Origin of the sequence: Streptomyces thermospinosisporus, assembly GCF_039526425.1 — a bacterium.
In the GTDB taxonomy this organism is placed as follows: domain Bacteria; phylum Actinomycetota; class Actinomycetes; order Streptomycetales; family Streptomycetaceae; genus Streptomyces; species Streptomyces thermocarboxydovorans.
This window is the reverse complement of record NZ_BAAAIZ010000039.1, coordinates 1-46,813: the sequence shown is the minus strand read 5'-3', so window position 1 is coordinate 46,813 and position 46,813 is coordinate 1. Positions and strand designations below refer to the sequence as shown.

Sequence of the window (46,813 nt, the reverse complement as noted above, 5' to 3'; positions counted from 1 at the left end):
GGCAGCGGCGGCGGCGCGGCTGCGCAGGGCGCGGGCCGCCCCCAGGCACAGGCCGGCCTCGGCGGCGAGGGCGAGCAGCAGGCCGCCCGGGAACCAGGCCGGCTGCACCAGCGCCCCGGCCGCCCCGACGACGGCGCCGAGGACGAACAGCCCCAGATACGCGGCGATCCGCCCGGCGGACGGCGGGCGCAGCGGCTGGGCGAGCAGGGGCCCGTTGCCGCCGCTCATGGCGTCTCTCCGATCCCGGCGAACAGGTCACTCTCCCTGATGCCGGACGGACGCCCCCGTACCAACTCGTAGTACTCGGTGGTGAACAGGGGCTGGGCGAGCCCGTTGGAGAGGACGAAGTACGGCTCGTGCACGGTGATCTGGGTGGCGTGCGTGCGCATCGCGGCGGCCTTGGCCGCGGCGGCGGGCCCGGTGCCCTCGACGGCGGCGGTGATGCGCTCGTCGTCGACGACGCCCGGCACGTCGTCGACGGTGGCCGCCTTCTCGAAGGGCAGGCGGGGCAGGTCCTCCCGGAGCCGGTCGAAGGCCTGCTCGGCGACGGAGCGGGGGACCCGGTTCCAGTAGACCTTGGAGACGGGGCAGCCGGCCTCCTCGGCCAGCTCGACGGCCCGCATGGCGACGCGGTTGGTCTGGATGTGGTCGGGATGCCCGTATCCGCCGTTGTCGTCGTAGGTGACGAGCACCTGGGGCCGCACCTCGCGGATCACCTCGACGAGCAGCCGGGCCGCCTGGTCCACGTCGGCCTGCCAGAAGCAGCCGGGGTCGTCGTTGTCGGGCAGCCCCATCATCCCGGAGTCGCTGTACCGGCCGGCGCCGCCGAGCAGCCGGAAGTCCTTCACGCCGAGCGCGCGCATGGCCTCGCTCAGCTCCCGGTGGCGGTGCTGCCCGAGGGCGGCACCGCTGAGGTGGGCCAGTTCGGGCGGGATGACCTCGCCCCGCTCGCCGAGCGTGCAGGTGACCAGCGTCACGTGCACGCCCTCGGCGGCATACCGCGCCATGGTCACGCCGTTGTTGATCGACTCGTCGTCCGGGTGCGCGTGCACCAGCAGCAGACGACGAGCGGGCAGTTCCGTCATGGCCCCAGCCTACGAGGCCACGGCGGCGCGCCGGTGGTTCCGGGCCCGTCATGCCTTGTCATCGAGTACATGAGCGATGGCAAGCGCGATGCGCTCGATCCAGTCGATGGCGTCTGTCACCTCGGCCTCGTCGATCGGACGCCGCTGTTTGAGATCCCCGTCGATCAGGTCGGCGTCATGTGCGATCTTGTTGCGGCGCTGGGTGATCTCCAGAAAGCGGCTGCGCAGCGTCTTCTCGTTGAATGTCGTGCGCCCCTGGAAGAACTCCTTGTTGATGCAGCCCGCCGCCTCGTACCAGACCTTTTTCTCGGTCACGAGTCTGAGCACTTCGGCGATCTTGCCAGGGTGCTGGAGGGCCTGGACGGAGAGCTTGTCACGCAGGTGCTCCACGACCGCCTCGGAGAGCGTGACCTCACCCCGCCGCACTGCCTCGACCTGGTGCAGCGGCAGCTCGTATCTCCGCAACTGGGGCGGCATCGCGGGGCTGTCCTTCAGCGTCAGTTCAGCGACCCGGCGCAGCACCTCCTCGTGCAGCCAGTGGTCAAGGGCGGCGACGGCCTGCACCCAGGCGGCCCGGTAGAAGTCGTCGATGTCGATCGTGGGAGACCGGAAGGGCGTGAGCATTGACTGAAACAGTCCCCTCGGTTTCCGGAACACGTCCCTCACGTCTTGACGTGCTCCGTGCCGTCGTCCTGGTAGCGCGGCAGGCCGCTCGTGGAGATGGTCCACTCCCCGATGGTGACGTCCTCGCCGTAGACGAAATCCTTGCGGGTGGCGTACCGGGGGCCTTCGGGGGTGGGGTGGATGTCGGTGAAGACAGCGCCGGTGCCGGTGCGGGGATCGAAGATCGCGTAGACGGGGATGCCGATCAGGGGGTAGTCGCGGAGCTTGGCGACCCAGTCGTTGTCCGGGTTGGAACGCGAAGCGACCTCGACAGCGGCGAGGAGGGTGCGAGGGTCAAAGGTTCCCTCACCTTCCATGTCCGCCTCTGCGATCACCATGACGTCGGGGCGACGCAGGATGCCTTCGAGTTCGTCCTCCACATCGGGCTTGCCCGTGTGGGCGACGATCTCTTCCGGCATCACCTTCTCCAGCCGTTTCCGGAGCCGCGCTGTGGTCAGCTCGTGCCGAGCGCTGGGCGCGTTCAGGTCGTGGACGATCCCTTCCTTGGTGATCTCGAACTTGCCCGGCAGCGTGTCGTCCGTGGACTGCAGGAAGTCGCGCATGGCCCGGTACCGGTGAGAGGCGCTTTGCTGCGCGTCGTCGGATGGGATGGTCATGGCGCTCGGTCCTCGTCATCCGTGCCCAGGGGAAGCATCGTCACGTTCACGCTAGGCGGCCTCCTGGAGATCGCTTCGGCAGTCGCGGCAGAGTGCTCCGGGATGGGGTGAACGGAAGCCGCGGTCGCAGCCGTCGCAGTTCCGCATCGGGTACCGGGTGGGTGCCGGTGGGGCTGTGGCCCGTGCTCGGTACGGGGCGGGGGGCGGGAGCTGAGCGGCAAGGCGGTGAGCCAGGAGGGCGGCGGGGCGCCGTAGGCCCTCCGGCGGTAGATCGGCGGTCAGAGCCCTGCGTACGGCCGTGGGGGTGACGTCCCGTTCCAGCCAGGCGGCGACACCGGGCGCCAGATGGGCCGTGTCGTCGGCCGAGAGGAGCAGTCGTGAGTCATGGCGGCGGAGGTCCGCCAGGAGGTCGGTGGCGGCCTGGAACAACGCGGGGACATTGCACTCGGGGCGGGGCACTGCGGGGAGCAGCCTGCCCCGGGGTTCTCGCGGCCCACGGCTCCCACTGCTCCCACTGCTCCCGCTCGGGGTGTGCTCCGCCCGGGGCTCCCGGGGCTCCCGGGAATCCCGGGGTGCCCGTGGCGCCCGGGAGACGCCTTCGATGGAGCGGCGGGCCGCCGCCGGCTGGTTGCAGGAGATCGTGCGGGTGACGATCCGGCCGGAGGGGGTGCGGACGCGTTCGCGCCGCAGATAGCCGTGCGCCTCCAGCTCGCGCAGGGCCGCGGCGATCCGGGTGGCTCCCTCGGGGAACCGGGCGGCGAGGGTCTTGATGTCGACCGGTGCGCCCTTGGGCAACGACTGGAGGTGGGTGCCGAGCCCGATCGCCAGCAGCGAGAGTTCCGGATGCTGGGCCAGGTGGTTGCCGATCACCACGAAGCGGGAGGTGTGGCGGGTGTTGTCGTGCTGGAGCCCGCCCGTGCGGTGGGCCGCTCCGGGCCGCCGGTTCGGGTGCTTGTCGCCCGCAAGGCGGGCCTGCGCGCGCGAGGGCACGCTAGGGTTCTGCGTATCCATCAGGAAGGTCCACTCTTCCTCGGTGGTCAGGCCCTCGCACTGGGATTGCCCGTCCCGGCGGGGGCCGTTACATGTCTGCGGTTGTGGTGGTGCGTTGCGCTGAGCGTCGGGCCTGGAGGGCTGGCAGTTCCAGCCGGTCCGGGGATGTTCACCCGCCCGAGTGAGCGCGGCCGTGGGCGGGAGGGGTGGGGCTTGGAAGGGTTCTTTCACCCCGAGTTCTTTGCCTTTCAGTCGTCGACGGCACCGGAACGCGGGGAGCCGGGTTCCAGTGCCGTGAGATCCATCTCCGCCCGGACGGTCATGCGCGGGAAGCACCCCTCACGGGTCGGGTCCTGGTCTCGGCGATTTCCTGATTCACGTCACTCAGCGTGTCCGACCGGACGTACCGTGTGAAGTAGTTGCTTCGCTACGTAGAGCTACCGTCCAGGACTTGTCCAGCGCTGTCCGGGCTGTCGGCACGGCTCCTGCGGGCGGGGCGCGACAGCACGGCACAGCACTACGGAGGGGCGCGCATGTCGGTGAACGGCGAGGCGGTGCGGGTCAGGACCGAGACGGATCAGACGGACGAGCCGGGCTGGGAGGTGGACCCGGACGACGCCTGGGCCCTCGCCGTAGTGGCTACCGTGGGACGGCAGTTGAGGCTCCGCCGGGAGGCCGCAGGGATGCGGGTCGGCGAGTTCGCGGCGGCGGTCGGGTACGGGGAAGACCTGGTCTACAAGATCGAGGCCGGCAAGCGGATCCCCCGCCCCGAGTATCTGGACACGGCGGACGAGGTGCTCGGCGCCCGGGGGCTCGTCGCGGCGATGAAGGAGGACGTGAAGAAGGTCCGGTACCCGAAGAAGGTCCGGGATCTGGCGCAGATGGAGGCGCGGGCGGTGGAGCTTCAGCTCTACGATCCCTTGAACATCCACGGGCTACTGCAGACGCCTGACTACGCCCGAGGGCTGCTCCTCATGAGGCGCCCCGCCTACTCGGCGGAGGAGGTGGAGCGGTTCATCTCCGCTCGTGTAGCTCGCAAGGCCGTCTTCGAGCGAGACCCTGCACCTGAACTCAGTTTCGTCCTGGAGGAGTGGACGCTTCGGCGGCCACTGGGCGGAAGAACCAGGCTGCGTCAGCAGCTGGAACACTTGCTCGAACTAGGGCAGTTGAGGAACGTCGAGTTGCAAGTGATGCCGACGGACCGTGAGGAGCACGCCGGACTGGCAGGTGGCATCGAGGTGCTGAAGTTCGAGGACGGCTCAATGGTGGGACGTTCCCCGGCAGTTGCCAACGGCCGACCGGTTTCCGAGCCCAGGCAGCTCCGTATCCTGGAACTCCGGTATGGCATCATCCGGGCGCAGGCCCTCACGCCACGTGAGTCCGCCTCATTCATCGAGCAACTGCTGGGGGAAACATGACCCGCAAGACCTCGTCCGGGGACGCCTCCGACCTGGCGTGGTTCAAGAGCAGCTACAGCAGCAGCAGCGAGGGCGACTCCTGCATAGAGATCGCTGTGGAGCCCAGCACCGTCCACGTCCGTGACTCGAAGCACCTCGAAGGCCCCCAGCTGGCCTTCACCCCCACCGCGTGGGCCGACTTCGTGCCGTACGCGGTCGGGGGCTGAGCCGGCGACTCCTACTCGACCTCGGCCTCCGGTACGTCCATGTCGCTGCCAAGGGAGCGGGCGATGGCCGTGAACTCGTTCAGGGCGGACTGGAGGTCGCGGACGATCTCCTCGGCGATCACCTCGGGCGGCAGGCCGCTGTCGGCGTCGTCCAGGGCGGGATCCTTCATCCACGTGATGTCGAGGTTGACCTTGTCGCGGGCGATCAGTTCCTCGTAGGTGAACTTCTTGAACGGCCCGTTCTCGTCCTCCGACTCGACACGCGAGGAGCGGGGCTCACCTGGCCGGTAGGCCGCCACGAAGTCGTCCAAGTGGGCGCGGGTCAGCGGGCGCTGCTTCAGCGTGAAGTGCTGACCCGTGCGGAAGTCGTAGACCCACGTCTCGGTGGTGTGCGGCTTGCCGTCGGCGCGCGGGGGCTTCTTCTCGAAGAAGAGAACGTTCGCCTTGACCCCGCCCGCGTAGAAGATGCCGGTGGGCAGCCTCAGGATGGTATGCAGGTCGAACTCGTCGAGCAGCTTGCGGCGGACCTTCTCTCCCGCGCCGCCTTCGAAGAGGACGTTGTCGGGGAGGACGACGGCTGCGCGCCCGCCAACCGCTGTGAGCGACATGATGTGTTGCAGGAAGTTCAGCTGCTTGTTGGTGGTGGTGGCGGTGAAGTCCTCGCGGTCGTACTGGATGTCTTCCTTCTCGACTTCGCCGTCCTGACCGATCACGGTGATGGCGGACTTGCGGCCGAAGGGAGGGTTCGCGAGGACCAGGGTTGCGTGCTTGCCGCTGGGCTTCTCAGCGAGGGCGTCTCCGACGGTGATCAGGCTCGGGCCGTCGCTCTTGCCGATGCCGTGGAGGAGCATGTTCATCGCAGCGAGGCGGGCGGTACCGGTGACGAGTTCGTTGCCCCAGATCTTGCGGCCCTCGTCATAGGCCCTGCGCTCGTCCAGCGACATGGTCTTCATGTGGTGGTCGCGGATGTAGGCGTGGGCAGCGATGAGGAAGCCACCGGTGCCGCAGGCCGGGTCGGTGATGGTGTCGTCCGGGCCGGGCTGCATGACGTCGACGATGGCGTCGATGAGGGGGCGGGGCGTGAAGTACTGGCCGGCGCCGGTCTTGGTGTCCGAGGCGCCCTTGGCGAGCAGGCCCTCGTAGGCGTCGCCCTTGAGGTCGGTGCCGGTGACCGTCCAGTCCTCGCGGCCGATCAGGTCGACGACGAGTTTTTCGAGGAGGGCGGGCTTGGTGATGCGGTTCTGGGCTTCGGCGAAGATCGTGCCGATGGTGGTGTCGGGGTGGCGGCCCAGGTTCTCGAGGACAGCGCGGTAGTGCTTCTCGAGCTCGGGGCCGCGCTTGGTGACGAGGGACTTCCAGTTGTACTCGGCGGGGACGACGGCGCTCATGTCGTGGCCGTCCCACGGATCGTTCTCGATCTCGTCGACCATCTTGAGGAAGAGCAGGTAGGAAAGCTGCTCGACGTACTCGATGGTGGACATGCCGTTGTCGCGGAGGACGTTGCAGTAGTTCCAGAGCTTGGAGACAAGCGTGTTGGTCTGGGCAACCGCCTTGGCCGTCTTGGCCGACTCGGCGGCGGGCTGCTGGGCGTCTGCGGGGGCGGTCACAGGTCGAACTCCTGCTGTACGGCGAGGGCGGGGGCGGGGGTCGGTTCGGGGGCTGGGGCGGTTGACTCAGCGGCTCGCTGCCCAGGCATCTTGGCCGCGCCCTTGCGCTGACGCTTGGGCTTGGGCTGCGCTGCCCGTTCGGCAGCGATACGGGCGAGAGCCACCGCTGCGGGGACATCAGCCTCGTTCTGTGCAACAAGCTCCCCTTGGAACGCCTTACGCAAAAGGGCGTCCCGTAGGTTCACCCCTTGGCGGAGGACACGTTCAGTGGTTGCGCGAGCGTGCCTGAGCTGGGTCAGCCGTTCTTCGATCCGCTCCGCGATCCGTTCCTGCTCACATCGCGGCGGCACGGGCACGGGCAAGTTCTTGATCTTACTCAGGCTGATGGAGGCAAGGTTTGTACTCTGCTTCCCGTTTCCCTCGAACCACTTCGCTGCGCCGTTCGCATACCAGGAAAGAAGTTCCGGAATGAGCACATCATCGCGGATGCGCGCCCTGAAGACGTGGTTCTGGTGAATGGCGTCGGGAACCTGCCCGCGCCAAACCCATCCTCTGCCCAGCTTGTCGCGGTCACCTCCCTCATTCATCAGGACGTCACCGTCTTGCAGTCTCAGCTGTTCAGCCTTCTTCTGCGGAACTCGAATGCTCGCGACATGCTCGAGGTCGAGGCGACCACGCTGGACATTGGCTACACGCAGGTACGGAACTTCAGGAAAGTCCGGATCGGACTGCTTCTTCTTGTCCTTTGTCACGCCACCGACGACATCGGCCAACTCGCCAAGGCGCATCCATCGCCAATCCGCTGGGATGCGCGGCAGATTCCCATCGATCGAACCGGCCTCTTCGGGATCTGGCGCAGCGGGGTCGTCAGCTCCGACAACAACGCTGGCAGTGAAGTCGGTGACCCGCTCAAGCAGGCCATCGATGCGCCGCGCAACCTTGCGAACACCCTCCTCGGCAGCATCCAGCCGCGACAACTGCTCTTCGAGCGCCTCGACGATCCGGTGCTGCTCCGCAAGCGGTGGAAGTGGCAGCCTGATCTTCTTCAAAGCGCCGCCCGCAATCCCCACCTGCCCAGCGGACGTCTTGATGCACTGCCGCACCTGCCGCCGCACGAAGGCCGAAGCCCAGGCATAGCAGGCGAAACGACTGTCGATCACCCGAGAGTCAAGCCGTACCCGAATCAGTTTGTCCGGGTAGGTCAAATCACCCACACCCTGGGGGACTTGCGCACAGGCACCTACGAACTCCGGATTACCGTTGTACCGGGTGAAGAGCAGATCACCGGGCCTGAGCATGCCGTCACGCTCCTCGACTTCAGCGGACTCCATCCCCGTATAACGCAAGTCCGACAAGTGAAGCTTCATGGGGCGAACTGCACCGATGCGCAGAATCGGCACACCATCGGGTGTGGCTCCAGGGCGCGAGACATAGATTCCGTTGCGAACCGATTCCGCAACCTCTCCCAGTTCCACCCACGCCCAGCTGGATGGGATCGGAATACCGTCCACGCTCTCGCTCAAGCCAGTTCCTGATTCAGCTCATCCAACAGTTCCAGCGCCCGGTCCTTGTCCCCGAACGCCCGCATGAAGCCTCGGCCGCCGCCGCGCTCCGAGAAGGGTGCCACGGAGAAATCCCCGGGCTCGATGCCGACATCGACGGCGATGGCGTTCTTTATCCGCTCCAGCCACCACAGCTGGTCCTCGGTGAACTCCGCGCCCGCCTGCCGCTGGCGCAGCAGCCAGCCCTCGAAGCGCTCCTCGACCACCGTACGGTACGGCTTCAGCTCGTCGTCCGCGCCCAGCTCGTAGCGGATGAGCCGCATCAGGTCGCCGAGGCCTGCCTCCTTGCCGGGGCCGGCCGCGGCCTTGCCGAGCTGTTCGTAGTGGTCCCACAGGACCGCCGGAGTCCAGGCACGGTTCGTGGCGCGGATGCGGCCCGCCAGCTCCCGCAGCGCGGCCCGTGCCTCGCGCGGAGGGACCCGCGAACCGCTGCCCAGGGCGACGCGTATCGCCGCGTTCTCGTCCCGTTGCTCCTTCTCCAGCAGGGAGTTGAACTCGGCCAGTTCCTTGCGTGCCCGCTCCTCCCTCGGGACCTCGCGGACCTCGGTGACCTTGACCTCGGTCGTCTCGTCGTAGGTCAGGTCCTGCTGGTGGCGGATCTCGAGGATGAGTTTGCGCAGCCCGGGGCGGGCGGTGAGCGGGGCCACCGCGTCGTGGACCAGCTTCTGCGCCAGTTCCCGACCACCCTCGCGCCGGGCCCGGTCCTGCGTGTCGACGTCCACCGCGTCCGTGATGCGGCGGGCCAGGTCGGCCAGGCTCGCTCCCCCGGACGCCTCGGCCAGGAGCTTCCTCTCCTCGTCCCCGAGCTGGCGGTCGATGCGGGCCAGCCGCCGGGCCAGGGTCTCCGCCTCGTCGGCCGTCAGGGACCGTGTGCCGGCCTTGTCGAGGAGTCTGGTCAGCGGGATGCCGCGCTGTGCGCCCGCCGGGATCAGCGGGCGGGCGTCCACCAGCGGGGAGTCGGTGACACCGACCGCGTCGATGAGGACGAAGCGGTCCTTGCGCAGGTCGGGCGCCGCCTCCGGGGTGACCGCCTTCAGCTCGTCCGCGTCGATGGAGCGGGCGCCCCGGCCCTTCATCTGCTCGAACATCACCGGGCTCTTCACCGGACGCAGGAAGATCACACACTCCAGCGGCTTGACGTCCGTGCCCGTGGCGATCATGTCGACGGTGACCGCGACCCGCAGCCGGGGCGAGTTGCGCAGGTCGTTGATGAGGGCCTCGGGGTCGTCGCCGTCGTCACGGGACCGGTAGGTGATCTTCTTGGCGAACTCGTCGCCCCGGCCGAAGACCTGCTTGACCTGCTTGAGCACCTCGTCGGCGTGGTCGTCGTAGGGGCCCGCGAAGATCAGGGTCTTGGGGAGGTCGGCCCTACTGGGGAACCAGCGCTTCCAGTTGTCTCGGTAGACCGTCAGCACGGCGCGGACCTCGTCCTCCGTGATGACCGTGCGGCCGATCTGCGGGGCGGTGTAGGTGAAGTCCTCGTCCAGTTCCTCGTACCGCTGGGCGCGGGTCTGCCGGTCGCGGATGCGGACCGTCGTGCCCGCCTCGATCGTCGCGACGGCGCCCTCGTCCCGCAGGTCGGTCCTGACGCGGACGATGTCGAAGTCGACGTTGACACCGTCGGCGACCGCCTGTTCGTAGGTGTACCGCGAGACCTCGTTGTTGTCGAAGAAGCCCTTGGTCTGGCGGGTGGGCGTGGCGGTGAGGCCCACGAGATGGGCGTCGAAGTACTCCAGGACGCCGCGCCACAGGCCGTAGATGGAGCGGTGGCACTCGTCGACGACGATCACGTCGAACGACTCGATCGGGACGTCGGGGTTGTACTCCACCGTGATCGGCTCGTCCGCCACGTAGGACTCGTCCAGCGGCGCGGCGGCGTCGTCCTCGCGGTCCTGGGTCTCCGCCCCGTCGTCCAGCGGCTCGCCCTTGAGGAGGGCGTACATCCGCTGGATCGTCGAGATGACCACCGAGGAGGTCTCCTGGAGGCCGCCGCGGCCCAGCATGTCGACGTTGTAGAGGTCGGTGAGCTTCCGGTTCTCGTCCGGGGTGCGGTACTTGTCGAACTCCGCGCGGGCCTGGCGGCCGAGGTTGTTGCGGTCGACGAGGAAGAGGATCCGGCGGGCACCGGCGTACCGGAGCAGCCGGTAGGTCTCGGTGACCGCGGTGAAGGTCTTGCCGGCACCCGTGGCCATCTGGATCAGGGCGCGCGGCCGGTCGGCGGCCAGGGACTCCTCGAGGCCTGTGATCGCCTCGACCTGGGCCATGCGCAGGCCATGCGTCTCCAGCAGCGGCATGGCGGTGCGCAGGGCCGCCCGGAAGGTGGGCGCGTCCGGGTGCTCGTCGGCGTACCGCATCCACCCGGCGAGGGTCTCGGGGCGGTGGAAGGAGAAGACCTCGCGGGAGCGGGCATCCGGATCGATCCGGTTGAGGAAGTACGTCTCGGTGCCGGTGGTGGCGTAGCGGAAGGCGAAGGGCTCCTCGCTGCGCCATACGGCCATGGCGTGTTCCTTGAGCACGCCCGCCGCGTACCGCTCGTTCTGGGCGAGGGCACCGGCCAGGGGTGTCCCCTCGCGCTTGGCCTCGATGACGCCGACGATCTTCCCGTCGACGTAGAGGACGTAATCGGCGCGGCCGGTGGCGAGGGTGAACTCACGGACGGCGACGCCCGTGCCTGCCAACGGGTTGGCGTCCGCTTTGTCCTGGACCAGCCAGCCTGCCTTGACCAGCATCGCGTCGATCTTTGCTCGCGCCTGCACCTCATTGAGCGGGGCGGGACGCTGGGCGCGCTCCACGATGGCGTCGCGCGCGGCGGAGGCAACAGGCCGGGGCTTGAGCCGTTCACGGTCGTATTGCTGCTGGTGCACTGCCCGCAGCTCGGCAATCTGTGCTTGCAGCTCCTCGACCTGCGCGGCGTAGGTGGCCTTGGCCCGTTCGGCGCTGGCGATGATCCGTTCGGCCTCGGCGCGGGCCCGGCGTTCGGCCTCCAGGCGGTCGCCCACCTCCGACAGCTTCACGCGGGACTCGGCCAGTGTGCGCCGGTGCCCGTCCAGCGCCTCGCGCAGCTCCGCGATCTCCTGCGGATCGGTCTGGGGCGTCTCGGCGGGGAGCGTGGGCGGGACGAACGCGGTGACCGCTCGGGTGCCGCCCATGGCCCGGTCGAAGAGATCGCCCAGCTGCCAGCACAGCTTCAGGGCTTCCAAGGCCTTGGTGGTGTCGAAGAGGTGGTTGTGCGCGGCGTCGTTGCGGCCCCGGCGCAATGTGTCGAAGGCGGCACGGCTCCAGCCGACCAGGACCCCGGCCCGGGTGAGCGCGTTGAGACGGTCGATCTGGCGGGTCCCTTCGACGCGCGTGCCCGTCCGCGTGACGAACTCCTGGGCCAGCACCTCACCGAACTGGCCGGCGCTGACGTAGGCGGCGTTCGGGTTGGTCAGGACGGTGAGTTCGGCCTGGGAGCCGTAGATGGCAAGGAGCGGCTGGTAGCCGTAGAGGCGCCCGAAGTTGGGAGACGCCTTCGCGAGCTCCCGCAGTCTCCTGTCCACGCTCTCGTCGTCCACGCGCGCCGCCCCCCTCGTCCCCTCGCTGTGCCCCCGCTCGGGCCGCGCCCGACAAGCTTACGGAGTCTCGGCCAGGGGGAGCAGGAAAACCGGACTCACGAAGCCCGGACCGCGGCGTGGGCCGAACACGCCTTGGGGCACCGGCCGAGCGTTGCTCAGAACTTGATGCTGCCGATCATGCCCGCGATGTTCGTCGTCAGATCGTTGATCGTCGGAGCGATGGTGGAGGACGCGAGGTAGAAGCCGAGGAGCATGCACACGATCGCGTGGCCGGCCTTCAGGCCCGACTTCTTGATCAGCAGGAAGACGATGATCGCCAGCAGCACCACCGCCGAAATCGAGAGTGCCACGGCGGCTCACCTCCAAGGGTCCAAGACATGGGGGCAGACAAGTCGACACGGCCATCCAGTTGTTGATGCAGTTGTCGACACAGATAAATCCACGTGCGTGCCAAGCGGGTTCATACCCACTCCGCGCCAGCGATCATAACTATTCGTGCCTGCGCATCGATCGGCGCACGGCCGCACAAGGGGGCGCATGGCCAATATGGTCAGGGCATGACGACCGAGACCGACTCCTTCCCCCGACGGCACGCCCGCACCCAGCGCTTCACGCTCGGCGCGCCGCGTTCGTTCACCGTGGCGCCCGACGGCTCCCGTGTCGTGTTCCTGCGCTCGGGTTCCGGCACGGACCGGGCGAACTCGCTGTGGGTGCTCGACACGGAGGAGGGCACAGAGCGCGTGGCGGCCGACCCGCGCGCCCTCCTCGGAGGCACCGAGGAACACCTCTCCCCGGAGGAGCGGGCCCGGCGCGAACGCAGCCGCGAGGGCGGGGCCGGCATCGTCTCCTACGCCACCGACGCCGCCGTGGAGCTGGCATCTTTTGCCTTGTCAGGGCGGCTTTTCACGGCCGAGCTGCGAGCCGGGACGGCACGCGAGCTGCCCGCCGCCGGCCCGGTGATCGACCCCCGCCCCTCCCCCGACGGCCGCCATGTCGCCTACGTCGCCGGCGGCGCCCTGCGGGTCGTCTCCGCGGAGGGAGCGGACGACCGCGCACTCGCCGCCCCCGACGGCGACCACGTGTCCTACGGAATGGCCGAGTTCATCGCCGCCGAGGAGATGGGGCGCTCGCGGGGGTTCTGGTGGGCACCGGAGTCGGACCGGTTGCTCGTGGCGCGCGTGGACGACACGCCGGTGCGGCGGTGGTGGATCTCCGATCCGGCGCACCCGGAGCGGGAGCCGAGCCGGGTGGCGTACCCCGCGGCGGGCACCGCCAATGCCGACGTACGGCTGTTCGTGATCGGGCTCGACGGGGTGCGCACGGAGGTGTCCTGGGACCGGGCCCGCTACCCGTATCTCGCGCGAGTGCACTGGTCAGGGGCGGGTGCGCCGCTGCTGCTGGTGCAGGCGCGCGATCAGCGCAGCCAGCTGTTCCTGGCGCTGGACCCCGACACCGGGGCGACCCGGATGGTGCACGCCGACGAAGATCCGACTTGGCTTGAACTTATCCCCGGGGTTCCGTGCTGGAGCCCCTCCGGGCGGCTGGTGCGGATCACCGACGAGGGGGGTGCACGGCGCCTGGTGGTGGGCGAACGGCCGCTCACCGGGCCGCAGTTGCACCTGCGGGCGGTGCTCGACGTCTCCGACGACGACGTGCTGGTCGCGGCCTCGGCGGGCGAGGAGGCGGCCGAGCCGGAGATCGGCGAGGTGCACGTGTACCGGGTGAACGAGCTGGGTGTGGAGCGGCTCTCGCAGGAGCCCGGGGTGCACTCGGCGGTGCGGGCCGGGGACGTCACCGTGCTGGTGTCGGCGACCCTGGACCGGCCAGGTTCGCGGGTGCGGATCCTGCGTGACGGGAAACCGACGGCGGCTGTCCTGTCATATGCCGACGATCCCGGCATGTCGCCCCGGGTGACCTTGACCTATGGGGGCGCACGCCGCATCCCGTGCGCCGTGCTTATGCCCCGGGACTACTCCGGGAACGCCCCGCTCCCCGTCCTCATGGACCCCTACGGCGGACCCCACGGCGCCCGGGTGCTGGCCGCGCACAACCCGCACCTCACCTCGCAGTGGTTCGCCGACCAGGGCTTCGCGGTGGTCGTCGCCGACGGCCGGGGCACCCCGGGCCGCTCCCCCGCCTGGGAGAAGGCCGTCCACCACGACTTCACCCTCTCCCTGGACGACCAGATCGAGGCCCTCCAGGACCTGGCGGCGTCCCACCCGCTGGACCTGTCGCGGGTCGCCATCCGCGGTTGGTCCTACGGCGGCTACCTCGCCGCGCTGGCCGTGCTGCGCCGGCCCGACGTCTTCCACGCCGGGATCGCCGGCGCCCCGGTGACGGACTGGCGGCTGTACGACACCCACTACACCGAGCGGTACCTGGGCGACCCGGCCGCGCAGCCGGAGTCGTACGCGAGGAGCTCCCTCGTCACCGACGACGGGCTGTCCGGTGCCGCCGGTCCGCACCGCCCGCTGATGATCGTGCACGGGCTCGCCGACGACAATGTGGTCGTCGCCCATGCCCTGCGGCTGTCCTCCGCGCTGCTGGCCGCGGGCCGGCCGCACGAGGTGCTGCCGCTGTCGGGGGTGACCCACATGACCCCGCAGGAGCAGGTCGCGGAGAATCTGCTGCTGCTCCAGGTGGACTTCCTCAAGCGGTCGCTGGGGCTGCGCACGGACTGAGCGCGGCCCCGGCTCAGTCTCAGTCAGAGCAGGTTTCGGATCTCCTGCGGCAGCTCGGGGGAGTCGGCGGTGAGGACGTCGCCTGGAATGGCGCCCTCCACCTCGGCGATCTTGTCCTGCATCAGGCGCATCTGAGCGTCGTCCAGGCTGCCGACCGGGGTGCTCGTCGGCACCCCGGCGGCCTCCGCCACGGCCTGGGCGTACTTCACCGGGTTGTTGCCGTCCGACGCGGGCGCGTAGCACTCGAAGGCGTCGAGGATGCTCAGGTCCCGGTACGGGCCGCGCTTGGGGCAGCTCGCCGTGCGCAGGAACGTGGCGATCGCCCGGAACCCGGCCTCCCGGGTCGGGAAGATCAGGAAGTTGTGCCAGTTGAACTTGCCCTGGTACTGCCCGTAGTCCGGCCCGCCGGGGAGGCCCGTGATGTTGCCGGGATTGTTGTTCAGCCAGGCATAGCTGCCGGGGAAGCCGCGCATGTGCGGCTGGCCGCGGAAGATGGTGCCGTCGGCGTGCACCACGAACTGGAAGATCTCCTTGCCGTGCCCCTGGTAGTCGGTCGGGCCCGTGGAGCCCGGGAACCAGGCGGCCCGCGGTATCTCCTGGGACATCGAGACCTGCCCGTCGAAGTACCAGACGTGGTCGCCCGGGGTCAGCCGTCCGCCGACGGGTGTGATGGGTCTGGCGGCACCGGCCGGCGTCCAGACCGCGTCCACCGAGTCCGCGAACCCGGCCTCGGCCAAGCCGGGCCAGTTGCCGGCGACGGGCAGGGGGTAGCCGTCGTCGACCCGGTCACCGGCGATGTCGTAACGGACGTAGTGGCCCCGGCGGAAGAAGTACGCCTTGCCGCTGCCCGTGACGAAGCCTCCCTCGATCCCGTCCGTGAATCCCGCCTCGGCGAAGCCGGGCCAGTTGCCGGCGACCGGCTGGGGGTAGCCGTCGTCGACCCGGTCACCGGCGATGTCGTAACGGAGGTAGGAGTCCCCGCGGAAGAAGTACACCTTCCCGTTGCCCCAGTTCACCGCCGAGTCCAGCGAGTCGCCGAATCCGGCCGCCGAGAAGCCTCCCCACGCGTCGCCGATGCCGGCCGGTTCGCCGTCGACGGCGAGCCGCCCTTCGTCGATGCGCAGATAGGAACTGCCTCTGAAGAAGTAGAGCTTTCCGTTGCCGAGCGAGACGGCCGCATCGATGCCCGACTCGAAGCCGGTTCCGTCGATCCCCGACCAGCCCGCCGTGACGGGTTTGGGATATCCGTCGTCCCCGCGATCGCGCTCCAGGTCGTACCTGGCATACATCGCACCGTGCAGGAAGAAGGCCTTGGTCATCACTGCTCGCCCTCTCGCGTGCCGGGGCCCGGTGAGCGGGCTCGGCAGCACGCGGTTCACTTGCTGCGGGATGCCCGGGCCCTGCCGCGTTCGCCACTGCCCCACCGGCTGCCCGGGACGTGCTGGGCGCTCACTTCAAACATACGGCGGTCCCGGGCGGACCGCCTGTTCAGAGGGCGTGCGCACGGCCACGGGCCGGGATCCCCACAGGGTCCCGGCCCGCTTACGGCACCCGCACGGCCGTACGCTGTCCAGCGTCGCCTGTCCGTATATCGGAACCGAGTCCGCCAAGTTGCGTGCGTGTTAACACAGTTGGCGGCCATATGTACGGATGTGGGAGGTGGCGGGGAGCTCCTAGGCGAGCCGTTCCTCCGGCGGCACCACCAGCTTCTCCCCCGCGAAGTGGCAGGCCGACGCATGCGCCGCCGGGCCGCCCAGGGCGCGGTACCCGGCGGGCACCGCCAGCGCCGGGACCTCCACCGCGCACCGCTCCCGCGCCTTGAAGCACCGGGTGCGGAAGCGGCAGCCGGAGGGGATGTTCGCCGGGGACGGCACGTCACCGGTGAGGATGATCCGCTCCCGGCGCTCCCGGGCCTCCGGGTCGGGGACCGGCACGGCGGAGAGCAGGGCCTGAGTGTAGGGGTGGGTCGGATGCTCGTAGATCTCGGTGTCGGTGCCCGTCTCGACGATGCGGCCGAGGTACATCACCCCGACGCGGTCGGAGATGTGACGGACGATCGACAGATCGTGCGCGATGAAGATGTAGGACAGGTCGAACTCGTCCTGCAGACGCTCCATCAGGTTGATGACCTGCGCCTGGACGGAGACGTCCAGGGCGGAGACCGGCTCGTCGCAGATGATGATCTCCGGGTTGAGCGCCAGGCCGCGGGCGATGCCGATGCGCTGGCGCTGACCGCCGGAGAACTGGTGCGGATAGCGGTTGATGTACTCCGGGTTGAGACCGACCACGTCCAGCAGCTCCTGGACCCGCTTGCGGCGGTCGCCCTTCGGAGCCACCTCGGGGTGGATGTCGAACGGCTCCCCGATGATGTCGCCCACCGTCATCCGCGGGTTCAGCGAGGTGTACGGGTCCTGGAACACCATCTGGATGTTGCGGCGCACCGCCTTCAGCGCACGCCCGGACAGCCGGGTGATGTCCTCGCCCCGGTAGCGGATGGAACCGGCCGTCGGCCGCTCCAGGTTCACCAGCATCTTCGCGACCGTCGACTTGCCGCAGCCGGACTCGCCGACGATGCCCAGGGTCTCGCCGCGGGCCAGCGTGAAGTCCACGCCGTCGACGGCCCGCACCTCGCCGACGCGCTTCTTGAAGACGATGCCCCGGGTCAGCGGGTAGTGCTTGACCAGGCCGCTGACCTCCAGGACCGGCTCAGCCATCCAGGCACTCCCTCCAGAAGTGGCAGGCGCTGCCGCGGGTGGCGGACACCTCGAACAGCGGAGGCTCGTCGGCCCGGCACAGGCCGCGGGCCAGCGGGCAGCGGGGGTGGAAGGCGCAGCCGGGCGGGATGCGCGTGAGGTTCGGCGGCAGGCCCCTGATGGCGTAGAGCTCCTGGCCCTTCTGGTCCAGACGCGGGATGGAGTCCAGCAGGCCCCGGGTGTAGGGGTGGGCCGGCGCCTTGTAGATGTCGTACACGGGGGCGGACTCGACGATGCGGCCCGCGTACATGACGGCGATGCGGTCGGCGACGTCGGCGACCACACCGAGGTCGTGGGTGATCAGGACGAGGCCCATGCGGTACTCGCGCTGCAGCTCCGCGAGCAGGTCCATGACCTGGGCCTGGACGGTGACGTCGAGGGCGGTGGTCGGCTCGTCGGCGATGATCAGGGCGGGTTCGAGGGCGATCGCCATCGCGATCATGATGCGCTGGCGCATGCCGCCGGAGAACTGGTGCGGGTACTGCCTGACCCGCTCCCGGGCGGCGGGGATGCGGACCCGGTCCATCAGCTCGACCGCCCTGGCCCGCGCCTCCTTCCAGGACATGCCCCGGTGGACCACGAACATCTCGCCGAGCTGGTCGCCCACGGGGATCACCGGGTTCAGGGAGGACAGCGCGTCCTGGAAGATCATCGCCATCCCGGCGCCCCGGACCCTGCGGCGCTCCTCCTCCTTCAGCTTCAGCAGGTCCCGGCCCTGGAAGAGCACCTCGCCGCCGGTGATCCGGCCGGGCGGCATGTCGAGGATGCCCATGACCGCCTGTGCGGTGACGGACTTGCCGCAGCCGGACTCGCCGAGGATCGCGAGGGTCTCCCCGGCGTCCACCTGGTAGCTGACGCCGTTGACGGCCTTGGCGACGCCGTCGCGGGTGTGGAACTCCACGTGCAGGTCGCGCACTTCGAGCAGCACGCCGGCTCACCTCAGCTTCGGGTCGAGGGCGTCGCGCACCGCGTCGCCGAGCATGATGAAGGCCAGCACCGTGACCGCGAGGGCGCCGGAGGGCCACAGCAGCGCGTGGGGGGCGTTGCGGACGTAGGGCGAGGCGGCGGAGATGTCGATGCCCCAGGAGACGCTGGGCGGCTTCAGCCCGACGCCGAGGTAGGACAGCGTGGCCTCGAGCGCGATGTAGGTGCCGAGCGCGATGGTGGCGACCACGATGACCGGGGCGACCGCGTTGGGCGCGATGTGCCGCAGCAGCAGCCGGGTGCTGGAGGCGCCGAGGGCGCGGGCGGCCTGGACGTAGTCGTTCTGCTTGGCGGTGATGACGGCGCCGCGGGCGATGCGGGAGATCTGGGGCCAGCCGAGCAGCACGATGAAGCCGATGACGGGCCAGACGGTGTTGCTGGTGATGACGGACAGCAGCACCAGGCCGCCGAGGACGACGGGGATGGCGAAGAAGACGTCGGTGACGCGGGAGAGGAAGGAGTCCCAGACGCCGCCGAAGAAGCCGGCCAGCGCCCCGAGGACGCTGCCGAGCACGGCGACGCCGAGGGTGGCGAGGACGCCGACGGCGACGGAGGTGCGGGCGCCGTAGACGGTGCGGGTGTAGACGTCGCAGCCCTGCCCGTTGAAGCCGAACGGGTGGCCGGGCTGGGAGCCCTCCTGGGCCTTGGACAGGTCGCACTTGAGCGGGCTGCCGGAGGCGATCAGCGAGGGCCACAGGGAGATGACGATCAGGAAGCAGATGACCAGGGCGGAGACGATGAAGACGGGGTTGCGGCGCAGGTCGCGCCAGGCGTCGGACCACAGGGAGCGGGGCCTGCCCTGCGGGCCGGTGCCGTCGGGCCCGGCGGGCGGCTCCTGGAGGACCTCGGCCTCGTCCACGCCCAGGTCCATGGTGCCGCCCGTCCCGGCGCCCGCGAGGGCGCGTTCGGGCTCGTAGTGCTGGTCAGGCATAGCGGATCCTCGGGTCGAGTACGGCGTACAGCAGGTCGACGACGAGATTGCAGAGCAGGAAGACCAGGACGAGGACGGTGACGAAGCCGACCACGGTCTGCGTGTTCTGCCGCAGGATGCCTTGGTAGAGCTGGTAGCCGACGCCGTGGATGTTGAAGATCCGCTCGGTGACGATGGCCCCGCCCATGAGGAAGCCGATGTCGGCGCCGATGAAGGTGACCACGGGGATGAGGGAGTTGCGCAGCAGGTGCCGGACGACGACCCGCCGGCGGGGCAGCCCCTTGGCGACGGCGGTGCGCACGTAGTCGGAGCGCCGGTTCTCGGCGATGGAGGTGCGGGTCAGCCGGGTGACATAGGCGAGGGAGACCGACGCCAGCACCAGGCCGGGCACGATCAGCTCGTCGAAGGGGGCGGCGGAGGAGACGGAGGGGCGGATCCAGCCCCCTTTCACGCCGAGCAGCAGCTGCAGCAGCAGGCCGGTGACGAAGGTGGGCACCGAGATGACGACGAGGGTCACCAGCAGTACCGAGGTGTCGACCGGGCGGCCGCGGCGCAGCCCGGTGAGCACGCCGAGGGTGATGCCGATGACGATCTCGAAGCAGATGGCGACCAGGGTGAGCCGGATGGTGACGGGGAACGCCGTCGACATCAGCTCGGTGACCTCCTGGCCGTTGAACGCCGTGCCGAAGTCGCCGGTGAAGATGTTCCCCATGTAGGTCAGGTACTGCTGCCAGACCGGCTGGTCGAGGCCGAACTCGTGGCGGAGCCGGGCGGCGGTCGCCGGGTCGCAGCGGCGCTCTCCGCACAGCCCGGCGACGGGGTCGCCCATCACATGGACCATGAGGAAGATCAGCAGTGTGGCCCCGGTGAACACCGGGATCATCTGGAGCAGACGCCGGACGACGTAACGCCCCATGACGGCTCAGCTGACCTTGATCTCGTTGTAGACGGGGACGCTGAACGGGTTGAGCTTGACGCCGGAGAGCCGCTCGGACCAGCCGGCGCTGCCGTTCTGGTACCACAGCGGGATGGCCGCCATGGTGTCGCGGACGACTTCCTCGGCCTGCTGGAACAGCTCGATGGCCTTGGCGGGGTCGGACTCCCGGTTGGCGCGGTCGACGAGGTCGTCGAACTTCTCGTTGGACCACTTGCCGTCGTTGGAGGAGGCGTTGGTGTAGTAGAGCGGCTGCAGGAAGTTCTGGATGAGCGGGTAGTCCATCTGCCAGCCGGCGCGGAACGGGCCGCTCATCTTGCGCTGGGTGATCCGGCTGCGGAAGTCGGCGAAGGTGCCGATGGGGCTGGCGGTGCAGGCGCGCTCGTTGTCGAGGGCGTTGTTGATGGAGTTGCAGACCGCCTCGACCCAGTCCTTGTGGGAGCCGGTGTCCGCGTTGAAGGTGATGGTGACCCGGCCGCCGGGCAGGCCGCCGCCCTCCTTGACGAGCTTCTTGGCCTCCTCGGGGTCGTACGTGCAGGCGTCGCCGCACAGCCCGTCCTGGAAGCCGCCGTCCTTGCCGAGGACCGGGGAGGTCCAGTCGGTGGCGGGGGTGCGGGTCTTGTGGAAGATGGTCTCGGTGATCTGCTTGCGGTTGATCGCCCGCGACAGCCCGGTGCGCACCTTCTCCATGCCGGGCTTGTCCCAGGCCTTGTCGTAGTAGGGGAAGGCGAGGGTCTGGAGGATGCCGGCGGGGGTGTTGAGGTAGCGGTCGCCGAGGTCGTTCTTGACGTTCTTCAGCTGGGAGGCGGGGACGTCGTCGACGAGGTCGAGGTTGCCTGCCAGCAGGTCGGTGTAGGCGGTGTTGTTGTCGGTGTAGACCTTGAGGTCGACGCCGCCGTTCCGGGCCTTGTCGTCGCCGGGGTACTCCTCCCACCGGCGCAGGGAGATCTGGGAGCCCTTGGTGTAGGAGTCGACCAGGTAGGGGCCGTTGCCGATGGGCTTGGCGATCCAGGCGTCGTGGTCCTCGAAGAAGGCGCGGGGCAGGGGGGCGTAGGCGTTGTAGCCGAGGGTGTCGGGGAAGGTCGAGAACTTCTGGGTGAGCTTGACGGTGAAGGTCAGGTCGTCGACGACCTTCAGCCCGGACAGCTTGTCGGCGGTCTGCTCGCCGCTCTCCGGGTGGACCTTGTCGTATCCCTCGATATAGCCGAAGAAGTAGGCGTTGCGCTGGTTGTTCTTCAGGCCGGCGCCGTAGTTCCAGGCGTCCACGAAGGAGCGGGCGGTGACCTTCTCGCCGTTGCTGAAGGTCCAGCCGTCCTTGATCTTGATGGTGAAGTTCTGCGAGTCCGAGGTCTCGATGCTCTCCGCGAGCATGTCCTCGGCGGCCCCGGTCTCCGGGTCGTAGCGCTTGAGGCCCCGGAAGATCATGTCGAGGACCTTGCCGCCCTGCACCTCGTTGGTGTTGGCCGGCTCCAGCGGGTTCTGCGGGTCGCCCCAGGAGGCACTGAGCACCGCTCCCGCGTCCGCACTCCCGCCGCTGCTCTCGCTTCCGCAGGCGGTCGCCGCGAGAGCCACGGCGACCGCACCGACGACCCACCTGGCGTGCGTGCCTCCACGCATGGAGTGCCTCCTCGTCCGTGCACCTGTCGATCCCTGAAGGCCCAATATCCGACAAATGGCGCACATTGCCTGCGTACGACGCCTGTCCCGGGCGAAATCGGGGGCGGACTCCAGCCGTATGTACGTATCGGAGGAGCCTCGGGACGGTGGACGGGGCCCCGGAAACGGCGGAACCCGGCGCCACCTGACGGGGCGCCGGGTTCCGGTTGGGGGGACGGGGCGTATGGGGGTTACGCCGCGTGGACCACGTCCTTCTCCTCGGCGAAGTGGCAGGCCGACTCGTGGGCCGCCGGGGAGTCGGAGCCCTTGAACCGCTCGGGGACCGCAAGCAGCGGCACCTCGGTGGCGCACTTGTCCTGGGCCTTCCAGCAGCGGGTGCGGAAGCGGCAGCCGGACGGCGGGTTGGCCGGGGACGGCACGTCACCGGTGAGGATGATCCGCTCGCGGCCCTCCCGGGACTCGGGGTCCGGGACCGGGACGGCCGAGAGCAGGGCCTGGGTGTAGGGGTGGGTCGGGTGGTCGTAGATCTGCACATCGGTGCCGATCTCGGCGACCTTGCCCAGGTACATCACCCCGACGCGGTCGGAGATGTGACGGACGATCGACAGGTCGTGCGCGATGAAGATGTAGGACAGGTTGAACTCGTCCTGCAGACGCTCCATCAGGTTGATGACCTGCGCCTGGACGGAGACGTCCAGCGCGGAGACCGGCTCGTCGCAGATGATGATCTCCGGGTTGAGCGCCAGGCCGCGGGCGATGCCGATGCGCTGGCGCTGACCGCCGGAGAACTGGTGCGGATAGCGGTTGATGTACTCCGGGTTGAGACCGACCACGTCCAGCAGCTCCTGGACACGCTTGCGGCGGTCGCCCTTCGGAGCCACCTCGGGGTGGATGTCGAACGGCTCCCCGATGATGTCACCGACCGTCATCCGCGGGTTCAGCGAGGTGTACGGGTCCTGGAACACCATCTGGATGTTGCGGCGCACCGCCTTCAGCGCCCGGCCCGACAGCCGGGTGATGTCCTGGCCCTTGTAGAAGATCTCGCCGGCGGTGGCCTGCTCCAGGTTCATCAGCAGCTTGGCCACCGTGGACTTGCCGCAGCCGGACTCGCCCACGATGCCCAGGGTCTCGCCCTGGTAGAGGTCGAAGGAGACCCCGTCGACCGCCTTCACCGCGCCGACCTGCTTCTTGAACAGGATGCCCTGGGTGAGCGGGAAGTGCTTCACCAGGTTGCGGACCTGCAGGATCGGCTCACCGCGCTCGACCGGCGCCTCGATGGCGGCGACGGCCTCCTCCTCGGAGTGGGCGTCGACCTCGGCCACCTCGGAGACGTTGGGCGTGGCGTCGACCGGCTCGTCCTTCTTGCTGAGCTCAGCCATTGATCGTCTCCTTCCAGAAGTGGCACGCCGAGGCACGGCCGACCAGTTCGGTCCCGTCCGCCGCGGTCACCGGGTGCAGCGGCGGGACATCCGTACGGCAGATGTCCTGCGCCTTGGGGCAGCGCGGGTTGAACGCGCAACCGCTCGGGATCCGCGTCAGGTTCGGCGGCAGTCCCTTGATCGCGTACAGCTCCTGGCCCTTCTGGTCCAGGCGCGGGATCGAGTCCAGCAGACCCTTGGTGTAGGGGTGGGCCGGGCTCTTGTACAGGTCGTGCACCGGGGCGCGCTCCACGATCCGGCCGGCGTACATCACCGCGATCTTGTCGGCGACGTCCGCGACCACACCCAGGTCGTGGGTGATCAGGATCAGGCCCATCCGGTACTCGCGCTGCAGCTCCGCCAGCAGGTCCATCACCTGGGCCTGGACGGTCACGTCCAGGGCGGTGGTGGGCTCGTCGGCGATGATCAGGTCCGGCTCGAGGGCCAGCGCCATGGCGATCATGATGCGCTGGCGCATACCGCCGGAGAACTGGTGCGGGTAGTCGTTGACCCGCGCCGCGGCGGCCGGGATCTTCACCCGGTCCATCATCTCGATCGCCTTGGCCTTGGCGTCCTTCTTGGACAGGCCCTGATGCACCCGGAACATCTCGCCGAGCTGGTAGCCCACCGAGAGCACGGGGTTGAGGGAGGACAGCGCGTCCTGGAAGATCATCGCGATCTTCCGGCCGCGGATCTTCCGGCGCTCCTCCTCGGACAGCTTCAGCAGGTCCTGCCCGCGGAAGATGATCTCGCCCTTGGAGATGCGCCCCGGAGGCATGTCGAGGATGCCCATGATCGCCTGCGCGGTCACGGACTTGCCGGAGCCGGACTCGCCGAGGACGGCGAGGGTCTCGCCCGCGTCCACGGTGTAGTTGACCCCGTTGACGGCCTTGGCGGCACCGTCCCGCGTGTGGAACTCCACGTGCAGGTCCCGGACTTCGAGCAGGGGGCCGTCGAAGTCCTCGGCGCTCGGCTCGAGGACGGCGTCGGTCTTGTCGATGATGCTCACGTAACGCCTCCCTCAGCGCGACTTGGGGTCAAGGGCGTTGCGTACCGCATCGCCGAACATGAGGAACGCCAGCACCGTGAGGCTCAGCATCGCGGCCGGGAAGAACAGGACGTACTGCGCGGTGCGCAGGTAGTCCTTGCCCGCCGAGATGTCCTGGCCCCAGGAGATCGAGTCGGTCAGACCGATGCCCAGGAAGGACAGGGTCGCCTCGGCCGTGATGTAGCCGCCGAGCGCGATGGTGGCGACGACGATCACCGGGGCGACGGCGTTCGGAAGGATGTGCTTGAACAGGATCCGGCCGGTTCCGGCGCCGAGCGCCTTGGCGGCGGTGACGTAGTCGGCCTGCTTGACCGTGATCACCGAGCCGCGCATGACGCGTGCGATGGAGGTCCAGCCGAGGACCGCCAGGGACAGCGAGACCACGGGCACCGAACGCTCGGCGAAGGTGTTCAGGACCACCATGGCGCCGAGCAGGAACGGGATGCCGAAGAAGACGTCGGTGATGCGGGACATCACCGAGTCGATCCAGCCGCCGAAGTAGCCCGAGACCAGGCCGACCAGACCGCCGAGCAGGGTCACGGCCACGGTGACCACGACGCCGACGAGGATCGAGGCGCGGGTGCCGTGCAGCAGCCGGGCGTAGATGGAGCGGCCCTGGTGGTCGTAGCCGAGCCACTCGGCGGAGAAGACATGGCCGAGTTCGGGCTTCTGCAGGTAGTGCTTGGTCAGGTCGCCGTCCCGCGGGCTGACGTTGCCCGAGATGAACAGGTCCGGCACGGCGGCGATGACCAGCAGCAGCAGGATCAGACCCGCCGAGAGCAGGAACATCCAGTTGTGCCGCAGGTCGTACCAGGCGTCCGACCAGAGGCTGCGGGGCTTGCCGGGGGCGGGACCGGCGTCCGTGGCGAGGACGTTGTCCGCGGTGGTCGCGGCCTGGGCCGCCACGGCGGTGTCCGTTTTCGAGGCCAGCTCAGGCATAGCGAATCCTCGGGTCCAGGACCGCGTACAGCAGGTCGACGATCAGGTTGACGAAGAGGTAGATGAGCACCATCACCGTGACGATGCCCACCACCGTCGCTCCCTCGCGGCGGCTGAGGGCCTGGTAGACCAGGTTTCCGATGCCCTGCACGTTGAAGATGCCCTCGGTGACGATGGCGCCGGTCATCAGGTTGCCGATGTCGATGCCGAGGAAGGTGACCACGGGGATCATCGAGTTGCGCATCAGGTGCATGGAGATGATGCGCCGGCGCGGCAGACCCTTGGCGACCGCCGTGCGCATGTAGTCCGCGCGCAGGTTCTCCGCGATGGACGTACGCGTCAGACGCGCGACGTACGCCAGGGACAACGAGGCGAGGACGATGGCCGGCAGGAACAGCTGACTGAAGTTCATCGAGTCCTGGACGGTCGGCGTGGTCCAGCCGAGCTGCATGGCGAACAGCCACTGGAACAGGAAGCCGAGCACGAACGACGGCACCGAGATGAGCGCCAGCGTCAGCACGAGCACACCGGTGTCGGTCTTCTTGCCCGCGCGCATGCCGGAGAGGATGCCCAGCGACACGCCCACGAGGACGGTGAAGACGAAGGCGATGATCGTCAGGCGGACGGTGACGGGGAAGGCCTCGGCGATGACCTCGGCGACCGGGCGCCGGCTGGCGATCTGGGTGCCGAAGTCACCCTGCGGCAGGCCGGCGAGGTAGTTGACGTACTGCTGCCAGAGCGGCTTGTCGAGCCCGTACTCCGCCTTGATCGCCGCGATCTGCGACGGGTCCACCGACTGTTCTCCGTACAGCGCACGCACGGGGTCGCCGGGCAGCGCGTACATCATGAGAAAGATCAGCAGTGTCGTCCCGATGAACACCGGGATCATCTGGAGCAGTCGCCGCGCGACGTAGCGCCCCATGGTTCCTCCATGTCGGTCACAGCGGGAGAGGCCGACGGGCTGTCCGCTCCGTGTTCCGGAGACTCATGCCCGTCGGCCCCCCGCCGGCACCGGTGACGGCCCGGAAGGGGCCGTCACCCGCGTGCGAACTGTTCGATTACTTCTTGAGGACCTCGACGTCCTGCAGGACCGGGTCACCGTTGTTGTCGAACTTCACGTTCTTGACGTTCGTGGAGTAGCCGTAGTTGGCCTTGTAGTACCAGAGCGGGATGGCCGGCATCTTCTCGAACATGGCCTTCTCCGCCTCCTGGTAGGCCTTGATGGCGCCTTCCAGGTCCTTGGCGTTGTCGCCCTTCTTGAAGAGGGCGTCGATCTCCTTGTCGGCGAAGCCGGAGGTGTTGCCGTCCGCCTTGGAGCCGTACAGGTCCCGCATGAAGTTGACGTTCAGCGGGTAGTCCTGCACCCAGCCGCCGCGGTACATGGACTTGACCTTGTGGGCGTCACGCGTGTCCAGGTCGGTCTGGAAGTCCGGCTTGGAGTCGCCGGCGCACTCGACACCGGTGGCCTTGCGGATGCTGTTGCAGACCGCCTCGACCCACTCCTTGTGACCGCCATCCGCGTTGAACTGGATGAAGATCTTGTTGCCCGGAACGCCGCCGCCCTCCTTGATGAGCTGCTTGGCCTTGTCCGGGTTGTAGGTGAGGATGTCGCCCGCGACGCCCGGCTGGTAGCCGGCGACGCCCTTGGCCACGAAGCTGGTGGCGGGCTCACGGGTGCCGTTGAGGACGGTCTTGGTGATCGTCTCGCGGTCGATCGCCATCGACAGGCCCTGCAGGACCTTGGGGTCGATGTCCTTCCACTGCTTGGTGTAGAAGGCCGGGACGATCGACTGGACGGCGTTGTAGTCCTCGTCCACCGCGCGGTCACCGAGGTCGGCCTTGCGCTTGGGCAGGTCCTTCGGGCCGATCTGGCGGATGATGTCCAGGTTGTTGGAGAGCAGGTCCTGGTAGCCGGCCTCGACGGTGGTGTAGTTCTTGAAGATCACACCGCCGTTCTTGGGCTTGTCCGCGCCCTTGTAGTCGGCGTAGGCCTTGACCTCGATCTGCTTCTTGTGCTCCCACTTGACGAACTCGTAGGGGCCGTTGCCGACCGGCTTCTCGCCGTAGGCCTCGGGGTCCTTGAAGAATCCGCTGGGCAGCGGGGACCAGACGTCGTAGCCGAGCTTGTACTCGAAGTACGGGATCGGCGAGGACAGCTCGATGGTGAAGGTCTTGTCGTCGACGACCTTCAGACCGGACATCTTGTCGCTCTTCGGCTCACCCTTCTCCGGGTGAACGTCCTCGAAGCCCTTGATGTCGGAGAACCAGTAGCTGTTCGTCTGGTTGTTCTTGATGTTGGCGGCCCAGTTCCAGGCGTCCACGTAGGACTTGGCCGTGACCGGCTCGCCGTTGTGGAACTTCCAGCCGTCCTTGAGGGTGACCGTCCAGACCTTGTTGTCCTCGGTCTTGATGGACTCGGCGTTCTCGTAAACGATCTTGCCCTTGTCGTCGAAGTCGACAAGCTGGGAGAAGATCGCGCGGATGACCTTGGAGCCGTTCGACTCCTTGGCGTTCGCGGGCTGGAGCGGGTTCTGGGGCTCGCCGACGTCGACCGAGAAAATGCCCTTCGGGTCGACCTCGCCCTTGCCGTTGTCGCTGCCGCTGTCGCCGCTTCCCCCACCACAGGCGGTCGCGCCCAGCGCCACAACCGCGGCTATCGCGACCCACTTGGCGCTCTTGGCACCGCGCATGGGTTCCTCCTCATGAGTCCATTGGTTCACCGCAAAGAAGAGCACACGACGTGTCGCCGCCCACCGCCCGTCGCCGGTGTCGGAGATCGTCAGGTGCCCCCGCGCTCGTGAGTCGGCGCCGACAGCGCGTGACCCGTTCGTCCGAGCTCTACGCGCCTAACTATCTGCCATGCGCCAGGACCGAACCACACCCTCGAGGTCTCGGTTCGATCACAGCTCGGGCCTACATCTTCCAAAATCCGGACAAAGGGTTTGGTGAAAGATCCCTGCGAAACGGACTTGTTACACATCTACCGGGGTTGGGTGTCCGAATACCGGACACCCAGGTGAGAAAAACCGATTGCGCGTAACGTGACCGCATTGCAGGGTGACCGCAGGGGCTGCCGCGTGCTCAGCACACTTGGCCGGCAAGGCCGTTGGCCATGGGGACCTCGGACCCGGTTGCTGCCGGCCGTATGGGCGCTTTGCTCGTCGCAGGGTAGTGCGGAATGACCCCCTCCAACGCTTCTCCCAGCGAGATCGAGGGTTTTCCCTACGCCCGTCCGCCCCTGTTCGAGGGGCTCCCCCCGGCCCCCTCGGCCGGCCTCACCGCCGCCTCCCCGCGATGCATATGCGAACGGCACCGGGCACCCCTCGGCAGGGGCTTCCGGTGCCGTCTGCGGCGTCCTGCGGGCCGGTCAGGCGTGCTTGGCGCGGCTCGCGGCGCGGGCGCGCTCACGCTGGTCCAGGACCACCTTGCGGATCCGGACCGCCTCCGGGGTCACCTCGACGCACTCGTCGTCACGGCAGAACTCCAGCGACTGCTCCAGGGAGAGCTTGCGCGGCGGGACGATGGACTCGGTCACATCGGCGGTCGAGGACCGCATGTTGGTGAGCTTCTTCTCCTTGGTGATGTTGACGTCCATGTCGTCGGAGCGGGAGTTCTCGCCGACGATCATGCCCTCGTACACCTCGGTACCCGGCTCGACGAACAGCACGCCGCGCTCCTGAAGGTTGGTCATGGCGAACGCCGTGACCGTGCCGGCGCGGTCGGCCACCAGGGAGCCGTTGTTACGGGTCTGCAGCGGGCCGAACCAGGGCTCGTGCCCCTCGTGGATGGAGTGCGCGATACCGGTGCCCCGGGTCTGCGTCAGGAACTCCGTCCGGAAGCCGATCAGACCCCGCGACGGCACCACGAACTCCATGCGCACCCAGCCGGAGCCGTGGTTGGACATGTTGTCCATGCGGCCCTTGCGGACGCCCATGAGCTGGGTGACGGCACCCATGTGCTCCTCGGGCACGTCGATCGTCATCCGCTCGACCGGCTCGTAGACCTTGCCGTCGACCTCCTTGGTGACGACCTGCGGCTTGCCGACGGTCAGCTCGTAGCCCTCCCGGCGCATCGTCTCCACCAGGATCGCCAGGGCCAGCTCGCCGCGGCCCTGCACCTCCCAGGCGTCGGGCCGGTCGGTGTCCAGCACGCGCAGCGAGACATTGCCGATGAGCTCGCGGTCGAGGCGGTCCTTGACCTGGCGGGCGGTGACCTTGCGGTCCTTCACGGCCGCCTTCGCGTCGGCGCCCTTGCCGGTGCCGCCGCGGCCGACCAGCGGGGAGGTGTTGGTACCGATCGTCATGGAGATCGCCGGCTCGTCCACCGTGATCAGCGGCAGCGGCTTGGGGTTCTCCGGGTCGGCCAGGGTCTCGCCGATCATGATGTCGGGGATGCCGGCGACGGCGCAGATGTCACCGGGGCCCGCCTTCTCGGCCGGCCTGCGCGTGAGCGCCTCGGTCATCATCAGCTCGGAGATGCGCACATTGCTGACCGAGCCGTCGCGCTTCATCCAGGCGACGGTCTGCCCCTTCTTCAGCTCGCCCTGGTGCACGCGGAGCAGGGCGATACGGCCGAGGAAGTTGTCGGCGTCCAGGTTGGTCACATGCGCCTGGAGCGGGGCGCCCTCCTCGTAGGTGGGGGCGGGGATGTGCTCCAGGATCGTGGAGAAGAACGGCTCCAGCGAGTCGGAGTCGGCCGGCACGGTGCCGTCCTCGGGCTTGGTCAGCGAGGCGATCCCGTCCCGCCCGCACGCGTAGACGATCGGGAACTCGATCTGCTCCTCGTCCGCGTCCAGATCCAGGAACAGGTCATAGGTCTCGTTGACGACCTCGTCGATCCGGGCGTCCGGACGGTCCGTCTTGTTGATGCACAGGATGATCGGCAGCCGCGCCTGGAGCGCCTTGCGCAGCACGAACCGGGTCTGCGGCAGCGGGCCCTCGGAGGCGTCGACGAGCAGCACGACACCGTCGACCATCGACAGACCCCGCTCGACCTCGCCGCCGAAGTCGGCGTGGCCGGGGGTGTCGATGATGTTGATGGTGATGGGGTCCCCGCCCTCCTTGGGGTGATACTTCACCGCCGTGTTCTTGGCGAGGATCGTGATCCCCTTCTCACGCTCCAGGTCGTTGGAGTCCATCATGCGGTCGTCGACCTGGTCGAGCTGGTGCGCGGCGAAGGCGCCGGCCTGCTTGAGCATGCCGTCGACGATGGTGGTCTTGCCGTGGTCGACGTGAGCGACGATGGCGACGTTGCGGATGTCGTGGCGCGTGGCCATAAGCTGCCGTACTCCCGGAGTGGTGAGGAATGCCTCGCGCGAACGTCTGCGGTGCGCGGGCCCTGCCGGGCTGAACACGCCACGGCCTCACCCCATGGTACGGGGCGCGCCCCCGAACCCCTCGACCGGCTGTATCGCCGCAGGCCAGAGGCGTCTCCGCGCCTGCTCAGCCATGCCTTTGAAGGCACCCGGGGTGGGTGCTGGGCGAGGGTGGGGTGCGCTGGCCCCGCTGGAGGGGTGCCTCCCCCACTCTCGGCTGCGCTCGGGCGGGGGCACCCCCATCGCCCACCCTCCCCCACTCTCGACTTCGCTCGGGCGGGGGACCCCCATCGCCCCAGCGGCACGACTGCCCGCAGTGGGGCGGGGTCGGCTACCCACAGCTAGGTGGGCGGGTAGCCGCGCACGGCGGTCAGCAGGGCACCGGTCTTGGGCGGGCGCGGGCGCGCGCGGCGGGGAGGGGTCGGGGTGGTGGTGTCCGCCCGCAGCGGCTGGCGCGTCCGCGCCCGTACCCGAAAGGCGACCGATTTCGCGCCAGACCGAGGACGGATACCGCCGCCCCGGCCCCGACTCACCCACCGGCAGTGGGCGCTACGCGTACCCCCACCGGAGGGACAGTTGCGCCGCAGGCATCTCCACGCGCACCCCCACCCGCCCGCAGGGACGTGGTCAGTTCAAGCGGGACTGGGACGGAGATGACTTCCCGGGGCCCTGGGCGCCCTTCTTGAGGAAGCCCATGTCTTCGTAGACGGGGGTCCGGAAGCCGAAGGCTCCGGCGTTGGCGAGGTTCTTGCGGGCCGCCACCAGCTGGGGGCGCTGGTAGAGGGGGAGGGAACCGGCCGCGGCCCAGATGCGGGAGTCGGCCTTGCGCAGCAGCGCGCTGCGCTCGGAGTCGTCCAGGGTCGTGATCGCCTGGTCGAAGAGCTGGTCCACCTGGTCGGTGCCGACCCGCGTGTAGTTCTGCGCCACGTTCAGCGAGCCGTCCGCGCCCGGGACCGGCTTGGCGTACACCGGCCGGGCGTCCGTCGCCGGATACGCCGTGGCCGGCCACGAGTACAGGGCCAGATCGAACTCACCGGACGCGATGTGGTCCTTGAAGTAGCTCTCGTCGTCGACCTTGGAGATCTCGGTCCGGATACCGATCTTCTTCAGCATCCGGGAGATCCGCTCGGCCACGGTGCGCAGCGCGTCCGAGCCCGGCCCGCTCGGGACCACGAAGCGCAGGGTGAGGGCCTTGCCGTTCTTGGCGACCGGCGCGTTCTCCGCATTGGCGGGCGCCGCCGTGCCCTTGGGTGCGTAGGCCCCGGGCGCGCCGCCCTGCTTGTGCCGCGCCGTCCCGTCGTGCGCCAGCTGCCCTTCACCGTCCAGCGTGGCGGAATTCCGCGGCGCCTTCCCGTCATCCCCCGCGTCGTCTTCGTTCCCGTCGTTCCCGTCGTTCCCGTCGTTCCCGTCGTTCCCGTCGTTCTCCTCGCCGACGATGTACGTGCCGTCGTCGTCGCTCCCAGACTCGCCCGACTCCTCTCCGGAGGACTTCTCAGAGCCGGCGGCCTCCTTCCCCTCCCCCTCGTCCTTCGTCTTCTCCTTCACCGGCCCACCCGGCACCCACCCCGCATCCGCCAGCAGCGCCCGCGCCTCCGCCGCGTCCTGCTCCCCGAGCGCCCCGCTGTTGTCCGCGTAGGCGGCCTGCCCGGACAGGGCAAGATGGCTGCCGACCGGCTCGCTCGGCAGACCGAGCGGCTTGAGCACCGCCTCCGCCAGCGCCTTGCGGTCCAGCGCCCGCGCCACCGCCCGCCGCACCCGCTCGTCCGCCAGCGGCCCCTCCGCCCCGTTCAGCGCGAGCTGCGTGTACGCCGGCTCCAGCGACTTGCGCACCTCGAAGCCCGCCAGCGCCTTCTGCTCCCGCGCGTACTCGGCCGCAGCCTCCGCCCGCTCCTCCCGCTCGGCGGCCTCCTCGTCGGCCGCCTCCTCGTCGGAGCCCTTGGCCACCGCCCAGGAGCGCAGCGCCTCGGCGGCGGACCTGCCGGACTTGCCGTCCCCGGGACCCATCAGCGGCTCGTTCTGGCCCTTGCCCTTGGGCCGCGCGGCGACCGTGATCCGCTCGGCGGCGCCAGGGTCGATCTCGGCCAGATCGATCTCGCCCTCGGCGAGCGCGGAGATCCGCTCGTCCCGGGGCACCTCCCGCAGCACGATCTTCTTCAGCCGGGCCGGCGCGCCCCACCAGCGGGGATTGCGGGTGAGGGTGACCTCGTCGTCCTCCCGGTCGACCTTCTTCACCTTGAACGGCCCGGCGCTGATCTTCAGCTTCTTGCGCGCCCCGTCATTGAAGGCGTCCGGGGTGCCGGTGACCTCCTTGGGGTACAGCGGCGAGAACAGCGACCGCCAGTCCGCGTAGGTGCGGCTGAAGGTGACCTTGACCTCGAGATTCCCCTTGCCGCGCTCGATCTTCTCGATGCGGTCGTAGCCGGCGTTGCGGGCGGTCCAGTAGGCGCTGTCCTTGCCGGACAGGGCGCGCCACTGCGCGGCGAAGTCGGCGGCGCCGATCTCCCGGCCGTCGCTCCAGACGGCCTGCTGGTTGAGCCGGTACAGCACGACCTGCTTGGGCTCGGTGTCGACGACCTCCGCGGACTCCAGGTAATCGGGGTTGCGCACCGGCCGGCCGCGGCTGTCCATGCGGAACATCGACGGCAGGACGGCCTGGGCGATCCGGGTGGTGGTGGCGTCCGCGTCCGCCTGGAAGGTGTTCAGGGTGGCGGGGACGGTGTCCACACCCCAGCGCAGGGTGCCGCCGTCGGCGACGTCCGCGCGGGCGGCGGGCCGGATGTCCGCTCCGGCGAGCGGCTTGCCCGCCGGGTCCTCGGAGCCGCATCCGGCCAGCGCGGTCACCGCGAGCGCTCCCGCGGTCAGGAAGGCGACCGAGCGCATGACCGCGCGCGGGCCGACGCCGTCGTGGGACATCTCTGGTTACCTCCGGAAAGCCGCGGGCGTTACGATCACTTTTGGTGGTATTTGGCGCTCATCTGATGTATGCGGCCACTGAAGAGGAAAGGGTTCGGCAACCGAGAGCGACACGGCGACCGCAGGCCGCAAGCCCACCCGTGCGGCGCAACGCATCGTGTGATGCGCCGATGCGCCTCGGCCAATCGATGCACATCCCTTCACAGCACAAGGTGTGACGCGCAACACTCGCAGGCGCATGAGCGTTGCCGCCTTGGGCCGTGAAGGACCCGCGGAAGTGAGGGCAAGTCATGTCCGTGCACGACGAACTGACAACCGTCCAGCGGTGTCTCGACGATCTGATGCGGTCGGTGGGGCGCCTGGAGAAGCAGCTCGGCGCAGGCGGCCTGGAGATGCGCCGCGTGCGCACCGACGCGGGTCACCTGCGGGAGAGCGTCGCGCTGCTGCGGGAGACGGCCGGCACCCCTGCCACCGCGCAGAGGCGGCCCGACCTCGTCACCATCTCCGACACCCCCTACGACCCGTCGCTGTGGGTCGACACCGACGACGAGGGTCTCGGCGCACGCGACCGGCACGCGCCCTGACCCGGCGGCAGCGTCCCGCAGGCAGCACCCGCCGACCCGTCGGCAGCATTCGCCGCCCGCGTCCGGCAGCAGTCCCCCCGTCTGCTGCCGGACGCGCCTATTGACCCCTAGCGGAGTGGACACGTGGCCACTGGTACGGAACCTCCCGACACCGAATCCCACCCCCCAAGCGGCGGCGTGCGCAGCGCCACGCGCGCCGCGATCGACGCGCCCCACCTGCGGACCGACCGCTGGTGGCTGGCCCCGGCCGCCACCGCGGCCGGTCTGCTCGCCTTTGTCGTGTACTCGACCTGGCGGGCCCTCGCCAACGCCGACTACTACGCGGCCCCGTACGTCTCGCCCTTCTACTCGCCGTGCCTCGCCGAGAACTGCGAGCCGATGAGGGGCGGCCCGAACTGGGCGCTCTTCGGTGACTGGTGGGGCCTGTCACCGGCGATCATCATCCTGATCTTCCCGCTGGGCTTCCGGCTGACCTGCTACTACTACCGCAAGGCCTACTACCGGGGCTTCTGGGCGTCCCCGCCGGCCTGCGCGGTGGCCGAGCCGCACAAGAAGTACACCGGCGAGACCCGCTTCCCGCTGATCCTGCAGAACATCCACCGCTACTTCTTCTACGCGGCGGTGCCGGTCGCCGGCATCCTCACCTACGACACCGTGCTCGCCTTCCGCGACGAGGACTACGCGTGGGGGCACATGGGGCTCGGCACCCTCGTGTTCCTGGTCAACATCGTCCTGATCTGGGCGTACACCCTGTCCTGCCACTCCTGCCGGCACATCGTGGGCGGCAAGCTCAAGCACTTCTCCCGGCACCCCGTGCGCTACCGGATGTGGCAGCTCGTGGGGCGGCTGAACGCCCGGCACATGCAGCTCGCCTGGGCGTCCCTGGTGAGCGTGGCGCTCGCCGATCTGTACGTCTTTCTGATCGCGTCCGGTGTCTTCGAGGATCCGAGGTTCTTCTGATGTCCGTGGTCGACCGGCAGGAGTGGGACGTCGTCGTGGTCGGGGCGGGCGGCGCCGGACTGCGCGCCGCCATCGAGGCCCGCGAGCGGGGCGCCCGTACGGCCGTGATCTGCAAGTCGCTGTTCGGCAAGGCGCACACCGTGATGGCCGAGGGCGGCATCGCGGCGGCGATGGGCAATGTCAACGCCGGGGACAACTGGCAGGTGCACTTCCGCGACACCATGCGCGGCGGCAAGTTCCTCAACCAGTGGCGGATGGCGGAGCTGCACGCCCAGGAGGCGCCCGCGCGGGTGTGGGAGCTGGAGACCTGGGGCGCGCTGTTCGACCGGACCAAGGACGGCCGGATCTCCCAGCGCAACTTCGGCGGGCACGAGTACCCGCGCCTGGCGCACGTCGGCGACCGCACCGGCCTGGAGCTGATCCGCACCCTGCAGCAGAAGGTCGTCGCGCTGCAGCAGGAGGACTTCAAGGAGACCGGGGACTACGAGTCCCGGCTGAAGGTCTTCCAGGAGTGCACGGTCACCCGGGTGCTCAAGGACGGCGAGCGGGTCAGCGGGGTCTTCGGCTACGAGCGGGAGTCGGGCCGGTTCTTCGTGCTGGAGGCGCCCGCCGTGGTGATCGCCACCGGCGGCATCGGCAAGTCGTTCAAGGTGACGTCGAACTCGTGGGAGTACACCGGCGACGGGCACGCGCTGGCGCTGCTGGCGGGCGCGCCGCTGCTGAACATGGAGTTCGTGCAGTTCCATCCGACGGGCATGGTCTGGCCGCCGTCGGTGAAGGGGATCCTGGTCACCGAGTCGGTCCGCGGCGACGGCGGGGTGCTCAGGAACTCCGAGGGCAAGCGGTTCATGTTCGACTACATCCCGGACGTCTTCAAGGACAAGTACGCCGAGTCCGAGGAAGAAGCCGACCGCTGGTACGACGACCCGGACCACAATCGCCGCCCGCCGGAGCTGCTGCCCCGCGACGAGGTGGCCCGCGCCATCAACGCCGAGGTGAAGGCGGGCCGGGGCTCGCCGCACGGCGGGGTGTTCCTGGACGTGTCCACCCGGATGCCGGCGGAGGTCATCAAGCGCCGGCTGCCGTCGATGTACCACCAGTTCAAGGAGCTGGCGGACGTCGACATCACGGCCGAGCCGATGGAGGTCGGGCCGACCTGCCACTACGTGATGGGCGGCATCGCGGTGGACTCCGACTCGGCGGCGGCGCGCGGGGTGCCGGGTCTTTTCGCGGCCGGTGAGGTCGCGGGCGGCATGCACGGCTCCAACCGGCTGGGCGGCAACTCTCTGTCCGACCTGCTGGTGTTCGGCCGCCGGGCGGGCTGGCACGCGGCGGAGTACGCCGGCGAGCGGGCCTCCGCACGGCCCCGGGTGGACGACACCCAGATCGACGCGGCGGCGGCCGAGGCGCTGCGGCCGTTCTCCGCGGAGGGCCAGGAACCGGCCGACGGCCCGCCGGAGAACCCGTACACCCTGCACCAGGAACTGCAGCAGACGATGAACGACCTGGTCGGCATCATCCGCCGGGAGCACGAGATGCGGCACGCCCTGGAGAAGCTCGCCGAGCTGCGGGCGCGGGCCCGCCGGGCCGGGGTCGAGGGCCACCGGCAGTTCAACCCCGGCTGGCATCTGGCGCTGGACCTGCGGAACATGCTGCTGGTCAGCGAGTGCGTGGCGCGGGCCGCCCTGGAGCGCACCGAGTCGCGCGGCGGCCACACCCGGGAGGACTACCCGGCCATGGACCGCACGTGGCGCAACGTCAATCTGCTGTGCCGGCTGTCCGATCCCTCCGGCGGCCTCGCGGCCGGCGACCCGGTCCGCGGGCAGATCTCCCTCACCCGCGAGACCACCGAACCCATCCGCCCCGACCTGCTCGCTCTCTTCGAGAAGGAGGAGCTGGTCAAGTACCTCGCCGAAGAGGAGCTGTACGAGTGAGCAGCTACGAGGCCCGCTTCAAGGTGTGGCGGGGGGACGTGCAGGGCGGCGGCCTGGAGGACTTCAAGGTCGAGGTGAACGACGGCGAAGTGGTCCTCGACATCATCCACCGCCTGCAGGCCACCCAGGCCCCCGACCTCGCCGTGCGCTGGAACTGCAAGGCAGGCAAGTGCGGTTCCTGCTCTGCGGAGATCAACGGGCGTCCCCGGCTGATGTGCATGACCCGCATGTCGGTGTTCGACCCGGACGAGACCATCACCGTGGCGCCGCTCAGGACGTTCCCGGTGATCCGTGACCTGGTGACGGACGTCGGCTTCAACTACACCAAGGCCCGGCAGGTCCCGGCGTTCGTGCCGCCGGAGGGCCTCGGCCCGGGCGAGTACCGGATGATGCAGGAGGACGTGGACCGCCCGCAGGAGTTCCGCAAGTGCATCGAGTGCTTCCTGTGCCAGGACGTCTGCCATGTGGTGCGCGACCACGAGGAGAACAAGCAGGCGTTCGCCGGTCCCCGCTTCCTGATGCGGGTGGCGGAGCTCGACATGCATCCGCTGGACGCGGCCGAGGAGTCCGGCCTGGACCGCAAACGCACGGCCCAGGACGAGCACGGCCTCGGCTACTGCAACATCACCAAGTGCTGCACGGAGGTCTGCCCCGAAGGCATCAAGATCACGGACAACGCCCTGATCCCGCTGAAGGAACGGGCGGTGGACCGCAAGTACGACCCGCTGGTCTGGCTCGGCAACAAGATCCGCCGCCGGCCTGCTTCCTCGGGGTGAGGGGGCAAGGGGAACGTCACACATGGGTGGGCGGCCTGGCTCGGGCGGCGCGCAGGCCACCCGTCATCCCCACGGGCGCCGGCGTCACCCGGGCCGGCCCACCCAGCCCTCCTGGTACGCCTTCCAGTCTGCTTCCGTGGCCGTGAAGTCGACGTAGAGGGCGACGCCGAAGGCCGCGCGGTCCGCGTCGGTGCGGGACAGGCCGAGGCGGACGCCGCGGACCGCGGCCGGGACGGTCTCGGCGTGCCCCCAGTGGCTGAAGTCGCTCTCGTAGAAGGCGGGCAGGCCCATCAGCAGGTCGGTGCCGGGCGGGGTGGCCTCCAGCGCCGGCGAGGTCTGCTGGGCCACATAGCCTCCGTAGGTGAACGTCCTCCGCCGGTCGCTGCTCCGTACGCGTCATGCCGGCCCCCTCGCCGCCGTCGGTGCAAGGGAGGACGACGATCACTGGGGCGCCGGTTGCGATCACCGAGCACCGCGCCCCCCGGCGCGGCAGACACGGCCGACGGCCACGCGGGCTCAGAACAGGCTCAGCAGGGCCTCCGCAGGGTCGGTGAGGCCGGTTTCGCCGCCGGGCAGGGGCAGTTCGAACCACACGGTCTTGCCGCGCGGCGTGCGGCGGGAGCCCCAGGCCGCGCTGAGCAGGCCGACGAGCTGGAGGCCGCGTCCGCCCTCGTCGGTGTCCCGGGCACGGCGGCGGCGGGGCTGGACCAGTCCCGAGTCCCAGACCTCGCAGACCAGGGTGCGGTCGAGCAGCAGCCGCAGTCTGATCTCGCCCTCGCCGTAGCGCAGGGCGTTGGTGACCAGCTCGCTGACCAGCAGCTCGGTGGTGTCGACCAGGGCTTCCATGTCCCAGTGCAGCAGCTGGTTGCGGGCGAACTCGCGGGCACGGCCCACACTGCGCGGCTCGCGCGGCAGGGTCCAGTCGCCCACGCAGTCCGCGGGCAGTCCCTGCACGCGGGCCATCAGCAGGGCGATGTCGTCCTCGCCGTGGTGGGTGTCGAGCGTGTTGAGGACGTGGTCGCAGACGTCCTCGAGGTTGGAGTAGCCGTCGGCGCGCGCCGTGGGCGAGGTGTGGGGGCCGGGCGACGGGCGGGCGGGGTCGGTGAGCGCGCCGACGAAGGCCTGCAGGCCCTCGTCGATGGACTGGTCGCGGCTTTCGACCAGTCCATCCGTGTAGAGCGCGAGCAGAGCGCCTTCGGGCAGTTCGACCTCGACCTCCTCGAAGGGCTCCCCGCCGACGCCGAGCGGCATGCCGGGCGGCACGTCCAGCATCAGGGCGGACTCGCCCGGTTCGACCAGCACGGGCGGAAGATGGCCCGCGTTGGCGAAGGTGCAGCGCCGGGTCACCGAGTCGTAGACGGCGTAGACGCAGGTCGCCAGGTAGACCTCGGAGAGGTCGGCCTCGCGGGGGCGGCGGGCGGCGCGGGTGGCCTGCTGGACGCCGCCGGGCGCGCCGAGGCCGCGGGCGATCTCGTCCAACTGGGAGAGCACCTCGGCCGGTTCAAGATCCAGCTGGGCCAGGGTCCGCACGGCGGTGCGCAGTTCGCCCATGGCGACCGCGGCGCGCAGTCCGCGGCCCATCACGTCGCCGACGACCAGGGCCGTGCGGTGGCCGGGGAGTTCGATGACGTCGAACCAGTCGCCGCCGACCTCGCTGGGGCGTCCGGTGGCCGCGTTGCCGGGCAGATAGCGGCAGGCGATGTCGAGTCCGGAGGCCTCGGGGTCGCCGGGCGGCAGCAGGGACCGCTGCAGTATCAGGGCACGCTCGTGCTCCCGCCGGTACAGACGGGCGTTGTCGATGCAGACGGCGGCGCGGGCCGCCAGCTCGACCGCCAGGTCCCGGTCGCGGTCGCCGAACGGTTCGCTGCCCTTGGTGCGGGCGAACTGCGCCAGTCCCACCACGGTGTCGTGGGCGACCATCGGCACGGCGAGCGTCGACTGCACCAGGCCGCCCTCCTCGCCGGCCACGGTCTGCGGCCGGGCGGTGCGCAGGGCGTCCGCGCAGGGCGAGTTGAACGGGTAGTGGTGGACGGCGCCCAGCTTGACGGGCTCCCCGGTGCCGCTGAACGGCCCGTCGGAGACGGCGCTGGCGAAGGCGACCCGGCGCACCTCGGCGCTGCCGTCGGCCAGCCCGGGCGGGGTCTCGTCACCGACCAGAAGCCCCTGGTAGAGGTCGACGGTGGCGAGGTCGCAGAAGCCCGGGACGACCACGTCGAGGAGTTCCCGGGCGGTGGTCTCCAGGTCGAGGGAGTTGCCGATGCGGGCCCCGGCCTCGTTGAGCATGGCCAGGTTGCGGCGGGCGGCGGCGGCCTCGCGGGCGGCGGCGCGGCGGGCGGTGATGTCGGTGCCCAGCCAGGCGATGCCGATGGGGCGGCCGGAGCCGCTGTGCACGCGGTAGAGGTTGACGGACCAGTGGCGGCGCTCGTCGGAGCCGGGCACGAACCCGGTGACGTGCATGTCGGTGATGGACTCGCCGGTCTCCAGCACCCGGCGCAGCGTCGCGGCGACCCGCTCGGCCTCGGCGCGCGGCAGATAGTCGTGAACGCCCTTGCCGCGGTGGTCGTCGGGGGTACCGCCGAAGATGGAGGCGAACCGCTCGTTGGCTCGGCGGACCTTCAGATCGGTGTCGATCAGCACGAAGCCGAACGGGGATTGACCGAATATGGCCTGCGAGGCGGCCAGGTCGGTCTCGATGCGGCGCAGGGTGCGCACATCGACGACGATGCAGACGGCGGCCCGCTCTCCGTCCTCGGTGCGGGTCGGCATGACGTACACCTCGGCGAGGCCCGTCTCGCCGCGTTCGAGCTCGCCCGTGCCGCCGGACTCCGGCACCCGGAAGGGCACCACGCCGGTCCATTCGCGGCCGTCGAGGATCTCGGCCATCTTGCGGTGGCCCTGCTCCCGCCGGTCCGGGTCGATGAAGGCGTCGATGGGGTCCATGCCGACGGCTCGCTCGGCAGGGATGCCGAAGAGCTGCTCGGCGCGCAGGCTCCACTGGTCGACCAGTCCGTCCGGGCCGATGGAGAAGGAGGCCACCTTGATGTAGTCGTACATGGAGCCGGGCGGGCTGGACTGCCACATCGGGTCGGCGGAAGCGGCATCGCCGCCCCGCCCCGGCACCGGGCCGTCGACGGCATCGCTCCTCGCGCCGTCCGACGGGTCCTCGGACTCCGTGGCCTTCGCTGGTATCTCGCTCACGCGAACCGTCCCCTCCAGCTCACCGCGTCCGGCACCGGTCACCGGGGGCGGCTGCCCGCAGTATCCAGCACTACGGCGCCGCACAACACGGTGTTCACGATCACAGCACGGTCCCGATGCTTTTCGGTCCGCGCCGTGAGAACACTCCCAGTCTTCTAACCAGCGGACACGTCGCTGAATCCCCCTGTTCGGCAACGGTCACAGGCGTGATCCAGCCGATCGACAGCGCGGCCGGACGCGTACACCCCGGGGACCGCCGGACGGGGCGGACGAGAACCCTCCGCCGCCCGGTCGGACGGGGCGGACGAGAACCCTCCGCCGCCCGGTCGGACGGGGCGGACGCGTGGCCCCGAAGCCCGTTCTCGGGCGGGGTGGACGCGAGGCCTTGCGCAGCTCCGTCGGGCGGGCGGTCACATGGCCCCCGAAACACCGTCGGGCAGGGGCGGACGCGGGGTCTCCGAAGCACCGTCGGACAGGACGGCCACGTACTTCCGAAGCTCCCGTCCGGCGGGGCGGTCCCGTCCGTCCCGTACACCGTCAGGCCGGCACTCCCAGCTCGAACCACACGGTCTTCCCGGCGCCTCCGGGCCGGGTGCCCCAGCGGCGGGAGGCGGAGGCGACGAGCCGCAGTCCGCGCCCGCTCTCGTCGTCGGGCCGGGCGTCCTTTTCACGCGGCAGCTCCGGCAGCGGGTCGGAGACCTCCACCCGCAGCACGTCGTTGAGGCTGGTGGGGCGGACGAGGCGGACCTCGATAGGGCCCCTGGCGTGCCGCAGGGAGTTGGTGACCAGTTCGCTGACCAGCAGTGCGGCCAGGTCGCTCAGGCGGTCCAGATCCCAGCGGTGCAACTGGTCGCGGACCGCGGAACGAGCGGCGCGCACGGCGCCGGGTTCCGCGGGGAAGGTCCACGCGGCACAGTCGCCCTCGGTGTCGATCACGCGGATCACTTCCCAGGCGAGCGAGACACCCCTGTCCGATTCAGCGGCGTCAACAATTCACATACCCGACATCCGGGGCGTTTTACCGTCCGGGGTGCATCACAGCGTGCGGGATGCGCGGGGGCTCACGCCGGCTCCCTCCTCATGCACCGATGCGCCCAGGCGTGACCCGGCGTCCGAACCCGCAACAGCTCCGGCCGCTCAGGTGTCCTGCCCCGCCGGAGCGGCATGGGCGAGGGTGGCCTCGACGGCCGGGACGTCGTGGTCGAGCCAGTCGACGTGCCAGATTTCGGCGGGGGTGAGCCAGCGCAGCTCGTCGTGGTCCTGGAGCGGGCGCGGGGCGGCGGAGCCGGGGCACAGTGCGGCGGTCCACACCTGCATGACATACGGCGGTTTCAGCGGCCACTCCCCCGGCACCCGCTCACCGGCCTCGACGCTGACACCGAGCTCCTCGCGCAACTCCCTTACGACAGCGGCCCGGGAGCTCTCTCCCGGCTCCACCTTGCCGCCGGGCAGCTCCCAGCGGCCGGCCAGTTCGGCCGGTGCGCTGCGGCGTGCGGCCAGCAGCCTCCCCTCGTGCCACAGGGCCGCGCCGACCACCACGATCCGCTCACTCATGCGCCGGAGCCTACCTACGGGAGCGCGCTCACCGAATGCGTGTCAGCTCGCGGCGCTGCCGTTCTGGCCGATGCGTTCGACCCAGTAGAGCTGTTTGTGACCCTTGCTGTCGAGGCTGTCCGCGATCTTCTGCGCCTCGGCGCGGGTCGCGTAACGGCCCACACGGTAGCGATTGCCGTTGTCGTCCTGACGCACGACGAGCCAGGGCAGAGTGACTGTGCCGTCGTTCATCGCGCCCCTCCACTTCCCGCCCGCAGCCTGTGCCGCGCCCCGCCCGGTAAGGAAACCGCAGTCCGCATATGCCCGAGCCTACGCCTTACCTTTACGCAGCGAACACGCCTTTACACAAAGAGGTACGCAACCAGCCAGAACGCAGGGGGCGCACGGTGGTGAATGCGCCGTGCGCCGTGCTCGACACATCCGGTCAGAAGCACGTCGTTCCAGCCGTGCCGTCCCGGGACGACCTGCGAGAACGACCGGATCGCTACGGCCCGGGTGCGGGCCGGGGCCCGGCCGACGCGCCGGTGCGCGGCCGCGTGCGGGGCGCGAGAGGGGCGCGCGGATGGCCGGGAACGGACGGGAACAGACGGGGAGGAATGAGGACGGACGGGAACGGACCGGAACGGACCGGACGGCCGAGCAGACGGAGACGAAACCCAGCCACACGCCCGTCCGGGCGGGGCCGCTCCCTCCCGATGGCTACTTCACCGGCAGGTGATACGCCACGCGGTACCGGTCGGCGGGGATGACCACGTCCGCCGTCTCCACCGGCCGGCCCGAGGCGAAGTACGTCCGCTGGACGACCAGGACGACATGGCCGGGAACCCCACCCAGCAGGGCCAGTTCCTCGGCGAGGCCGGGGCGCGCGCCGACCTCCTCGGTGACGTTGTCCACGATCACGTCGATGGCGCGCATCCGCTCGACGACGCCCATGCCGCCGAGCGGGCCCTCCTCGGGCAGCATCACCGGCGTCCGCCCGGTCAGCGCGAGCGGCTCCCACGAAGTGGAGAGCATCATCGGCTCCCCGCCCTCCCGGAACACGTACTTGGTGCGCATCACCCGGTCTCCGGGCTCGATACCCAGCCGCTCGGCGACGGCACCGCGCGCCTCGGTCTGCTCGCTGCTGGACTCCCAGGTGCCGTGCACCGAGGCGTCGGCCTGCTCCTGCCGGAAGGGCGTGGCCCCGCGCTCGGGGCGGAAGCCGGAGCGCGCGATGCGCCGCGGCACGGGCCGCTCACGGACGTACGTCCCGGAGCCGGAGCGGCCCTCGACGAGGCCCTCCGCCATGAGCACCTTGCGGGCCTCCAGCGCCACCGTGTCCGAGACGCCGTACTCCTCGCGGATCTTGGCCTGGGAGGGGAGGCGGGTGTGCGGGGGCAGCAAGCCGTCGACGATCTTCTTGCGGAGATCACCTGCGACACGCAGATACGCCGGCTGCTCACCGAATGTCACTGGCCGCTCCCATCAGGTTGTACAGACAGCAACAGCCTGGCAACCCAGGGTTCGCTCAGGCAAGCACGGGCCAGAGAATCACTCGAAGTGATGACAGGCGCCGCTGAAACCCTTCACGCAGGCACTTTCTCCCCGCTACCGCGCCCGCCACACCCGCGCTTCACCGCCTTCCGCCCGGCGCGCGGGCTCACCGCCGGAGCCTGACGGGGACACGGCAACACCCAAAGCCTCGCGGGCGGTCACCGGCTGCCCGCCGGGCGTGGTCCCGCCCTCCCGCAGCGAACCGATGAGCCCGCTCCTGGCGTCCCGGTGGCCGAAGACGGCCCGGGAGCCGGGGACGGGTCGGGAGGGCCCTGGGGCCCCGGGGGCAGAGGTGTGGACACGGCGACCGTGCTCCTGTCCGGCTGCGAGCAACGAGAGGACGCGTGGGGGGCGTTGGGTGGCTTTTTTGGGGGAGAGAGACCGGCGTGCGGCTCGCCGCATCGTATGCGCGGGACGACCGGGCTCGGCAGCGGGGTCGGATTCAGCCGTCCCCGGTCCGCTCGGCGGACGCGGGGAGACACCGGACGCACCGGACGCGCGGGGACATGCCTCGTCCTCGCGGCGGGCGGGGTCGGTGCCCCGTGCCGGTCCGCTCGGCGGACGCGGGGAGACACCGGACGCACCGGACGCGCGGGGACATGCCTCGTCCTCGCGGCGGGCGGGGTCGGTGCCCCGTGCGGTCCGCGAGGACGAGGGTGGTGGTGCGGGTGTGCGTCAGGGACCTGATGCCAGGTCAGTCGGAACTCAGAACTGCAGGCCCCAGCTGTTGAGGCGGCCGGTGTCCCACCAGGCGTTGTCGCTGACGCGCAGCTTCCAGGTGCCGTTCGCCGTCTCCGAGGAGGCGTCGACGGTGTAGGTGGTGTTGATGTTGTCCGAGCTGCCGCCGGTGCCGTAGTCCTTCAGCGTGTAGGCGGTGCCGTCGGGGGCGACCAGCTGGATGCGCAGGTCACCGATGTAGGTGTGGGTGATGTTCACGTCCACGGCCAGGTCGGACGGGGCGTTGCCGGAGATGCCGGAGACGGTCACCGGGGATTCGACGGTGGACAGGTCGGAGATGGTCGCGCCCTCGGTGTTCTCGAAGCGGTCGCCGTCCGGGGGCGGGGTGGTGCCGCCGTCGCCCACGTACAGCAGGCGGTTGGGTGAGCCGCTGCCGGGGCTGCCGACGACGCCGGTGGTGGCGGCGGAGGTCAGCGCGGTGGAGACCTGCGAGGGGCTGGCCGAGGGGTTGTCGGCCAGGTACAGGGCGGCCGCTCCGGCGACGTGCGGGCTCGCCATGGAGGTGCCGGAGATGGTGTTGGTGGCCGTGTCGCTGGTGCGCCAGGCGGAGGTGATGGAGGAGCCGGGCGCGAACAGGTCAAGGACCGAGCCGTAGTTGGAATAGCTTGCGCGGGCGTCGCTGGAGGTGGTGGCGCCGACCGTGATGGCCTCGGTGACCCGGGCCGGGGACTTGGTGGAGGCGTCGGTGGACTCGTTGCCGGCCGCGACGACGAAGGTGACGCCGGAGGCGATGGCGTTGCGGACGGCCGTGTCCAGGGCGCTGTCGGCGCCGCCGCCGAGGGACATGTTGGCGACGGCCGGCTTGACGGCGTTGCGGGCCACCCAGTCGATGCCGGCGACGACCTGGGCGGTGGTGCCGGAGCCGGAGTTGTTCAGCACCCGGACGGCGACGATCTTCGCCTTCTTGGCGACGCCGTAGGAGCTGCCCGCAACGGTGCCGGCCACATGGGTGCCGTGGCCGTGGCCGTCCTGGGCGACGTTGTCGTTGTCGATGGCGTCGTAGCCGTTGGAGGCGCGGCCGCCGAAGTCGTTGTGCGAGATGCGCACGCCGGTGTCGATGACGTACGCGGTGACGCCCTCACCGGCCTTGTCCGGGTAGGTGTAGGAGCTGTTGAGCGGCAGGTTCCGCTGGTCGGCGCGGTCCAGGCCCCAGGAGGGCGGGTCGGGCTGGGTGCCGGTGACGTGGAAGGTGCGGTTCTGGATCACCGAGGCGACGGCGGGGTCGGCGGCGAGACGTTTCGCCTCGCTCTCGGAGGCCTCGATCTCGTAGCCGTTGAGGGCCTTGGTGTAGGTCCGTTCGATGTCGGCGCCGTACTTCTTGGCGAGCGCGCGGCCCTCGGCGGAGCCGGCCCTGGCGCCCTTGAGGGTGATGATGTAGCTGCCCGGGACGGCGTTGGCGGCGTCCTCGTACTGGATGGCGCCCTCGGCGGCCGAGGCGGGGAGGGCGGAGACCAGGCTCGCGGTGAGCGCCGCGGTGGCCAGCGCTCCGATCGCGGCCATTCTTCGCCGGGTGCTGCGGACATGACGCATGAGGGGTCCTCCTCAGTCGGTGGTGCCTGTGGGGTGGTGCACGCCGAGCCGGCCGCCCCGTTCGCGCCATGCGGCCCAATTCAGTCATGACCATGACAACGTGGCGGCGGCGTGTGTGCGTCAGCCGAAAGATTGAGGGTTCCACAGGAATTCCACAAGGGCCCTGCGCGAAAGAAACAGAACCGCCAAGCAGCCGTCATAGTCCGTCATGTACGAACCGTCGGACGTACCGTCAGATTCTTGCGTCCTGCGCGGTGTTGTCCGCCTTACTTGTGTCGCCCGTGCTGCGCGCCAGCCGCAGCTGCTCCTCCTCGACGATCCGGCGGGCGATCGCGGCGTCGGAGATGTCCACGGCGTCCGGGCTGGCCTCGGCGGTGTCGCTGCGCCGGGCGTAGGCGTCGAACAGGCGGCTCTTGTTCTCCAGGATCTGCAGCAGCCGTTCGTCCACGCTGTTCGTCGCCAGCAGCCGGTGCACCTGCACCGGACGGGTCTGCCCCATGCGGTGCGCGCGCGCCACGGCCTGATGCTCCAGCGTGGGCTTGACCTGCGGCTCGCACAGCACGACCACGGAGGCCGCCTGGAGGTTGAGCCCGACACCGCCGGCCTCGATCTGCGAGAGCAGCACCGCGGGCCCGTCGGTGCCGGTGAAATCGTCGACGATCTGCTGGCGTCCGGCGGCGGAGACCGACCCGGATATCGGGCCCAGGACGACGGGCCGCGCCCCCGCGCCGCCATCCGCGCCGCCGGCTCCGCCCGCACCGCCCGCGCCGCC

General features: G+C 69.7%; 35 protein-coding genes and 2 pseudogenes. 7 read left to right on the top strand and 30 right to left on the bottom strand.

What is annotated here, in order from left to right; genetic code table 11:
- The 5 genes from ABD207_RS14625 to ABD207_RS14605 all read right to left on the bottom strand — a co-directional run.
- The coding region (locus ABD207_RS14625; protein WP_344013153.1) for a DUF6113 family protein at positions 1–228 on the bottom strand (228 nt) is incomplete at its 3' end.
- Positions 225–1,085, bottom strand: a complete 861-nt coding sequence (gene mshB, locus ABD207_RS14620) for an N-acetyl-1-D-myo-inositol-2-amino-2-deoxy-alpha-D-glucopyranoside deacetylase (RefSeq protein WP_344013152.1) — start codon at positions 1,083–1,085, stop codon at positions 225–227. The genes ABD207_RS14625 and mshB, both read right to left, overlap by 4 nt.
- A gap of 48 nt (positions 1,086–1,133) precedes the next feature.
- On the bottom strand, positions 1,134–1,709 hold the full coding sequence (locus tag ABD207_RS14615; protein WP_344013151.1) for a hypothetical protein: 576 nt from the start codon (positions 1,707–1,709) through the stop codon (positions 1,134–1,136).
- Positions 1,710–1,747: 38 nt separating this feature from the next.
- Positions 1,748–2,365, bottom strand: coding sequence for a Uma2 family endonuclease (locus tag ABD207_RS14610; RefSeq protein ID WP_344013149.1), 618 nt, complete (start codon positions 2,363–2,365; stop codon positions 1,748–1,750).
- A gap of 51 nt (positions 2,366–2,416) precedes the next feature.
- Positions 2,417–3,376 carry a helix-turn-helix domain-containing protein gene (locus ABD207_RS14605; RefSeq protein ID WP_344013148.1) on the bottom strand — a complete coding sequence of 320 codons (960 nt, stop codon included), beginning with the start codon at positions 3,374–3,376 and terminating at the stop codon, positions 2,417–2,419.
- A gap of 512 nt (positions 3,377–3,888) precedes the next feature.
- On the opposite strand from ABD207_RS14605, the gene ABD207_RS14600 reads away from it, so the two are divergent.
- Together ABD207_RS14600 and ABD207_RS14595 are read left to right on the top strand one after the other, a co-directional pair.
- Positions 3,889–4,773 carry a helix-turn-helix domain-containing protein gene (locus tag ABD207_RS14600; RefSeq protein ID WP_344013147.1) on the top strand — a complete coding sequence of 295 codons (885 nt, stop codon included), beginning with the start codon at positions 3,889–3,891 and terminating at the stop codon, positions 4,771–4,773.
- Positions 4,770–4,979, top strand: coding sequence for a DUF397 domain-containing protein (locus ABD207_RS14595; RefSeq protein WP_344013145.1), 210 nt, complete (start codon positions 4,770–4,772; stop codon positions 4,977–4,979). The genes ABD207_RS14600 and ABD207_RS14595 overlap by 4 nt, the downstream gene beginning before the upstream one ends.
- Before the next feature lie 11 nt (positions 4,980–4,990).
- On the opposite strand, the gene ABD207_RS14590 is transcribed toward ABD207_RS14595, so the two are convergent.
- The 4 genes from ABD207_RS14590 to ABD207_RS14575 all read right to left on the bottom strand — a co-directional run bounded on the left by ABD207_RS14590 (position 4,991) and on the right by ABD207_RS14575 (position 12,052).
- Positions 4,991–6,586 (bottom strand): type I restriction-modification system subunit M, encoded by a 1,596-nt coding sequence (locus ABD207_RS14590; protein ID WP_344013143.1) that lies wholly within the window; start codon positions 6,584–6,586, stop codon positions 4,991–4,993.
- Positions 6,583–8,109 (bottom strand): restriction endonuclease subunit S, encoded by a 1,527-nt coding sequence (locus ABD207_RS14585; protein ID WP_344013140.1) that lies wholly within the window; start codon positions 8,107–8,109, stop codon positions 6,583–6,585. The genes ABD207_RS14590 and ABD207_RS14585 overlap by 4 nt, the downstream gene beginning before the upstream one ends.
- Positions 8,106–11,702: a type I restriction endonuclease subunit R gene (locus tag ABD207_RS14580; RefSeq protein ID WP_344013138.1), complete on the bottom strand. Its 3,597-nt coding sequence runs from the start codon at positions 11,700–11,702 to the stop codon at positions 8,106–8,108. The genes ABD207_RS14585 and ABD207_RS14580 overlap by 4 nt, the downstream gene beginning before the upstream one ends.
- 155 nt (positions 11,703–11,857) lie before the next feature.
- On the bottom strand, positions 11,858–12,052 hold the full coding sequence (locus tag ABD207_RS14575; RefSeq protein ID WP_344001688.1) for a hypothetical protein: 195 nt from the start codon (positions 12,050–12,052) through the stop codon (positions 11,858–11,860).
- A 207-nt stretch (positions 12,053–12,259) separates the two neighbouring features.
- Between ABD207_RS14575 and ABD207_RS14570 the strand changes: the two genes are divergently transcribed.
- Positions 12,260–14,383 (top strand): S9 family peptidase, encoded by a 2,124-nt coding sequence (locus ABD207_RS14570; RefSeq protein WP_344013136.1) that lies wholly within the window; start codon positions 12,260–12,262, stop codon positions 14,381–14,383.
- A 23-nt stretch (positions 14,384–14,406) separates the two neighbouring features.
- Here ABD207_RS14570 and ABD207_RS14565 read toward each other — a convergent pair whose 3' ends face one another.
- The 13 genes from ABD207_RS14565 to ABD207_RS14505 all read right to left on the bottom strand — a co-directional run bounded on the left by ABD207_RS14565 (position 14,407) and on the right by ABD207_RS14505 (position 33,234).
- Positions 14,407–15,702 carry a hemopexin repeat-containing protein gene (locus ABD207_RS14565; RefSeq protein WP_344013134.1) on the bottom strand — a complete coding sequence of 432 codons (1,296 nt, stop codon included), beginning with the start codon at positions 15,700–15,702 and terminating at the stop codon, positions 14,407–14,409.
- Between the two features lie 354 nt (positions 15,703–16,056).
- A complete protein-coding gene (locus ABD207_RS14560; protein ID WP_344013132.1) occupies positions 16,057–17,097 on the bottom strand; it encodes an ABC transporter ATP-binding protein in 1,041 nt (346 codons plus the stop codon).
- Positions 17,090–18,064 carry an ABC transporter ATP-binding protein gene (locus tag ABD207_RS14555; RefSeq protein ID WP_344013130.1) on the bottom strand — a complete coding sequence of 325 codons (975 nt, stop codon included), beginning with the start codon at positions 18,062–18,064 and terminating at the stop codon, positions 17,090–17,092. The genes ABD207_RS14560 and ABD207_RS14555 overlap by 8 nt, the downstream gene beginning before the upstream one ends.
- Positions 18,065–18,070: 6 nt before the next feature.
- Positions 18,071–19,051 carry an ABC transporter permease gene (locus ABD207_RS14550; RefSeq protein ID WP_344013128.1) on the bottom strand — a complete coding sequence of 327 codons (981 nt, stop codon included), beginning with the start codon at positions 19,049–19,051 and terminating at the stop codon, positions 18,071–18,073.
- A complete protein-coding gene (locus ABD207_RS14545) occupies positions 19,044–19,967 on the bottom strand; it encodes an ABC transporter permease (RefSeq protein ID WP_344013127.1) in 924 nt (307 codons plus the stop codon). Before ABD207_RS14545 ends, ABD207_RS14550 begins: the two co-directional genes overlap by 8 nt.
- A 6-nt stretch (positions 19,968–19,973) precedes the next feature.
- Complete coding sequence (locus ABD207_RS14540; RefSeq protein WP_344013126.1) at positions 19,974–21,602, bottom strand: peptide ABC transporter substrate-binding protein; 1,629 nt, start codon at positions 21,600–21,602, stop codon at positions 19,974–19,976.
- 230 nt (positions 21,603–21,832) lie between these two features.
- Complete coding sequence (locus ABD207_RS14535) at positions 21,833–22,981, bottom strand: ABC transporter ATP-binding protein (RefSeq protein WP_344013125.1); 1,149 nt, start codon at positions 22,979–22,981, stop codon at positions 21,833–21,835.
- A complete protein-coding gene (locus ABD207_RS14530) occupies positions 22,974–24,029 on the bottom strand; it encodes an ABC transporter ATP-binding protein (protein WP_344013124.1) in 1,056 nt (351 codons plus the stop codon). Before ABD207_RS14530 ends, ABD207_RS14535 begins: the two co-directional genes overlap by 8 nt.
- A 12-nt stretch (positions 24,030–24,041) precedes the next feature.
- On the bottom strand, positions 24,042–25,007 hold the full coding sequence (locus tag ABD207_RS14525; protein ID WP_344013122.1) for an ABC transporter permease: 966 nt from the start codon (positions 25,005–25,007) through the stop codon (positions 24,042–24,044).
- Entirely contained in the window at positions 25,000–25,929 is a 930-nt protein-coding gene (locus ABD207_RS14520) for an ABC transporter permease (RefSeq protein ID WP_344013120.1), read from the bottom strand. Before ABD207_RS14520 ends, ABD207_RS14525 begins: the two co-directional genes overlap by 8 nt.
- 136 nt (positions 25,930–26,065) lie before the next feature.
- Positions 26,066–27,697, bottom strand: a complete 1,632-nt coding sequence (locus tag ABD207_RS14515) for a peptide ABC transporter substrate-binding protein (RefSeq protein ID WP_344013118.1) — start codon at positions 27,695–27,697, stop codon at positions 26,066–26,068.
- A gap of 677 nt (positions 27,698–28,374) precedes the next feature.
- Positions 28,375–30,282 carry a translational GTPase TypA gene (typA, locus tag ABD207_RS14510; RefSeq protein WP_344013116.1) on the bottom strand — a complete coding sequence of 636 codons (1,908 nt, stop codon included), beginning with the start codon at positions 30,280–30,282 and terminating at the stop codon, positions 28,375–28,377.
- Between the two features lie 666 nt (positions 30,283–30,948).
- The gene (locus ABD207_RS14505) at positions 30,949–33,234 is read right to left on the bottom strand and encodes an ABC transporter family substrate-binding protein (protein ID WP_344013114.1); all 2,286 of its coding nucleotides are present in this window, start codon (positions 33,232–33,234) and stop codon (positions 30,949–30,951) included.
- 290 nt (positions 33,235–33,524) lie between these two features.
- Between ABD207_RS14505 and ABD207_RS14500 the strand changes: the two genes are divergently transcribed.
- From ABD207_RS14500 to ABD207_RS14485, 4 genes are all read left to right on the top strand, one after another.
- Entirely contained in the window at positions 33,525–33,818 is a 294-nt protein-coding gene (locus ABD207_RS14500) for a hypothetical protein (RefSeq protein WP_344013112.1), read from the top strand.
- A 123-nt stretch (positions 33,819–33,941) separates the two neighbouring features.
- Positions 33,942–34,778: a hypothetical protein gene (locus ABD207_RS14495; RefSeq protein ID WP_344013110.1), complete on the top strand. Its 837-nt coding sequence runs from the start codon at positions 33,942–33,944 to the stop codon at positions 34,776–34,778.
- Complete coding sequence (locus ABD207_RS14490) at positions 34,778–36,712, top strand: fumarate reductase/succinate dehydrogenase flavoprotein subunit (protein WP_344013108.1); 1,935 nt, start codon at positions 34,778–34,780, stop codon at positions 36,710–36,712. The genes ABD207_RS14495 and ABD207_RS14490 overlap by 1 nt, the downstream gene beginning before the upstream one ends.
- Positions 36,709–37,488: a succinate dehydrogenase/fumarate reductase iron-sulfur subunit gene (locus ABD207_RS14485; protein ID WP_344013105.1), complete on the top strand. Its 780-nt coding sequence runs from the start codon at positions 36,709–36,711 to the stop codon at positions 37,486–37,488. Before ABD207_RS14490 ends, ABD207_RS14485 begins: the two co-directional genes overlap by 4 nt.
- Positions 37,489–37,572: 84 nt before the next feature.
- Here ABD207_RS14485 and ABD207_RS14480 read toward each other — a convergent pair.
- The 8 genes and pseudogenes from ABD207_RS14480 to ABD207_RS14445 all read right to left on the bottom strand — a co-directional run.
- Positions 37,573–37,851 (bottom strand): annotated as a pseudogene (locus tag ABD207_RS14480) (hypothetical protein); the annotation flags it as partial.
- A gap of 153 nt (positions 37,852–38,004) precedes the next feature.
- The gene (locus ABD207_RS14475; RefSeq protein ID WP_344013103.1) at positions 38,005–40,686 is read right to left on the bottom strand and encodes a SpoIIE family protein phosphatase; all 2,682 of its coding nucleotides are present in this window, start codon (positions 40,684–40,686) and stop codon (positions 38,005–38,007) included.
- A 537-nt stretch (positions 40,687–41,223) separates the two neighbouring features.
- Positions 41,224–41,622 carry an ATP-binding protein gene (locus ABD207_RS14470; RefSeq protein WP_344013101.1) on the bottom strand — a complete coding sequence of 133 codons (399 nt, stop codon included), beginning with the start codon at positions 41,620–41,622 and terminating at the stop codon, positions 41,224–41,226.
- 201 nt (positions 41,623–41,823) lie between these two features.
- Entirely contained in the window at positions 41,824–42,240 is a 417-nt protein-coding gene (locus ABD207_RS14465) for a (deoxy)nucleoside triphosphate pyrophosphohydrolase (protein WP_344013099.1), read from the bottom strand.
- Between the two features lie 42 nt (positions 42,241–42,282).
- A pseudogene (locus tag ABD207_RS14460) lies at positions 42,283–42,504 on the bottom strand (SPOR domain-containing protein); the annotation flags it as partial.
- Positions 42,505–42,939: 435 nt separating this feature from the next.
- Positions 42,940–43,692: a GntR family transcriptional regulator gene (locus tag ABD207_RS14455; protein WP_167994246.1), complete on the bottom strand. Its 753-nt coding sequence runs from the start codon at positions 43,690–43,692 to the stop codon at positions 42,940–42,942.
- A gap of 786 nt (positions 43,693–44,478) precedes the next feature.
- Complete coding sequence (locus ABD207_RS14450) at positions 44,479–46,041, bottom strand: S8 family peptidase (RefSeq protein WP_344013098.1); 1,563 nt, start codon at positions 46,039–46,041, stop codon at positions 44,479–44,481.
- 232 nt (positions 46,042–46,273) lie between these two features.
- Positions 46,274–46,813 (bottom strand): helicase-related protein (locus tag ABD207_RS14445; protein ID WP_344013096.1); only part of this gene is annotated, 540 nt, incomplete at its 5' end.

Bases quoted from the DNA above. Each gene is read 5' to 3' on its own strand.
- mshB (WP_344013152.1), bottom strand. From the start codon at position 1,085: ATGACGGAACTGCCCGCTCGTCGTCTGCTGCTGGTGCACGCGCACCCG.
- ABD207_RS14615 (WP_344013151.1), bottom strand. From the start codon at position 1,709: ATGCTCACGCCCTTCCGGTCTCCCACGATCGACATCGACGACTTCTAC.
- ABD207_RS14610 (WP_344013149.1), bottom strand. From the start codon at position 2,365: ATGACCATCCCATCCGACGACGCGCAGCAAAGCGCCTCTCACCGGTAC.
- ABD207_RS14605 (WP_344013148.1), bottom strand. From the start codon at position 3,376: ATGGATACGCAGAACCCTAGCGTGCCCTCGCGCGCGCAGGCCCGCCTT.
- ABD207_RS14600 (WP_344013147.1), top strand. From the start codon at position 3,889: ATGTCGGTGAACGGCGAGGCGGTGCGGGTCAGGACCGAGACGGATCAG.
- ABD207_RS14595 (WP_344013145.1), top strand. From the start codon at position 4,770: ATGACCCGCAAGACCTCGTCCGGGGACGCCTCCGACCTGGCGTGGTTC.
- ABD207_RS14570 (WP_344013136.1), top strand. From the start codon at position 12,260: ATGACGACCGAGACCGACTCCTTCCCCCGACGGCACGCCCGCACCCAG.
- ABD207_RS14565 (WP_344013134.1), bottom strand. From the start codon at position 15,702: ATGACCAAGGCCTTCTTCCTGCACGGTGCGATGTATGCCAGGTACGAC.
- ABD207_RS14560 (WP_344013132.1), bottom strand. From the start codon at position 17,097: ATGGCTGAGCCGGTCCTGGAGGTCAGCGGCCTGGTCAAGCACTACCCG.
- ABD207_RS14550 (WP_344013128.1), bottom strand. From the start codon at position 19,051: ATGCCTGACCAGCACTACGAGCCCGAACGCGCCCTCGCGGGCGCCGGG.
- ABD207_RS14545 (WP_344013127.1), bottom strand. From the start codon at position 19,967: ATGGGGCGTTACGTCGTCCGGCGTCTGCTCCAGATGATCCCGGTGTTC.
- ABD207_RS14540 (WP_344013126.1), bottom strand. From the start codon at position 21,602: ATGCGTGGAGGCACGCACGCCAGGTGGGTCGTCGGTGCGGTCGCCGTG.
- ABD207_RS14535 (WP_344013125.1), bottom strand. From the start codon at position 22,981: ATGGCTGAGCTCAGCAAGAAGGACGAGCCGGTCGACGCCACGCCCAAC.
- ABD207_RS14525 (WP_344013122.1), bottom strand. From the start codon at position 25,007: ATGCCTGAGCTGGCCTCGAAAACGGACACCGCCGTGGCGGCCCAGGCC.
- ABD207_RS14520 (WP_344013120.1), bottom strand. From the start codon at position 25,929: ATGGGGCGCTACGTCGCGCGGCGACTGCTCCAGATGATCCCGGTGTTC.
- ABD207_RS14515 (WP_344013118.1), bottom strand. From the start codon at position 27,697: ATGCGCGGTGCCAAGAGCGCCAAGTGGGTCGCGATAGCCGCGGTTGTG.
- typA (WP_344013116.1), bottom strand. From the start codon at position 30,282: ATGGCCACGCGCCACGACATCCGCAACGTCGCCATCGTCGCTCACGTC.
- ABD207_RS14505 (WP_344013114.1), bottom strand. From the start codon at position 33,234: ATGTCCCACGACGGCGTCGGCCCGCGCGCGGTCATGCGCTCGGTCGCC.
- ABD207_RS14500 (WP_344013112.1), top strand. From the start codon at position 33,525: ATGTCCGTGCACGACGAACTGACAACCGTCCAGCGGTGTCTCGACGAT.
- ABD207_RS14490 (WP_344013108.1), top strand. From the start codon at position 34,778: ATGTCCGTGGTCGACCGGCAGGAGTGGGACGTCGTCGTGGTCGGGGCG.
- ABD207_RS14465 (WP_344013099.1), bottom strand. From the start codon at position 42,240: ATGAGTGAGCGGATCGTGGTGGTCGGCGCGGCCCTGTGGCACGAGGGG.
- ABD207_RS14450 (WP_344013098.1), bottom strand. From the start codon at position 46,041: ATGCGTCATGTCCGCAGCACCCGGCGAAGAATGGCCGCGATCGGAGCG.